The organism is Mycolicibacterium stellerae, from assembly GCF_003719305.1.
Lineage (GTDB): Bacteria > Actinomycetota > Actinomycetes > Mycobacteriales > Mycobacteriaceae > Mycobacterium > Mycobacterium stellerae.
The window spans coordinates 1-55,387 of the sequence record NZ_RARC01000033.1; the positions used below are offsets into that span (position 1 = coordinate 1).

Genomic DNA, 55,387 nt, shown 5'->3' on the forward strand with positions numbered 1-55,387 from the left:
AAAGTTACGGCGGAAATAGCGACAGGGAAACGCCCGGACCCATCCCGAACCCGGAAGCTAAGCCTGCCAGCGCCGATGATACTACCCAACCCGGGTGGAAAAGTAGGACACCGCCGAACACATTTTAGGATCACCCCCCACGCAATGTGGGGGGTGATTCCTTTTGTGCCAAGGGAATTCAGTCGAAGAGTGTCGGGATAGCCGGCTTGCGCATCTTTTCCAATGCGAGCAATGCGCGTTTGCGATCCAAGCCGCCGCCGTATCCGGTCAGGCTGCCGTTCGCGCCGATCACCCGATGGCACGGCACGATGATGCCAATCGGATTGTGGCCGTTGGCTAATCCCACCGCGCGGGACGCCGTTGGCGCCCCGATCTGGGCCGCGATCTCTCCGTAAGACCGAGTCTCTCCGTACGGAATCGTCAGCAGCGCTTCCCACACCCTGCGTTGAAACATGGTGCCGTCCAGGTCGAGCTCGAGATCGAAGGCGAAAAGCTCGCCGGCGAAATAGGACTCGAGCTGTTCGACGGCCACGGGAAATGCAGAGTCGTCGGACTCCCAGCCGTCGCGGCTCGGCTCATACGTCTGGTCGACCATGCGCAGATGCATCAGCCGGCCGTCGCGACCAGCCAGCGTCAACAACCCAACCGGGCTGTCGACAGATCGAAACTTGACGGTTGACATCACTTCTCCTTCGGTGGCCAATGATTCACCTCGTGATCGAGGGCGGTCCACAGATGTTGGACGGCATAGGATCTCCACGGCCGCCAGCGGGCGCTGTGCTCGGTGAGGGCCCGCGACCCCTCAGGCAGACCAACCTGTCTGGCCGCCATCAGAACACCGAGGTCGGTGGCGGGGAACGCGTCGGGGTCACCAAGACCCCGCATCGCGATGACTTCCGCGGTCCACGGCCCGATCCCCGGCAATGTCAGTAGCTGCCGCCGGGCGAGGTTCCAATCGCACCCCGCGTCCAGCACGACGTCACCGTCGGCCAGCGCCGTCACAAGAGCAACGAAGGACCGCTGTCGTGACTTCGGGAAGGCCAAATGAACCGGGTCGATCTCGGCGAGGTCCCCGATCGCTGGGAAGACATGGGTGAGGCCACCGTTGGCGTCGGTCAGTGTCTGGCCGTATCCGGCCACGATGCGGGCGGCGTGTGTACGGGCCGCCTTGACCGACACCTGCTGACCCAGCACAACGCGCAGCGCCAGCTCGGGTTCGTCGACGGTACGCGGGATGCGTTGTCCGGGCGCCTTCGCCACCAATGCACTGAGATCCCGGTCTGCGCTGAGCGCGTCGACGACTGCCTCAGGGTCCGCGTCGAGGTCGAGCAGGCGCCGGCAACGGGCGATCGCGGTGGCCAGATCTCGAAAGTCGTCCAGCACCACTGTGCAGCGCACGTGGTCGGGTTCCGGTGCGAGACTGACGATTCCATTACCGGCGGGCAATCGCAGTGTTCGCCGGAAGGCTCCGTTGCGCACTTCCTCGACGCCAGGCACCGCGGACGCGGCAAGGTGGCCGAACAAACCCTCGTATGCGAACGGCGTGCGGACCGGCAGCCGCAGCGAGAGCGCGCCGGCGGAGAGAGGCTCGCCGCGGCCGAACTTGGTCTTCGCTCGAGTGCGCAACTCCGTGGGGGTCAGGTCGCATACCGCGCGGATCGTGTCGTTGAACTGCCGAATGGATGAGAACCCTGCCGCGAACGCGACGTCGCCGAACGGTAGCTCGGTGGTCTCGATGAGCACGCGTGCGGTCTGTGTCCGCTGCGCACGCGCCAGCGCCAGCGGGTTCGCGCCGACCTCCGCCTGCAGCATCCGCTCGAGTTGTCGGGTGGTGTAGCCCACGCGGGCGGCCAGGCCCGTCACCCCCTCGCGGTCGACGGTGCCGTCGGCGATCAGCCTCATCGCCCGCGCCACCACGTCGCCGCGCACATTCCATTCTGGCGAGCCCGGTGAGGCGTCGGGGCGGCACCGTTTACAGGCCCGGAAGCCTGCGTGCTGGGCGGCCGCCGCGGTGGGATAGAACTGCACGTTTCGGGCGAACGGTGGCCTGACAGGGCAACTGGGCCTGCAGTAGATCTTGGTGGTCAGCACGGCGGTGACGAACCAGCCGTCGAACCGGGCGTCCTTGGACTGCACGGCCCGGTAACAGCGGTCGAAATCTTCATGCACGTCTACGACAATTACACGTCCGCACCGACATCACTGGCGGAAAAGCGACATCGACGTCCCAGGTGCGACCGCGCAGGACAGCCACAGCTCCCACAGGGATAGCATCCGCACCATGGCCCGACTCGTCCAGCGCTACCTGGACCGGATCCTTGACTGGCATGCCGGTGTCACAGAGGGCACGCTGGCCGACTACATTCCGGAACTGGCGAGCGTCGACCGTGAGATATTCGGCATGTCCCTGTCGCCCGCAGATGGCTTCATGTACGAATCCGGCGATGCGCCAACCGAATTCACGACTCAGTCTGCATCAGTGTTTCGCTGACGGTGGCGGCGCGGCGGCCGCAGACGCCTTGGCGGCGGCAGCGGCGGCAGCGGCGGCGCGGCCTTCCGGGCTGGCCAGCGAGTTACCAGCCTCGGTCTTCGAGGCCACGGCGGCATCGCAGTTCAGCGACAACAGCGTCTGCTTCGTCGGCGAAGCACCGGTGTTCTCCGGTGGTGGGACGGTCCTGTCCTGCTGGTGTGTGACGACGCAGTCATCGCGCGCGAATTCATCGCCGACGGTGGTCGACACGATGATGCTGTATCCGGCGCCAGCGAGGGCGCCCTTCGCGTCTGAGTACTTCTGCCCGACCACGGTCGGTGACGATGCAGCCTGGGCCGGGCCTGCAGCCACTACGACCGCGGCGATTGCCGCCGATACGATCGCCGCACCGCACAGGATGTGCCGTGATGTCGGCGAGGTTCGATGTTGATGCGCCGTAACCGAGTTCATAATCCATCATGTGACCTGCGTTGTTACCCAGGCATTTCCAGGAGCTGTGATTCATGTGGCTGTTCACTGCGGTGACAGTGTGGCAACCCAGCAACAGTTCCAACCTTCACGCCATCTGTCAGCTCGAATTCAGTTACTTCACAACTAGTTACCGCCCTGCGTGATCGTTGACAGTCTGCTTGGCGCTTTCGTAGATCTCGGTGCAAGCGTTGGCCAAACTGGCTACGCGAGCGTAAGACCGATAACAGAGATCGGAGGAGCGCCGCATGAACGTCACACGGATCAAGCCGTTGGCCGCGGTGGCAGGACTCGCTGCCATCGGGGTTGCCGTCGCCGTGAACCTGGGGTCTACCGCCACGGCCCACGATGTCGCCGGCGGATCGGGTGACTCATCGACGGTGGGCGAATACACCTCGCCCACGATCACCGCGATGTCCGTCGATCCGACCGCGATGAAACTCGGGGCAACCGCCACCGCAGGTCCGCCGAAAGCCACGCTTGAGACCGCCGAAGCGACGCCGACCCTCAAGGCCTCGGCTGCACCGGTATGCGTCAACAACGGCCAATGTCCCTGAGCGTCGGGCCTGGAAGGAGCGGGTACCACTGACAGCCATCAACCACCGGTTTGGCAGACTGATCGCGTGGCTCAGATAACCCTTCGTGGAAACCCCATCAATACGGTCGGCGAGTTGCCCTCCGTCGGTTCACCGGCCCCCGGCTTCTCGCTGACGGGCACCGACCTCGGCACCGTCAGCGACGAGCAGTTCCGCGGGAAGCCTTTCCTGCTCAACATATTTCCGTCCGTGGACACCCCGGTGTGTGCGACCAGCGTGCGGAGCTTCAACGAGCGCGCCGCGGCGAGCGGGCTTGCGGTCGTCTGTGTGTCCAAGGATCTGCCTTTCGCCCTGAACCGCTTCTGTGGCGCGGAGGGGATCGAGAACGTGGTGACGGCCTCGGCGTTCCGCGATGGATTCGGCGAGGACTACGGAGTCACCCTCGTCGACGGGCCGATGGCCGGTCTCCTCGCGCGGGCGGTCGTGGTGGTCGGCGCGGACGGTGACGTCGTCTATTCCGAGCTCGTACCGGAGATCGCCGAAGAGCCTGACTACGAAGCAGCGGTCGCCGCGACGAATTCCTGAGCCGCTGGCTCAGCGCTCGGAGTCCAACGCGGCCATGTGCGCGGTGGGGTAGCGCTCGCCTGCCACCTGGTCGGCCGGAATCGCCGCCTCGATCGCGGCGAGTTGTCGGTCAGTCAGCACGACGTCGACGGCGCCGAGCGATTCGACCAGGCGCGCGCGGGTGCGTGCACCGACAAGCGGCACGATGTCATCCCCGCGTGAGGCCACCCAGGCGATCGCCGCCTGCGCGACGGTAATTCCCAGCTCTTCGGCGACGCCGCGCAGGGTCTCGACAAGCGCAAGATTGCGGTCCAGGTTCTCGCCCGAGAAGCGGGGGCTCGCCGTCCGCGAGTCACCCTGTCCACCACTTGATTTGGTCCAGTGGCCGCTGATGAGTCCGCGGGACAACACGCCGTACGCTGTCACCCCGATGCCCAAGTCACGGCATGTGTCGAGGATGTCGCGTTCGATGCCGCGCGAAGCCAGCGAGTATTCGATCTGCAGGTCGGTGATCGGCCGGACCGACGCGGCTCGCTTGATGGTTTCGGCGCCAACCTCCGAAAGGCCGATGCGGCGCACGTATCCCGCGTCGACCAGGTCGCCGATGGCGCCGACGGTCTCCTCGATGTCGACCGTGGGATCGAGGCGTGCCGGGCGGTAGATGTCGATGTATTCGGTGCCGAGGCGCCGCAGCGAGTACGCGGCAGAGGCCTTCACGGCAACCGGTCGGCCGTCGAAGCCGAGGAACGCTCCGTCCGGGCTGACTTGGCCGCCGAACTTCACGCTCAGTTGATAGGTATCGCGAGGCACATCATGGAGGGCCTCGGCGAGCAGCAGTTCGTTGTGGCCGGCACCGTAGAAGTCCCCGGTGTCGAGCAGCGTGATTCCGGCCTCGAGGGCCGCGTGCACAGTGGCGATGCTCTCGTCGCGGTCGGCGTCGCCATATGCAGGCGACATTCCCATGCAGCCGAGGCCGATCGCCGATGTGGTCAGAGTCCCGAGCGTCTTGGTATTCATGCGGCCAGTCTTCGGACAACCGGGAACGTTAACTAGGACGCGTTGAACCAGGGACTGAGAGTCTCTGTTTCCAGTGCCCGTGGATTGGCGACAATGGGCCGATGGATCGAGTTGCGCTGGCGGAGTTTCTGCGGCTTCGCCGCGAGGCGATCAAACCGGCGGACGTCGGACTTCCTCCCGGCGTGCGCCGCCGCACCGCGGGACTGCGACGCGAGGAAGTCGCTCAGCTGACGGGGATGTCGGTGGACTATTACGGCAGGCTCGAGCAGGCGCGAAGCACCCAGCCGTCGCCGCAGATGCTGCGTGCACTGGCGCGCACCCTGCGGCTGACAGCTGACGAGGCCGACCACCTCTACCGACTGGCCGGACACGCCGTCCCCGACCGCGGCGGGGTTTCGCAGCACGTGCGGCCTGCACTGTCGTTCGCCCTCGATCAGATGCGCGATGCGGCGGCGTTCGTCTGCTCCGACACCTATGTCGTGCTGGCCCAGAACCAGCTGGCCAAGGCGCTGAACGGCGACCAGGTCGGCAAGGGAACGGGATTGCAGGCCAGCATGGCGTGGCAGTGGTTCACCGATCCTGCCGCCCGCCAGGCCGCACCGGAAGCCGAGCGCGACGAGCACAGCCGGACCACCGTGGCCGACCTGCGAGCGGCATGGGCCCGTCGCCGAAACGACGCGGACATGCGTGAACTCGTTGACGGCCTGCTGGAACACAGCCCCGAATTCGCCGAGTTGTGGGCCAGTCACGAGGTCGCCGTCAGACGTATGCAGCGCAAGACGTTCCTGACCCGCGTCGGCGCCATCACGCTGGACTGCGAAGTGCTCGCGACCACGGACGGGCAAAGCTTGGTGATCCTGGCCCCGCCGCCTGGATCGTCGGCGTTGGAGAAGCTGCGCCTGCTCGCGGTGGTTGGCGATCAGGCTGTCGGGTCAAGTCGATCGGCGGTCGCTGACTAGTGGACTGTGCCCAACCAAGTACCCAAAGCGTTTGTCAGACCGGCGCGGCAAGCCGCGTGGGCTCGTCGTGACCTCGAAGCGTGACAGTGTCGCCCAACGACCAAAACCGACGCTCGCCGTCCGTCGCCCTCGCCACCGTGTCCGACGAGGCCAACAGGCGGCCGTCACTTTCTTTGGCGAGCTCGCAGAGCCGGGCGGCCTCATTTACCGGCTCGCCGATGACGGTGTATTCAAAGCGTTCCTTTGCGCCGACGTTGCCGGCGACCGCCTCGCCGGAAGCGACCCCGATACCCGCTTCGCACTCGGGTACCTCATCGCGTATGCGCTGCGCGATCGCGCGGCCGGCGGCCAGCGCTTCGGCCTCCGGATTGTCGAGATGGTTCGGGGCGCCGAACACGGCAAGCGCGGCGTCGCCCTCGAACTTGTTGACGAACCCGTGATGTCGGTCGACCTCCTCGACTATCACCGCGAAGAAGCGGTTCAACAGTTCGACGACTTCGGTCGCCCGCCTCGAAGTGACCAACTGGGTGGAGCCGATGATGTCGACGAAGATCACGGCGACGTGGCGTTCCTCGCCGCCGAGTTTCGGGCGGTCCCGCTCCGCCGCCGCGGCCACCTCGCGGCCGACGTGGCGGCCGAACAGATCGCGCACGCGCTCGCGTTCCTTCAGGCCCTCCACCATCGAGTTGAAGCCGCGCTGCAGCTGCCCGAGTTCGGTGCCGTCGAACACCACCAGGTTGGTGTCGAGGTCGCCCTGCTCGACACGGTTCAGCGCTGCTCGCACGACACGGACCGGGGTGACAGTCAGCCACGACAGGATCCACATCAGGATGGCGCCGAACACGAGGGCGAACAGCGCGAGGATCATGACCGCGACCGTGAACTCGGTGGGGGTCAGATTTTGGAGCAACAGGGTGAGCGCGGCGGCCAAGAAGATGCCAAGCACGGGCACGCCGGAACCCAGCGCCCAGACCAGCATCGTGCGGCCCATCAGGCCTTCGGCGAATCTGTGTGGCGGCTTACCGGCCTCCAACGCTTGGGCCGCAACGGGCCGCAGCGCGAATTCGGTGAACAGATAGCAGCTGGCGGACACCACGATGCCGGGAAAGCTGATGCCCAGCAGCCACTTCGGGATGAAGTCGGTGTCATGCAACCCGTACAGCGTGGTAAGCACGATGGTTCCGGTGCCCCATAGCGCCAGCAGCACACGGGTCAGGCGCCACGGCGCCAGGAACGTGTTGTGCTGGTCCTCGAGTGTGGGTGTGCGCTCCTCGATCGACCACCGCACGTTGAAGATCACTCGGCGGGTTGCCCAGAACACTCCGACGACGAGTGCGAGCACGACGAAGACCGGCACCGCGATGAAGGTGATCCAGGCGACGTCGCGGTCGAAAACGCTCGGCGTGGGAAATGCGACGGTGACGACCAGCGTTGCGACGCCGATGCCGATCAGGTTCGCGATGACCACGAATGCGGTCAGGATGATCTGGATACGGATCCGGCGTCGGCGCTGACTTTCCGAAACCCGACCCAGGATCCAGGACCCGTACTCGGGGGTGGTCGGCATTCGGCTGCTTTGGCTGGTGACGCGCTCCAGCACGCGACCGAGCCGCTCGGCCACCGTCCTGTTCGCCGCCATGGTGGTGTCAGCCTAATTTGCCGGTCCTGTGGCCCTAAGGTTGACCGGTGCGTCTCGTCATCGCCCAGTGCACCGTCGACTACGTCGGACGACTCACCGCCCATCTGCCGTCGGCCCGCCGTCTGCTGCTCATCAAGGCGGACGGTTCGGTCAGCGTGCATGCCGACGACCGTGCCTACAAGCCGCTGAACTGGATGAGCCCGCCCTGTTGGCTCACCGAGGAACCCGGCGGTCCGCTGCCGGTTTGGGTGGTGGAGAACAAGGCCGGCGAGCAGTTGCGCATCACCGTCGAGGAGATCGAGCACGACTCGAGCCACGAACTCGGCGTTGACCCCGGCTTGGTCAAGGACGGCGTCGAGGCACATCTGCAGGCGTTGTTGGCTGAGCACGTCGAGCTGCTGGGTACCGGCTACACGCTGGTGCGCCGGGAGTACATGACGCCGATCGGGCCGGTCGACCTGCTGTGTCGCGACGAGGCGGGCCGCTCGGTGGCGGTGGAGATCAAGCGGCGCGGCGAGATCGACGGCGTCGAGCAGCTCACCCGCTACCTAGAACTGCTCAACCGTGACACCGTTCTCGCACCCGTCAGCGGTGTGTTCGCCGCGCAGCAGATCAAGCCGCAGGCGCGAACATTGGCCACCGATCGTGGGATCCGTTGCGTGACTTTGGACTACGACGAGATGCGCGGGATGGACAGCTCCGAGTTCCGGCTGTTCTGAACGCCTACACTCGTGATCGTGGCCAGGCGTCGAACAGGTCGCCGGCAGCCGTCTCGAGCACCGTTGCCGGCGTCTCGTCGTGTCGAAACCGGGCCCGACGGATATGACTACGAAATCAGGCCGGTCGCGGCGTCTCGGGCAGGCAAGACCTACCGCTGCCCGGGTTGTGATCACGAGATCCGTCCTGGCACAGCCCATCTCGTGGTATGGCAGGCCGGCCTCGGCGAGCATGCGGTAGAGGATCGTCGGCATTGGCATACGCCGTGCTGGCAGCACCGTGCAACGCGCGGCCCCACGCGGAAGTGGTCGTGAGTGTCAGTGAGCGGTGGCGGGCTGGACGAGCTCGATCAGCACGCCGCCGGCATCCTTGGGATGGATGAAGTTGATCCGCGAATCCGCAGTGCCTCGACGTGGCGTTTCGTAGAGCAGCCGGACACCCTGCTCGCGCAGACGCTCGGAGAGGGCGTCGATGTCGCTGACCCGGTACGCCAACTGCTGCAGGCCTGGGCCGCGTTTGTCGAGGAACTTGGCGATCGTCGAGGTCTCGTCGAGCGGAGCCATTAGCTGGATCTGGGCGCTACCCACCGGCGCGCCGCGCACCGACAGCATCGCCTCGCGGACGCCCTGCTCCTCGTTGACCTCTTCGTGCAGCACAATCATGCCGAGACGGTCGTGATACCACTTGATCGTGGCGTCCAGATCAGCGACCGCGATGCCGACATGGTCGATTGCTGTCACCAGGGCGCTGGCCAACACGGGGCGGGCATCGACTTGCTCGGTGGACATAACGTAACGGTAACCTGGCGGAGAAGATCGCGCCTACGCGATGTCCTGACCGGGCTCTTCTTGATCGTTTCTGGAGGTAGGTATGACGACGTCTGTGATCGTTGCTGGAGCGCGCACTCCGGTCGGCAAGCTGATGGGCTCGCTGAAGGATTTCTCGGGCAGCGATCTGGGTGCGATCGCCATCTCGGGTGCGCTGGAGAAGGCGGGAGTGCCCGCATCGGCGGTCGAGTACGTGATCATGGGCCAGGTGCTGACCGCGGGCGCCGGCCAGATGCCCGCCCGGCAGTCCGCCGTCGCCGCGGGAATCGGCTGGGATGTGCCTGCACTCACCATCAACAAGATGTGCCTGTCCGGGATCGACGCGATCGCGCTTGCCGACCAGCTTATCCGCGCCGGTGAGTTCGACGTCGTGGTCGCAGGCGGTCAGGAGTCGATGACGCGGGCGCCGCACCTGCTGATGAACAGCCGGTCCGGCTACAAGTACGGCGACGTCACGGTCATCGATCACATGGCCTACGACGGCCTGCACGATGTGTTCACCGACCAGCCGATGGGAGCGCTGACCGAGCAGCGAAACGAGCAGGACAAGTTCACCCGCGCCGAGCAGGACGAGTTCGCCGCCAGTTCACACCAAAAGGCCGCTGCCGCATGGAAAGACGGCGTCTATGCCGACGAGGTCGTTCCGGTGAAGATCCCGCAGCGCAAGGGCGACCCGCTGGAGTTCGCCGAGGACGAGGGCATCCGCGCCAACACCACCGCGGAGTCGCTGTCCGGTCTGAAGCCGGCATTCCGAAAGGACGGCACCATCACCGCCGGCTCGGCGTCCCAGATTTCCGACGGTGCGGCCGCCGTGGTCGTGATGAACAAGGACAAGGCCTCCGAGCTCGGGCTGAAGTGGCTGGTGGAGATCGGTGCCCACGGTGTGGTCGCAGGCCCCGATTCCACCCTGCAATCACAGCCGGCCAACGCCATCAAGAAAGCGATTGCCCGCGAGGGCATCACCGTCGACCAGCTCGACGTCGTCGAGATCAACGAGGCGTTCGCCGCGGTAGCGCTGGCGTCGATGAAGGAGCTCGGCATCGACCCCGACAAGGTGAACGTCGACGGCGGCGCGATAGCCATCGGGCATCCGATCGGAATGTCGGGAGCACGCATCACCCTGCACGTTGCCCTTGAGCTGGCGCGACGCGGTTCCGGCTACGGCGTTGCCGCTCTCTGCGGCGCCGGCGGCCAGGGCGACGCGCTGATCCTGCGGGCGGGCTAGGTCGTCTACGACGCTTTGTAGTAACTGGCTTTGAGTTCGGGCACAATGGCGCTATGACAAGCGCCTTTGATCTCCGTACTCGGGTCGGCTGGTTTCGGCTGATCGGCATGGCCGAGGCCATCAGCTGGGTCGGCCTGCTGATCGGGATGTATTTCAAGTACCTGGGCACGCCGCGCACCGAGATCGGCGTGAAGGTCTTCGGCATGGTCCACGGCCTCGTCTTCATCGCCTTCGTGGTGACAGGTCTTCTCGTCGGAATCTCCGTCAGGTGGGCGCTCGGCACATGGTTGCTGGCGTTGCTGGCGAGCATCGTCCCGCTTTGCAGTGTGATCTTCCTCATATGGGCCGATCGGACCGGCAGGCTGGGCGCCGCGAGCGTCTACACCGGGGTCCTGCAACCGGGCCGATCGATACCCGAAACGACGTGACAGACTTGTGGGCGTGACTCGTTCCCGTCCTCCAGTCGGACCAGGGCCGTCCATCGCAGGCGCGGTTGACCTCTCCGGCCTCAAGCAGCGCGCAACCCCCTCAGGACAGCCAGGGCAGGGCGCAGGCTCGCGCGCAGGCGTGGACGTCACCGAGGCCAATTTCGAAGCCGAGGTGATGCTCAAGTCCAACGAGGTGCCGGTCGTGGTGGTGCTGTGGTCACCGCGAAGCGATGCCAGCGTGCAGTTGGGCGATGCGCTTGCGAGCCTCGCCGCCGCCGACGCAGGCAAATGGTCGCTGGCCAACGTGAACGTCGACACAGCGCCGCGGGTCGCCCAGATTTTCGGAGTGCAAGCCGTGCCGACTGTCGTGGCTTTGGCCGCGGGACAACCATTGTCGAGCTTCCAGGGCCCGCAGCCGCCCGATCAGTTGCGCGGGTGGATCGACTCGCTGCTGAACGCCACCGCTGGAAAGCTCGGTGGGGCAGGTGCAGCCGAGGGCGACGAGCCAGAGCAGGTCGACCCCGAATTGGCGCTGGCACGATCGCACCTCGACGCCGGTGACTTCGACGCCGCGCTCAGCGCCTACCAGAAGATCCTTGACGCCAACCCCGCTCACGAAGAGGCCAAAGGCGCCGTGCGCCAGATCGCGTTCCTAGCGCGCGCATCCGCACTGTCACCAGACGCGATTGCAAGCGCCGACGCCGCCCCCGACGACATCGAGGCCGCGTTGGCCGCGGCGGACGTCGAGATCCTGCAGCAGAATGTCGCGGCGGCATTTGACCGGTTGATCGCACTGGTGCGCCGCACCGCAGGCGACGAGCGCGCCTCGGTCCGCACGCGGCTCGTCGAACTGTTCGACCTTTTCGACCCGGCCGACCCAGAAGTCATCGCGGGCCGGCGCAAGCTGGCCAACGCGCTGTACTGACCTCTGCCGCCGAGATCGACGAAATGGCGCCATCTACTCCCACTTTCACGCCCAAACGTGAGTTTGGGCGTGAAAGTCAGGCAGGCTCGAACCACAGGGCGGCGAGCGGCGGCAGCACCATCAACGCCGATGCCGGGCGGCCATGCCACGGCTCTTCGGTCGCTTCCACAGCTCCGAAGTTACCGATCCCCGAACCGTTGTAGATGTCGGCGTCGGTGTTGAGCACCTCGCGCCAGGTTCCCGTGTGCGGCAGGCCGAGTCGATAGCGCGAGTGCTCGGAGCCGGAGAAATTGAACACGCATGCGAGAACCGAGCCATCGTCGCCGAAGCGCAGGAAGCTGAGCACGTTGTTGGCGGAGTCGTTCGCGTCAATCCATGAATAGCCTTCGGGGCGCGTATCCAGCGACCACAGCGCTCGTCGGGTCCGATACAGGTCGTTGGCGTCGCGCATCATCTGTTGGATCCCGTTCGAGAAGCTGTTCTCGTCCAGCTGATACCAGTCGAGCCCGCGTTCCTCTGACCACTCCGCTCGCTGGCCGAACTCCTGCCCCATGAACAACAGCTGCTTACCCGGATGGGCCCACTGGTAGGCGATCAGGTTGCGCAACCCCGCCGCCTTTGTGTGATCGTTGCCTGGCATCCTGCCCCACAGCGTGCCCTTGCCGTGCACGACTTCGTCGTGGCTGATCGGCAGCACGTAGTTCTCGCTGTAGGCATACAGCATCGAGAAGGTGATCTCGCCGTGGTGGTAGCTCCGGTGAATCGGGTCGCGCTTGATGAACTCCAGCGTGTCGTTCATCCAGCCCATGTTCCACTTCATCGAGAAGCCCAGGCCGCCAAGGTTTGTCGGCCTCGTCACGCCGGGCCACGACGTCGATTCCTCGGCGATCGTGACGATGCCCGGCGCCACCTTGTGCACCGTCGCGTTCATCTCCTGCAGGAACTGGACCGCCTCGAGGTTCTCGCGCCCGCCGTAGATGTTGGGCGTCCAGCCGTCCGCCGGACGTGAGTAGTCGAGGTAGAGCATCGACGCCACGGCGTCGACACGCAGGCCATCGATGTGGAACTCCTGAAGCCAGTACAGGGCATTGGCCACCAGGAAGTTGCGCACCTCCGCACGACCGAAGTCGAAAACGTAAGTGCCCCAGTCCAGCTGCTCACCCCGGTGCGGGTCCGAGTGCTCGTAGAGTGGCGTGCCGTCGAAGCGGCCAAGCGCCCACGCGTCTTTGGGGAAGTGCGCGGGCACCCAATCCATGATCACACCGATGCCCGCCTGGTGCAGTGTGTCGACCAGATGGCGGAATTCATCGGGGGTGCCAAGTCGCGAGGTCGGCGCGTAGTACGACGTCACCTGGTAGCCCCACGACCCGCCGAACGGGTGTTCTGCGACCGGCATCAGCTCGACATGCGTGAAGCCCTGCGTCACAACGTATTCCGTTAGCTCTTCGGCGAGCTGGCGATAGTTCAGGCCCGGCCGCCACGACATCAGGTGGACCTCGTAGGTGCTCATCGGCTCGAACACCGGATTGACTTCTGCACGACGGGTCATCCACGCGGAATCTTCCCACGTGTAGTCGCTCGTGGTCACCCGCGACGCCGTCTGCGGTGGCACCTCGGTGGCGAATGCCATCGGGTCGGCGCGGTCGGTGACCGAGCCGTCGGCACCGTGCACGCGGAACTTGTAGTAGCCCCCGACCGGGAAGCCGGGCCAGAACAGCTCCCATACCCCGGTCGACCCGAGCGCCCGCATTGGCGCCTCGTCGCCGTCCCAATGGTTGAACTCGCCGATCAGGCTGACACCCTTGGCATTTGGCGCCCATACCGCGAACGACACACCTTCAACGGTTCCGTCGGCGGTCGCGAAGCTGCGCTGATGTGCACCGACGATGTCCCACAGGCGTTCGTGCCGACCCTCGGAGAACAGGTGCAGGTCAAGCTCACCGAGGGTGGGCAGGAACCGGTAGGCGTCGGCGACGGTGTGCGGTCCGCCGCCTTCGTAGCTAACCTGTAGGCGGTAATCGATGAGGTCGGTGAACGGCACGGCCACCGCGAACAGGCCCGAATCGATGTGGGAGAACACATATCGTTCGTCGCCGATCAGGGCCGCGATCTCGACGGCATGCGGGCGGTATGCCCGGATCACCGTATGGTTGCCGTACTCGTGCGCGCCAAGGATCGAATGCGGGTTGTGGTGTTCGCCCGCGACAAGCCGGTTCAGATCTGCAGGTTCCGGCCGAAGGTTCGGGCTCGTCAGTTGATTGGTCCGGGTCATCTTCTCACGTCACTTCCCTGATTCCCTGCTGAGCAGGGTTGGTCGTTGTTCGGGTGGTATCTGAGGCATGTTGAGCAGGTGGGCAACCGCCCTCGCCGGCTCAAGTCGAACGTAATTCGACTGGCCCCATTGGTATTCCTCGCCGGTGATCTCGTCGCGCACCCAGAACCGGTCGTATGGCTGCATCGCCAGCGCAGCCATGTCCAACCACAGGGTGCCTTCCTCGGGTCCGTACGGGTTCAGCGTGACCACCACGAGCACCGCGTCGCCCGTCACCGGATCGAACTTGCTGTAGGCCAGCAGTGCGTCGTTGTCGACATGGTGGAATTTCAGTGTGCGCAGCTCGCGCAGCGCGGGGTGCAGTCGGCGAATCTCGTTGAGCCGGGCCAAGAACGGCTCCAGCGACTCGCCCCTTGCCGCGGCGGCCTCGAAATCGCGGGGGCGCAACTCGTACTTCTCCGAGTCCAGGTACTCCTCGCTGCCCTCGCGCACCGCGCGGTGCTCGAACAGCTCGAATCCGGAATAGACGCCCCATGCCGGGCTGAAGGTCGATGCCAGCACGGCGCGAATGGCGAACATGCCAGGACCGCCGTGCTGAAGGCTTTCGTGCAGGATGTCTGGTGTATTGACAAAGAGATTGGGGCGGGCGTAGTCGGCGTGCTCGACGATCTGCTCGCCGAACTCGGTCAACTCCCACTTCGCGGTGCGCCACGTGAAGTAGCTGTAGGACTGGGTGAAACCGAGCTTTGCCAGCCCGTAGAGCCGGGCGGGCCTGGTGAACGCCTCGGCGAGGAACAGCACATCGGGATCGGTTGCCTTGACCTGTCCGATCAGCCACGCCCAGAAGTTGGGCGGTTTGGTGTGCGGGTTGTCAACGCGGAAGATCTTGACTCCGTGGCTGATCCAGTACCGCACGACGCGCAGCACCTCGTTGTAGATGCCCGCGGGGTCATTGTCGAAGTTGACCGGGTAGATGTCCTGGTACTTCTTCGGCGGGTTCTCCGCATAGGCGATGGTGCCGTCGGGCAGCACCGTGAACCACTCCGGATGGGCCTTGGCCCACGGATGGTCGGGCGCGGCCTGCAGCGCCAAGTCCAAGGCCACCTCGAGGTTGTGATCGCGCGCCGCGGTGACGAAGTCGTCGAAGTCCTCGATCGTGCCAAGCTCGGGATGAACGGCGTCGTGCCCGCCCTCGTCGCTGCCGATCGCCCATGGTGACCCGACGTCCTTGGGTCCGGCGGTGACCGAGTTGTTGGGTCCCTTGCGGTGCACCTTGCCGATCGGGTGGATCGGCGGCAGGTACACCACGTCGAAGCCCATCTTGGCGATGCGCGGCAGCGCCTTCGCCGCGGTGGCGAATGTGCCGTGCACCGGCTTGCCCGTCTTGTCCACGCCGCCGGTGGAGCGCGGGAACATCTCGTACCAGGCGCTGAACCGGGCCTCCGGCCGGTCCACCCAGACGCCGTACTGCTCGCCGCGGGTGATCTGGTCGCGCAGCGGATACTGCGCAAGCAGCGCGCCGACCTCCCTGGACAGTGCCGCGCCGGCGCGGGTGAACGGGTCGCCCGGTTTGCGCAACATCTCCGCGGCTTCGACCAGCGGATCCCGCAGCGCTCGCGGCAGGCCGGTGGCGGCCCGCTCCAGCAGCCGAGCACCGACGATGAGGTCGTTGGCCAACTCGTTCTCGCTCTGGCCCGCGTCGAGTTTGGCGGTGACCGCCCGCCGCCAGGTCGCGATCGGGTCGCCCCAGCCGTCCACCCGGAACGTCCACAGGCCGACGCGATCGGGGCAGAACTGGCCGTGAAGGACGTCTGGAGTGCGACCCGGCGACATCGGGATGGCCTGCGGCTTGACCCTGGACGCCGGTGTGACCACGATCTCGATCGGCACGGGCTGCGCGGCCCTGTCCGGTACGGGTCCTTCGGCGAGCTGCGGGTAGGCCGTGCCGTGGAAGCGCACCACCAGGGTCGCTGAGACGGCGTCGTGCCCCTCACGCCAGACCGTGGCCCGCACCGGCACCACCTCGCCGACGACGGCCTTGGCGGGATAGCGTCCTGCAGACACCACAGGTGCGACATCATCGATCCCGATCCGACCGGCCACCTACCCACTCCTTCATGGCGCGGCCCGCGATCGGGCCACTGTCGTCTGGACTTCGTTTACAGCCTCGTCGCGCCCTATACCCACCGTAGTGTCCGGCCCAATCACATGCGGGTGAACGATCACCCCGACAATGCGCTGTCTGCCCAACGTGGCGGCCACTCCTCGCTGCACAGACGCAGATCATCAGTAAGGTTGGGTCGCGTGAAAGCCCTCCGCCGTTTCACGGTCCGCGCGCACCTTCCCGAGCGATTGGTCGCGTTGGAGCGGCTGTCCGTCAACCTCCGCTGGTCATGGGACAAACCCACGCAGGACCTGTTCGCCGCCATCGATCCGGCGTTGTGGAAACAGGTCGGCTGCGATCCGGTGGCACTGCTCGGTCAGGTCAGCCCCAAACGTCTGGACGAACTCGCCGTCGACGAGGCGTTCGCCGACCGGCTGGACCACATCGCCGCACAACTCGACGACTACCTGGCTCGGCCGCTCTGGTATCAGGAACGCGCGGCTGACGGTGTCGAGATGCCGAACGGCATCGCGTATTTCTCGATGGAGTTCGGCGTCGTGGAGGTGCTGCCGAACTACTCAGGGGGCCTGGGAATCCTGGCAGGCGACCATCTGAAGTCAGCATCCGACCTTGGGCTGCCGCTGATCGCGGTGGGTCTGTACTACCGGTCGGGCTACTTCCGCCAGTCGCTGACCGCTGACGGCTGGCAGCGGGAGAACTACCCGTCGCTGGATCCGCAGGGCCTGCCGTTGCGCCTGCTCACCGACCACAGCGGTGACCCGGTGCTGGTGGAACTCGCGATGCCCGACTCCGCCCAGCTACGGGCCCGGGTGTGGGTCGCTCAGGTCGGTCGAATCCCGTTGCTGCTGTTGGACTCCGATATCCCGGAGAACGAGCACGATCTGCGCGGCGTCACCGACCGGCTTTACGGCGGCGACCAGGAGCACCGGATCAAGCAGGAGATCCTGGCCGGCATCGGCGGGGTGCGGGCGATCCGCGCGTTCACCGAGATCGAGGGCCTGCCGACGCCTGAGGTGTTCCACATGAACGAGGGCCACGCCGGTTTCCTCGGCGTCGAGCGGATTCGCGAGCTGATCGGCTCCGGGCTCGATTTCGACACTGCGCTGACCGTGGTGCGATCGTCCACGGTGTTCACGACGCACACCCCGGTCGCCGCGGGCATCGACCGGTTCCCGGTGGAGATGGTGAAGCGCTACTTCGGCAGCGGAGAAGGCAACCCGGCGGGTGCCACGTCGCGGCTGCTGCCCGGTGTATCGCTGGACCGGGTCATCGCATTCGGAGCCGAGGACGACCCGTCGAAGTTCAACATGGCGCATATGGGCCTGCGGCTCGCGCAGCGGGCGAACGGCGTCTCGCTTCTGCACGGTCGGGTCAGCAGGGAGATGTTCAACGAGCTGTGGCCTGGGTTCGATCCGGTGGAAGTGCCGATCGGCTCGATCACCAACGGCGTGCACGCTCCGACCTGGGCGGCGCCGCAATGGCTGGACCTGGGCCGGGAGCTTTCCGGGGGTGACCTGCCGAGTGCGCCCGCCGTCTGGGAGCCCGCGCTCTGGGAACGGCTGCAGCAGGTCGACCCGGGACATCTGTGGTGGATCCGGTCGCAGCTTCGGGAGCAGTTGGTCAACGACGTCCGGGTACGGCTGCGGCGGTCCTGGCTCGAGCGCGGCGCATCCGATGCCGAACTGGGCTGGATCGCAACGGCTTTCGATCCAAATGTGCTGACGATCGGGTTTGCGCGGCGGGTGCCGACGTACAAGCGGTTGACGCTGATGCTCCGCGACCAGGACCGGCTGGAGAAGCTGCTGCTCGACGAGAAGCGGCCCGTGCAACTGATCGTGGCGGGCAAATCACATCCCGCCGATGAGGGTGGCAAGGCGCTGATCCAGCAGGTGGTGAGGTTTGCCGACCGGCCCGAGGTGCGGCACCGCATCGCGTTTCTGCCCGACTACGACATGTCGATGGCCCGCCAGCTCTACTACGGCTGCGACGTCTGGTTGAACAATCCGTTGCGCCCGCTGGAGGCATGCGGCACGTCGGGGATGAAGAGCGCTCTCAACGGGGGGCTGAACCTGTCCATCCGCGACGGCTGGTGGGATGAGTGGTACGACGGCGAGAATGGCTGGGAGATACCGACCGCCGACGGTCTGGCCGATGAAAGTCGGCGCGACGACCTGGAAGCCGCGGCGCTCTACAGCCTGGTCGAGCGGTCGGTAGCGCCCAAGTTCTACGACCGTGACGACCACGGCGTCCCCGTGCGCTGGGTGGAAATGGTCCGCCACACGCTCGAGGTGCTCGGACCCAAGGTGCTGGCATCGCGGATGGTGCGTGACTACACCGAGAAGTACTACGCGCCCGCCGCGCAGTCACTGCGCAGAACCGTCCAGCCCCACGACGACGGCGGTGTACCTTTTGGCGCCGCCCGGGATCTGGCTGCCTACCGGCAGCGCGCACACGATGCGTGGCCGAAGATTCAGATCACCGACGTCGACAGCACCGGGTTGCCGGACACCCCGCTGCTGGGCAGTCAGCTCACGCTTTCGGCGACCGTACAGCTCGCAGGGCTCAGCGCCGATGAGGTCTCCGTCCAGGCGGTTCTCGGTCGGGTCGACACCGCCGACGGGTTGATCGATCCGGTAACCGTGCCGATGCCGCACATCGGGACCGCCGAGGGCGGGAACGATATCTTCTCGACGACGACCCCGCTGCCGGTGGCCGGCCCCGTCGGCTACACGGTGCGAGTCCTTCCGCATCATCCGCTGCTGGCCTCCGACACCGAGCTCGGACTCGTGACACTGGCCTGACGCCGGATCGATTCGGCGGACTTGGGGTCGGCCGGCTAGCTAGTCGATGTAAGTTCCGGTGATGTTTCGTTGCGCCACGCTGGTGGCCGCCGCTGTGATGGTGCCCGCTTTGATCCTGCCGATCGCGTCCGCCGACCCAGCGGCCGAACCCGTCGTCGAGGCGGCGGAAACCGCGCCCGCGCCGCCCGAGGGCGCACCACCCGAGGGCGAGCCGCCACCAGAGCCGCCGCCCGTGGAACTCGTCGAATCGTCGCCGCCAGCCACCACCACGTCACCCGACGGCTGGACGTTGACCGTGTCGGCAAAAGACGAGACGCAACGGGTGATTCAACCGCTGACGACGGCGATCTCGACGCGTGAGTACGAGGTCGGCGGGGTCTTCAGCGCGTCGATGACCGGGCCGGAAGAAGAGGAGGCGCCCGAGGGCACGTTGGAGGTCGGCTATCAGATCGGCTGCGGCATCGACATGAGTACCAGCAACGGTGTGGTGATGAGCGGCAGCCTCGGCCTCACGCCAGGGTTGGGCATCTCCGGCCTGGGTACCGGCGGGGTGACGGGCATTCCGACGTTTCTGACGCCGATCAGCGGGTCGCTGGCGGTCGCGTTGAAGCCTGGCATCATCAACGTCATCCCGGTCACGAAAAAGGAGTTCAAGGGCGCCGAGCCCTGGGTGCAGATCACCGGCTTCCGGGTCAAGATCGACGGCTGCGTCGGCGAGTCCTTCATCCGGTCGTATGCGTTCCTGACCCGGTCCACCGACGTCTCCGACGCGATCCTCGGCTACTACGGGGTGACCAAGAAGGTCTAGCGATTTCGGCGCGCTCACCGACGCTCAGCGCACGCGAGCGCGCCGAAATCGCGATTACGGGAACCGCTTGAAGCAACGGCCGTCGTCGCCGAGCACGCCGGCGCGGAACGCGTCCATCCGGGAGAAGCCGGACGGAACCGACTCGCCGTTGACGTCGCTGGCCGCCAACCCGTTGGTGAGCAGACCGGAGACGGCTTCGTCGAGGTCACCGGCGGTCAGCGCCACGGTGTTGCCGTCCGACGTGGTGACCGCCTCGGTCATCTTCGTCGTCGCGACCCCGGTCAGGCATGCGGTGCGCAGCGCGGCCTCGGCGCTGTCCAGCGCCATGCCACCGCGCTCACGCTGCAGGGCCAGCATGTAGCGGGAGACAAGGACCGAATACGCCGTGTTGTCGCCGGACACCACGCCGCCGTTCCTGTCCTCGCCCGACGGCGTACCTAGCGTCTCGAGTTCGGCCATGTCGACGGCGATCGTGTTGGTCGCCGGACAATACGAAACCGGAGGACTGGGCCTGGCGTCTGGGCAGTCGGCCGCCCCGTCGATGCGCAGTTCCGGTGGGTCGGCCGGTGAGAACAGCGTCTTGAGCGCTTCGACGATGGACGTCACCGACTTCTCACTGACGGGCCATTCGCCAGTCTGATGCCGTTGCAGCGCGACGGGCAGATCGCCGCGGCGCGAAGCGATCTCCTTGGCGTCGATCGCCACACACGACCGGACGCCATCGGTGAAGCCGAACTGGAAGGCGCTGATCCGCTCGAACGCCGAGCCGTGCTCATAGGCGCCGGGGAAGAATTCGTCCTCGCTCATCAGTGGGTCGCTGAACGAAATCACCGCCGCCAGTACGCTGTTGAGTCCATCGCCGGTGCTGAGGGTGAAGCGATCGGAGTTGCCCTCGGCCACCCAGCGCATATATGCGCCTGCAAAACAGTCGGCCTGTTGCTCGGCGACCAGCATCGGCGTGTTCTTCTTCTTGAGCTTGGCCTGATGCTCAATGGCATGGCCGTATTCGTGGGCAAGCACGTTGGTGACGGCGATGTCGCCGAAGTTTTCGCCCAGCATGGGTAGTAGCTCGCCACGGTCCCAACCGATGGTTTCGTCGAGGAAGCAGAAGCCGGCATTCTCCAAGCCGTACGTGTCTTCGCCGCAGAACTCCTGACTTTCGTAGCCGTCGGCATCCCACGAGATCAGCGCGTCGACCGGGGTGAAATCGTCGTCGAACGTCTCCGGGTACACCGCCGCCCAGAAGTCCTCGATGTCACTGATCGAGGCCGCGGCGAGTTCGTCGATCGCACCGCCGTCGCTGTTCTCGACGTCGCGCGAAGGCGTTTTGGCGTCCGAACGCAGCCCCGTCGGCCCGTCGACCGCAGGCATGCCGGCCACCTTGAACGGATCGTCGAAGACCGAGACCGCGCTACCCGTCACCGTCGTCGAGCAGGACGCGATCAGCAACGCGGCGCACACAGCGAGCACCGCGCCTGCGACGGATCGACTGCTCATGGCGTCACGATAGTGCGGCGTTGGCGGCATCGAGGCGTTGCAGCGCCTGCCGGACCCGGACCGGATCCGTGGTCGCCCAGAAGGGTGGCAGCGACGCACGCAGATAGCCGCCGTAGCGCGCGGTGACCATCCGCGAGTCCAGCACCGCGACCACCCCGCGGTCGTCCGTGCGCCGCAACAGTCGGCCTGCACCCTGGGCCAACAGCAACGCGGCGTGGCTGGCCGCCACGGACATGAATCCGTTGCCACCCCGGGCGGCTACCGCCCGCTGGCGGGCCGACAGCAACGGATCGTCGGGGCGCGGGAATGGAATGCGGTCGATCAGCACCAGCGACAACGACGGGCCGGGCACATCGACGCCCTGCCACAGCGACAACGTGCCGAACAGTGATGTCGCAGGGTCGTCGGCGAACTGCTTCACCAGTGCAGACGTGGTGTCATCGCCCTGACACAACACCGGCGTTGACAGCCGCTCGCGCATGACTTCGGCGGCGGCCCGCGCGGCCCGCATCGACGAGAAGAGCCCCAGTGTGCGACCGCCCGCGGCGCCGATCAGTGTCTCGATCTCGGCAAGCTGCTCGGCGGACCCGGTGCCGTCGCGCCCCGGCGGCGGCAGATGTGCTGCGACGTAAAGGATTCCGGATTTGGCATGCTCGAACGGGGAGCCGACGTCGATGCCACGCCACTGCGGCTCGGTCGGCGACGTTGGGCTCTGCGGCTTATCGTCCCCGGCCGACAAGCCCCATGCCGCGGCCATGGCGTCGAAGGAACCGCCGACCGTCAACGTGGCCGACGTCAGCACCGCAGTGGATTGCTCGAACAGCCTGCCGCGCAACAGACCTGCCACCGACAGCGGTGCCACCCGCATGACGGCGCGGATGGATCCGCGGTTGTCCTCGTGGTCGAGCCACACCACGTCGTCGCGATTCGGAATCTCGGGGACGAAGGACGCCACTATGCGCGTCGCGGTGTCGCTGATGTCCGAAAGCGCCGTCACCGCCTCGGCGCGCGCCGACGCCGCCTTGGGATCCGACGGAGACGTGTCGATCGCCGACCGCACCCTGCTCGCGGCGTCGCGCACAGCGCTCAGGTATGTCGTCATGTCGTCGTCGAGGCGGTCGATGCGCCCAGGTGACCCGTCGTGAATCGCAGACGCGAACGTGGCCGAAGCGGCCTCCAGCCGTTGTGCCAGTTCGGGTTCGACGAGCCGCGCGACGCGTCGGGTCGCCGCGCTGAGCACGGCGTTGGACAGTTCGGCGGTGGCGACGCCGGTGACCCGGTCGGCCAATTCGTGGGCCTCGTCGACAACGAGCAGCTCGTGTTCGGGAAGCACCGCGGCATCGGAGATGGCGTCGATGGCCAACAGCGCGTGGTTGGTGACGACGATATCTGCGTGCCCCGCCTTATCGCGTGCCTTCTCCGCGAAGCAGTCGGTGCCGAACGGGCAACGCGTCGCGCCGATGCACTCCCTGGCCGAGACGCTGACCTGGCTCCACGACCGGTCCGGCACGCCGGGGGTGAGCTCGTCGCGGTCACCTGTGTCGGTGCTCGACGACCAGGTGGTCAGGCGTTGGACGTCTCGCCCCAGCGCGGTCGATGCTGCCGCGTCGAACAACTCCTCCTGTGGGCGATCGTCGGGTTCCGCGGCGGGGCCATTCTGACTACCGTTGTGAATCTTGTTCAGGCACAGATAGTTTCCCCGACCCTTCAGCAGAGCGAACGTCGGCCGCCGCGGCAGGACGCCGGCCAGGCTGTCGGCGAGCGCGGGCAGATCGCGGTCGACGAGCTGACGCTGCAGCGCGATCGTGGCCGTCGACACCACCACGGGTTCGTCGGTGGCCAGCGCCCGCGCGATCGCGGGCACCAGATAGGCGAGCGATTTTCCGGTGCCGGTGCCTGCCTGCACGGCCAGGTGCTCGCCTGAGTCGAACGCGTGTGCAACGGCCTCGGCCATCTCGACCTGACCGGTGCGCTCGCTGCCGCCAAGCGCGGCGACCGCGGTGGCGAGCAATTCTGTGACCGGCGCTGCGTCGGGCGTGGCTCCTCCTACGCGCCTCGGCCGGCGGCTGAAAGCATCCGGGTCGGAATCGCGGGTTCGCCGCGGGACAGCTTCAGGCCGTCCCACGGCAGGCTCTCCAGCCCTGCCACCACACGGTCGCGGGCGGCGGCCAGGCTGAGATCCGCGACGGGTTCACCCTTCTCGACGAGCGGAACCGTCAGATCCCGTGCGACCAGGTCGGACTGCGGTGCGGGTTCGCCTGCCGGGTAGACGATCTCCTCGACGACGGTTCCCGACGGCTTGGCCAGCCGCATCGCGCTCTTGCGGCCGCCGTGCGATTCCTTGTGCAGGCTGCGCTTCTCCACCGGGATGCCGTCTACCTCGACGAGCTTGTAGACCATGCTCGCCGTGGGCGCACCCGAGCCGGTGACGACCGAGGTACCGACCCCGTAGATGTCAACCGGTTCGGAGCGCAGTCCGGCGATCGCGAACTCGTCGAGGTCGCCAGACACCACGATCCGAGTCTTCGTCGCGCCGAGCCCGTCGAGTTGAGCGCGGACCTGGCGGGCCAGCACCCCGAGGTCACCGGAGTCGATGCGGACCGCGCCGAGGTCGGGCCCCGCCACCTCGACGGCGTTTGCGACGCCCTCGGTGATGTCGTAGGTGTCGACGAGCAGGGTGGTTCCGACGCCTAGCGCGTCGACCTGGGCGCGAAACGCCGCCTTCTCCCACTCTGATGTTCTCGGCCCGAGAAGGTCGCCACCGGGGACCGCGGGCCCTGACGCATGCACCAGGGTGAACGCATGGGCGCTGGTTCCCAGCGCGGGCACGCCGTGGCGGCGCTGGGCCTCGAGGTTGGACGATCCGGCGAACCCAGCCAGGTAGGCGGCCCGCGCGGCGGCCACGGCGGCCTGCTCGTGTGTGCGACGAGAACCCATCTCGATGAGGGTCCGACCGTCGGCCGCGCTGGCCATCCGGGCCGCGGCCGACGCGATGGCCGTGTCGTGGTTGAAGATCGACAGCGCCAGCGTTTCGAGCACGACGCACTCGCCGAACGTGCCGTGCACCGCCAGCACGGGAGAGCCAGGGAAGTACAACTCGCCCTCGGCGTAACCGTCGACGTCTCCTCTGAACCGGTAGTCCGCGAGATACTCCAAGGTGTCGTTGTCGAGGAAGTCCGAAAGCGATTGCAGCGCGGTGTCGTCGAACGTGAAGTCCGCCAACGTTTCCACGAAGCGCGCGGTCCCGGCGACGATGCCGTACCGCCGGCCTTCTGGCAGACGACGGGCGAACACCTCGAACGTGGTGCGCCGATGCGCGGTTCCGTCGCGCAGTGCCGCCGCAAGCATGGTCAGCTCGTACTTGTCGGTCAGCAACGCCACGGTCACCCCGCAACCGTAACCGTTCACGAGCCCTGCGAGGCCCCCGCTATTCTGGGCAGATGGTTACCCCAGCGAAGACTCGCCCGGGAACTCGCGAGGAGAAGCACGTTGACACCGCCGAGGACACCGAGTCCCCGTGGGTGACCCTCGTCTGGGACGACCCCGTCAACCTCATGACCTACGTGACCTACGTCTTCCAGAAGTTGTTCGGCTACAGCGAGCCGCACGCCACCAAGCTCATGCTGCAGGTGCACAACGAAGGTAAGGCGGTGGTGTCGGCGGGCAGCCGCGAGTCGATGGAGGTCGACGTGTCCAAGCTGCATGCCGCCGGCCTGTGGGCGACCATGCAACACGACCGCTGATCACCGGAGGCGGGACGCAATAGTGCGCAAGTGGAAGCGGGTCGACACCGCAAGCGGCACGCGCTTTCGTTCGGCCCTGGCGTCGCACGAGGCGGCGCTTCTCGAGAGCCTGGTGACGTCCATGGTCGCCATGCTCGAGGAACGGGAATCATCCTCGCCCGCAGACGAACTCGAGCAGATAACCGGTCTCAAGACCGGCAATTCACGTCCCCCGGAGGATGAAACCATGAAGCGGCTGCTGCCCGATTTCTTCCGGCCGCAACACGACCACCCCGCCGGGTCGGGTACCGCAGAGAGCCTGAACAGCGCGCTGCGCATACTGCACGAGCCCGAGATCATCGCCGCCAAACGCCATGCCGCGCAACGGGTGCTGGACACCGTGCCGAACGGCGGAGGCCGATTCGAGTTGACCGAGGACGATGCACACGCGTGGGCTGCCGCAGTCAACGACGTCCGGCTTGCTCTGGGCACGATGCTCGACATTGGTCCGCAGGGTCCCGACGGGATGCCTCCCGACCATCCGATGGCAGGCCATTTCGACGTGTACCAGTGGCTGACGGTGCTGCAGGAGTATCTGGTCCTCGGCCTGATGGACAAGAAATGAGCGCGATCACCGACGTCGGGGGGATCCGAGTAGGCCAACACCATCGAATCGATGCCGATGTGACGCTCGGTTCAGGTTGGGCGAGCGGTACGACCGTCGTCCTGACTCCGCCGGGCACCGTCGGTGCTGTCGATGGCCGCGGCGGCGCGCCGGGCACGCGTGAAACCGACCTGCTCGACCCGAGCAACTCGGTGCGCCACGTCGACGCCGTCGTGCTGTGCGGTGGCAGCGCGTACGGCCTCGCGGCCGCCGACGGGGTGATGGGTTGGCTCGAGGAGCACGGCCGCGGGGTGGCGATGGAAGGCGGCGTGGTGCCGATCGTTCCCGCCGCGGTGATATACGACCTGCCCGTCGGTGGCTGGAAATGCCGACCGACCGCCGAGTTCGGCTACTCCGCCGCCGAGGCGGCCGGAACGGAGGTGGCTGTCGGAAGTGTCGGCGCCGGGGCAGGCGCCCGTGTCGGAGTGCTCAAGGGCGGGGTCGGAACCGCGTCGGTGACGCTCGAATCGGGTGTTACCGTCGGCGCGATCGTCGTCGTCAACGCCGCAGGCGAAGTCCTCGACACGGCCACCGGGTTGCCGTGGCAGGCCGACCAGATCGAGGAGTTCGGCCTCACCCGTCCGCCCGCCGACCAGATCGCCGCCTTCGCCGCCAGGTACATCGAGTTCAGCCCGCTGAACACCACGATCGCCGTCGTCGCCACCGACGCGGCGCTCAGCCCGGCCGGGTGTCGCCGGGTCGCGATCGCCGCCCACGACGGCCTGGCCAGGACGATCCGGCCGTGCCACACCCCGGTGGACGGCGATACGGTTTTTGCGCTGGCCACAGGTGCTGTCGAGGTGCCGCCGGACCCCGCGATACCCGCGTCGATGTCGCCCGAAGTGCCGCTGATCACCGCCGTCGGAGCGGCCGCGGCGGACGTGCTGGCTCGGGCAGTGCTCGTCGGCGTGCTTGCGGCAGAGTCGGTCGCCGGAATACCGACCTACCGGGACATGTTGCCCGGAGCGTTCGCAGGACCGGCTTGAGTGAGGAAGGGGACACGGTCGTGCTGGTGATTCGCGCCGATCTCGTCGACGCCATGGTCGCGCACGCCCGCGCCGACCATCCCGACGAAGCGTGCGGTGTGCTCGCCGGCCCCGAGGGCTCCGACCGCCCCGAACGGCACGTCGCGATGGTCAACGCGGAACGATCGCCGACGTTCTACCGGTTCGACTCGATGGAACAGCTGAAGGTCTGGCGGGCGATGGAACAGGCCGACGAAGTGCCTGTCGTCATCTACCACTCGCACACCGCGACCGAGGCCTATCCCAGCCGCACCGACATCTCGTACGCATCCGAACCCGACTCGCACTACGTGCTGGTGTCCACCCGCGACCCCGACGAGCACGAGCTGCGCAGCTACCGCATCGTCGACGGGGTCGTCACCGAGGAACCCGTCAAGATCGTCGAGATGTACTAGACGTCAAAGAGAGGCCCACCCATGACCGTTACCGTTTCCGTGCCCACGATTCTGCGCAGCCACACCGGCGGCGAGAAGCGCGTCAGCGCCACGGGCACCACACTGCAGGCCGTCATCAGCGATCTGGAGGCCAACTACTCCGGGATTTCGGAACGACTCGTCGACTCGGCTAATCCCGGCAAGCTACACCGCTTCGTCAACATCTATGTTAACGACGAGGACGTGCGCTTCTCCGGCGGGCTCGATACCGAGATCGCCGACGGCGACTCGGTCACCATCCTGCCCGCAGTGGCAGGCGGCTGACTTTGACGCGGTACGACTCGCTGTTGGAGGCGTTGGGAAACACGCCGCTTGTGGGCCTGCGCCGATTGTCGCCGCGATGGGACGACGCCGACGGGGAGCCGCACGTGCGGCTGTGGGCCAAGCTCGAGGACCGCAACCCGACGGGCTCGATCAAGGACCGCCCCGCGCTGCGGATGATCGAGGACGCCGAAAAGCGCGGACTGCTTGAGCCCGGTGCCACCATCCTGGAGCCGACCAGTGGCAACACCGGCATCTCGCTGGCGATGGCGGCCCTGCTCAAGGGTTACAAGATGATCTGCGTGATGCCGGAGAACACGTCGATCGAGCGCAGGCAGCTGCTCGAGCTGTACGGCGCGCGGATCATCTTCTCGCCCGCCGAGGGCGGGTCCAACACGGCGGTGGCGCACGCCAAGGAGCTGGCCGCCCAACACCCCGACTGGGTGATGCTCTACCAGTACGGGAATCCCGCCAACGCCGACGCGCACTACCTCGGCACCGGGCCGGAGCTGCTGGCCGACCTGCCCGAGATCACCCACTTCGTCGCGGGCCTCGGCACCACCGGCACGCTGATGGGCACCGGGCGGTATCTGCGGGAGCAGGTGCCAGATGTCGCGATCGTGGCGGCCGAGCCACGCTACGGCGAGGGTGTCTACGCGCTGCGCAACATCGACGAGGGCTTCATCCCCGAGCTGTACGACCCGGATGTGCTCACCACGCGGTTCTCGGTCGGGTCGTTCGAGGCGATCAAGCGCACCAGGGAACTGGTGCAGGTCGAGGGCATCTTCGCGGGCATCTCGACCGGCGCGATACTGCATGCGGCCCTAGGCATGGCGACCAAGGCGGTCAAGGCGTCCGAGCGCGCCGACATTGCGTTCGTCGTGTGTGATGCCGGGTGGAAGTATCTGTCGACCGGCGCATACGCCGGTAGCCTTGATGAAGCGGAAGACGCTTTGGAAGGGCAACTGTGGGCATGAGCGGACCGGGGTATGCGACGCCGACAGCGCCGAAAAAGCGGCCTGCGTGGGTTGTTGGCGGCGTCACCATCCTGAGCTTCATCGTGCTCCTGTACGTCATCGAGCTGATCGATTCGCTGTCGGATCACCGGCTGGACCAAAACGGCATCCGGCCGCTGGAGACCGACGGCCTGTTGGGCATCGTCTTCGCGCCGCTGCTGCATTCGAACTGGGACCATCTGATCGCCAACACGATCCCCGCGTTGATCCTCGGCTTCCTGATGACGCTCGCCGGTATGTCGCGGTTCATCTTCGCCACCGCGATCATCTGGATTCTCGGCGGCTTCGGCACCTGGCTGGTCGGCAACATCGGCACGCATTGCCCCTACGTCGGCGTGACCTGCGAGACCAACCACATCGGTGCGTCGGGGCTGATCTTCGGCTGGCTGGCGTTCCTGATCGTGTTCGGCTTCTTCACCCGCACGGTGTGGGAGATCGTGGTCGGCGTGGTCGTGCTGTTCGTCTACGGCGGTGTCCTTCTCGGGGTGCTGCCCGGCACCCCCGGGGTTTCGTGGCAGGGCCACCTGTGCGGGGCGATCGCGGGTGTGATCGCGGCGTATCTGCTGTCCGGCCCGGAGCGGAAGGCGCGCGAGGCCAAGAAGCGCGGCGCGTCGCTGCCGCAGACCTTCGGGACGTGACCTCCCCGTTGGCGCCGGTCGGGATCTTCGATTCCGGTGTCGGCGGGCTCACCGTCGCGCGCGCCATCATCGACCAACTGCCCGACGAGGACATCGTCTACGTCGGGGATACCGGCAACGGCCCGTACGGTCCGCTGACCATCCCCGAGATCCGCGCACATGCGTTGGCCATCGGCGACGACTTGGTGGAGCGCGGCGTCAAGGCGTTGGTCATCGCATGCAACACCGCGTCATCGGCCTGCCTGCGCGACGCCCGCGAGCGGTATGCACCGGTGCCCGTCGTCGAGGTGATCCTGCCCGCGGTGCGCCGCGCGGTGGCGACGACGCGAAGCGGCCGCATCGGTGTCATCGGCACCGAGGCGACGATCGCATCGGGGGCCTACCAAGACGCATTCGCCGCAGCGCGCGACGTCGAAATCACCGGGGTGGCATGCCCGCGGTTCGTCGACTTCGTCGAGCGCGGCGTCACCAGCGGCAGACAGGTACTCGGCCTGGCCGAGGGCTACCTGGAACCGCTGCAGCGCGCCGATGTCGACACGTTGGTGCTGGGCTGCACCCACTACCCGATGCTGTCCGGTCTCATCCAGCTGGCGATGGGCGATCAGGTCACTTTGGTGTCGAGCGCCGAGGAGACGGCCAAGGACTTGCTGCGCGTGCTCAGCGAGCTCGACTTGCTTCGCCCGCATGACGCACCGCGGGCAAAAAGACAGTTCGAGGCGACCGGAGATCCTGAGGCGTTCACCACACTCGCCGCCCGATTCCTCGGTCCGACTCTCGACGGTGTTCGACCTGTTCAGCGTCACATCGGCAGCCAATGATGACGTTCGTCTATCAATGCGGTGATGTTTTCGTCATCGGGATAGCGGGCATGGCAAGCTAGTGGGCGTGCGAATCACCGTACTCGGTTGCTCCGGCAGTGTCGTCGGGCCCGATTCGCCAGCCTCCGGGTATCTGTTGACCGCCCCCGACACCCCGCCCTTGGTCATCGATTTCGGCGGTGGAGTGCTCGGCGCGTTGCAGCGCCACGCCGATCCCAATGCGGTTCATGTCTTGCTGTCGCATCTACATGCCGACCATTGCCTCGACCTACCGGGATTGTTCGTGTGGCGCCGCTACCACCCGTCGCCCGCTCCGGTGCGCGGCCTGATGTACGGCCCGCAGAAAACTTGGGCGCGTCTCGGCGCGGCGTCGTCGCCGGAGGGCGCCGAGATCGACGACTTCAGCGACATCTTTGACATCCGCCACTGGGTCGACAGGGAATCCGTTCAGATCGGTTCCCTGGCCGTCGAGCCGCGGCTGGTGTGCCACCCGACCGAGTCCTACGGGCTGCGAATCACCGATCCGTCCGGCGCGACCTTTGTCTACAGCGGTGACACCGGAGCGTGCGATTCGCTTGTCGATTTGGCCCGGGGTGCCGACGTGTTCCTCTGCGAGGCGTCATGGACACACGATCCTTCGCGTCCGCCGAACCTGCATCTGTCGGGCACCGAGGCGGGTCAGGCCGCCGCCCGCGCGGGTGTCGCCGAGCTGTTGCTGACGCACATTCCGCCGTGGACGTCGCGCGAGGACGTGATCAGCGAGGCGAAGGCGGAATTCGACGGACCCGTGCACGCGGTGGTGTGCGGAGAGTCCTTCCCCGTCGCCCGGCATTGATGACGGGGGCACCCGCTAGGGTTGGCGGGTGTCCAGACGAGAAGACGGAAGGCTCGACGACGAGCTGCGTCCGGTGGTCATCACCCGCGGTTTCACCTCTCACCCGGCCGGATCGGTACTCGTGGAGTTCGGCGAGACCCGGGTCATGTGCACGGCAAGCGTCACCGAGGGAGTGCCGCGCTGGCGCAAGGGTTCGGGCCTTGGCTGGCTGACCGCGGAGTACGCGATGTTGCCTGCGGCCACCCATGAGCGATCCGACCGGGAGTCGGTCCGCGGCAAGATCGGCGGACGCACCCAGGAGATCAGCCGGCTGATCGGGCGGTCGCTGCGGGCGTGCATCGACCTTGCGGCGTTGGGGGAGAACACCATTGCCCTCGACTGCGATGTGCTGCAGGCCGACGGTGGAACCCGCACGGCGGCGATCACGGGTGCCTATGTGGCGCTGGCCGACGCGGTGACGTGGTTGGCGGCGGGCGGGAAGCTCGCGGACCCGCGTCCGCTGTCGTGTGCCATCGCTGCGGTGAGCGTCGGCGTGGTGGACGGACGAATACGCACCGACCTGCCGTACACGGAGGACTCGCGGGCCGAGGTCGACATGAACGTGGTCGCCACCGACACGGGCACGCTGGTGGAAATCCAGGGCACGGGCGAGGGGGCGACGTTCCCGCGCTCGACGCTGGACAAGCTTCTCGACGCCGCGCTGGCGGCATGCGAGCAGTTGTTCGTCATTCAGCGGGAGGCGCTGGAACAGCCGTATCCGGGGCAACTTCCCGAGTCCGATGGCCCTGCCAAGAAGGCGTTCGGAAGCTGACCCGGCCGTTTGTGGTCAGCGGCTCTCTTCGAGTGCACAATTGCGGGTAGGCCACCGGGTCCGACGACAGACTCCGATTCGGTAGCCGGATATTCGGGCGCGACTACTGGGCGAGGCGTCTACCCCCGACGGCTCGCAACGAACAACTGTGACATCTGACTGGACTTCGCAGAACGAGGCCGACGCTATCACTGCGTTTGTCGCCGACATGGCAGAACACCGTGCCGTCGTCGAGCAGGCCAAGGGCGTCTTGATGGTTGTCTACGATATCGACGCAGATGCCGCGTTGGATCTGCTCAAGTGGCGCTCGCAAGCAACAGACACCGAGCTGCAAGCGCTGGCAGGACGATTGATGAAGGACTTCCGGTTGCTGCATTGGAGCGACAAACGCTCGTCGCGTCTCATGTTCGACCGGATGCTTCTCACTGCTCACGAGCGTCTCAGCGAACCGTAGGAGTCCGTCTTTGCTCCGATAGCCTGGCCGAATGACCGAGCTGCTGGTAGCCAGCCGCAACCTCAAGAAACTGGCCGAGCTGCGGCGGGTGCTCGATGCCGCGGGGATCTCAGGTCTTGAGTTGCTGTCGTTGGACGATGTAGCGGCGTTCGATGAGGCGCCCGAGACAGGGGCGACGTTCGAGGAGAACGCGCTCGCCAAGGCCCGGGATGCGTTCATGGCGACCGGCCTGGCGAGCGTGGCCGACGACTCCGGCCTCGAGGTCGACGCGCTCAATCGCATGCCGGGTGTGTTGTCGGCGCGTTGGGCGGGAGTGCACGGGGAGGATGCGGCCAACACCGCGCTACTGCTGGCGCAGCTCCGTGATGTGCCCGACGGGCGGCGCGGAGGTGCGTTCGTTTCGTCGTGCGCGCTCGTGTACGGCGATGGGGACGTCCAAAAGGATGTTGTGGTGCGTGGCTTATGGCGGGGCGTCATCGCGCGAGAACCGCGGGGCGACGGCGGCTTTGGCTACGACCCGGTGTTCATTCCGGAGGGGTCGTCGCGCACGGCGGCCGAACTGACGCCGGAGGAAAAGGACGCGGCATCGCATCGGGGGCGGGCGTTGGCGTTGCTGGTGCCCGCGTTACGCGAGCTGCTTTGACGTTCTTGTCTGCCGTGGCCCGGTCACGCGATGCAGGGCCCACGCGAACGGGATGGTCACAGCGAGCGTCGTCATGTACAGCCCCAACAGCGAGCCGGTGAACAGCGGCCAGCGCAACACCAGATTCATTGTCACCGCCATCACGACGACGTGCAGCAGAAAGATCTCGTAGGAGATCGCGCCGAGCCACACCATCGGGCTGCTGCTCAATATCCGCGCGTACCGGTCCGACGCGCCGAGGACGAGGGCTCCCACAGTCAGCGTCGCGATGGCGGCATACAGCACGGCCTTGGTTGCCGGCGCCCAGAAGGGGGCGGGTCCGACGATCGGCCCGCCGAGAGGTGTCGCGACGATCAGAAACAGGGCGCCCGCCAGTGGCAGCGCCACATACGCGCGCCATTGCGCGCCGACGGCGCCAAGCACCGCCAGCGCCATTCCGCCTGCGAAACATGCAAGGTGTGCGGGCAGCCACATACCCGCCGCATTCGGGAGAGCGTCGGTGACGGCGGCGATCACGAGCCACGCAGGGGTGAGGACGCCGAGAACCGCCAACGCCGTAAGCACGCGGGCGGGCCGCCACCGCCCGCGTCGTCGCTGAAGCACGACATAGGCGATCGCGGGTAATGCGGCGTAGAACGACACCTCGACGGCGAGGCTCCACATCTGGGACAGCCCCGGATGCAGGTATGTCGTCAGATAGTCGTCTGTGTAGATCTGCGTCAGCGTGAGGTAGCGAAGTAGCCCGTGCCACGTCTGCGCTGGGTTCGGGCCTGGGGTGAACACCACGTACAGCTCGAAGGTTGCCATTGCGACCATCAGGTAGCCGGGCGCGATCCTGCGTAGCCGGTGTCTGGCGTAGCGGACCAGCCCTGGCGTCGAGCCATCGGTGGCCGCGGCCACCACCCACGGGCGGAACAAGAGGAAGCCGGATAGCACGAAGAACAGCGCGACACCGATTTCGAGGCGCGCGTAGACCGCGCCGACATAGCCGTGGGTGAGCGTGCCGGTGGCGAACGCCGCGTGGGTTCCGACGACGAGCAGGGCGGCGACAGCCCGCATGCCGGTCAGGGCGGGGCTGCGAGGGATGTCTGCGACGACGCGCTGGGGCGGCGTCGCGCCGTCGGGGCTACGTGGGAGCGCCGTCCCGAAGCGCACGTCAGGGCCGGCCAACACCGCGTCGAGTGTAGCGGCGATGTCGATAGCCCAGCTGAAGAAGAGGCTGTGGTCAGGCGGCCGGGTCGTCGACGAGGTATCCGTCGATGAAGTCGTGCAATGCAGGCGCCAGGCCGCCGACGCCTGAAACGTTGAGCTTGGCGAGCAGGATGATGCCCTGATACTGCGCGAGAAGTGCGTGAGCGAGCCGGTCCGGATCGGTGCCTTTGCGCAGGATGCCTGCGTCGGCCGCTTCCCGGCACGTCGCCGCCAGGTGATGTTCCATGGTGCCCAGCTTTGTGGCGATATGAGTGCGAAGGTCGTCGTCGGTGGTCGACAGCTCGGCGGCGAAGTTGCCGAACGGGCAGCCGACCGCGCGCCCGAACTGCGCCTCGAGCGTCGACTGTATGGCGCCGATGGCGTCGGGGATCGCATGCAATTTCTGTGCGGGCGTCATCGCGGGCGAGCCCGCCAGACGGGTTGCGAACACCTCGGCATGCAGATCGATCACGGCCTTACCGAGCTCGGATTTCGAGGCGAAGTAGTGGTAGAAGCTGCCCTTACGGACGTCGGCGGCCTGGCAGAGTTCGTCCACGCCGACCGCCTGATAGCTGCGTTCGAGGAACAGCCTGGCGCCCGTCGTGACAATCCGCTTGCGGGCGTCAGACGTGCGCGGCATGGGTCGATCCTAGGAGATAGTTGACCGGTCGGTCAACGGCCGCTACTTTGCCGGTATGACTGCTGAGGTTTTCCGCACGCCCGACGAGCGCTTCGAGGATCTGCCGGGCTACGAGTTCGCCCCGAATTACGTCGCGGTAGACGGCCTGCGACTGCATTACCTCGATGAAGGGCCGAAGACCGGTCGGCCGATCGTGTGTTTCCACGGGGAACCGAGCTGGTCATACCTCTACCGCAAGATGATCGGGCCGTTCGTCGACGCCGGGCACCGGGTGATCGTTCCCGACTACGCGGGCTTCGGGCGGTCCGACAAACCCACCGACGGCGGTTGGTACACGTTCGATCGGCACAGCGAGTTGATGACGCGCGTCCTCGGCGGCCTTGACCTGCGCGAAGCGATCGTGGTCGTTCAAGACTGGGGCGGCGCGATTGGTCTGCGATGGGCGACGGAGAATGCCGATCGTGTTGCGGCGCTGTCCATTTCGAATACAGGACTGTTCACGGGGCGCGTCTCGAAGGGGTTCATGGCATGGCGAGACTTCGCCGAGCGCAATCCCGATCTTCCAGTCGGCTTCGTGATCCAGAGCGCCACCGCGACAGACCTTCCGGAGGACATCATCGCCGCCTACGACGCGCCGTTTCCGAATGTCGAATCGAAGGCCGGCGCCGCACAGTTCCCCTTGCTCGTCCCGACGTCGGAGGACGCTCCGGGTGCAGACGTGATGCGTGGGATCGCCGACGAACTATCGCGGTGGCAGAAGCCGGCTCTGGTCGCGTTCTCTGATCAGGACCAGATCTTTCCGTACCCGAAAGCGGGTCAGGTGTTCTGCGATTTGGTCCCGACCGCGGGAGAGCAGGTCCGGATCGAAGGCGCGTCGCACTTCCTGCAGGAAGACCGCGGCGAACAGTTGGCCGCGGAAGTCCTCAAGCATCTGGGCTAGATGTCGAACTTCGCCTTGATGTCCTTGGTTTGGAAGTGCTCGACGATGATGCCGACGAGCGGGATCGTGCCTGCCAGCAGCACGCCGATGGTCTTGGCGATCGGCCAGCGCACCTTTACCGCGAGGTTGGCGGTGAACAGCAGGTAGACGAAGTAGACCCAGCCGTGTACGACCGCGATCCAGTTCAGCCCCTCAACGTTGTAGACGTATTTGGCGACCATCTCGTAGCACAGCAGGATCAGCCACAGGCCCGTTGTCCATGCCATCACGCGATAGCCGACCAGCGCCTTGCGGATGGACTCGACGGGGATAGTGGGTGCGGGGGTATCGGTCACGGTTCTTTGTCTTTCTCGGCCAGGTCGGCAAGGTAGGCGTTGTACTCCCGGATTGCGGGATCGTCGTCGGATTGTGTTGCGGGCTTCGGTCGTTCGGGTAGCAGGCCGGCCGGGATCTCGGTGACGGCGTCGTGACTCCTCGGTTCTGGCGGTGCGTCCTCGTAGCGGACGAACTTGTAGTAACCGTAGACGCAGAACCCGGCGAACAGCGGCCATTGCAGGGCGTAGCCGAGGTTCTGGAAGCTGCCCGACGCCGATTCGAAGCGGGTCCACTGCCACCAGGCCAGGGCCAGGCAGCCTGCCGCGGCGACGGCAACCAGCGCGATGAGCGCCGGTCTCCTACGCCGTGTAGTGGACACCGTTCAACGGTACCGCGCGGGTCTTCGGCCCGATGAATATGTCGAGGCGGGCGGTCGCGGCTTTGCGGTAGATGGAGACGATCTTCTTACTCGACCGCGTCCATGGGATGTCGAGAGCGTCGAGGGCGGCGGTGAACAGGCCGATGATGTCCTCGGACATGTTCGAGAAGTGATAACGAACGCTCATCACACCGCGATCGTTGGCTATCACCCGGCACCCGTCGCTGTGAATCAGGCCCATGACGAACTCTTCGGTTTCTTTGTCGACGAGCGCCTGCTGCCATGGTTCGAGGGCGATACGCCTGTGGTGCTTCTTACCGGGGCCATGCTGAGGAAAGAGGCATGGCCAGTGCTTGGAAAGGAGATATACGTCGACGCACCCCACTCTGTTAACGACCCCGGCGCGTTGAGTGGGCATCAACATGTCGATTGCCTGTCGGCAACGGTGGATGATTGCCGGGTACTTCTTATCGAGCGTGATTCGCAAGTGCCATACTCGGCCAGCGCGTGAGATGCATCCGTCGCCGAGGTATAGCCCAAGCAAGTAGCAGTAGGGCTTTGGCGAAATCTCAGCGAATCTGTGCTCGATTCCGCACGCTGATGTACCCGCGACATGTCGTCGTGCGACGGCCGGCTTTGCCCGCATGTCTCTCACAGTTCGGCGCGGAATGCCGGTGCGTCGCGCTATTGCGCAGTCGTTGAGCCCCGCTGCAACGAGCCGTTGCACCCGTTCGAACTCCTCGGCCGACCGCATGACTTCCAAGCTAGGTATCGCGGCCGACAAGTCCTTGGCTTGTCGAGCGGTACCATCATTGCGCTCAAGCGCGAGTGTCGGAACTGGCAGACGAGATGGATTTAGGTTCCATTGCCCTAGGGCGTGGGGGTTCGAGTCCCCCCTCGCGCACCTGTTGTTTACGGCGTCATCAATCGATGACGCGTTTGAAAAGTGAGCCGTTCGGCAAGATCCATTACATGAAAAAGATCGTTCGACGCATCGCGTCCGTCGCCGCGGCCGGAGTCGCTCCGCTGGCGTTCGTAACCGTGATCTCTCCCGCCGTCAGCCACGCGGACTGTAGCTTCGGCACCGAGTACTGGGATCCGGTCGCCAACGAGTGCCGCCCTACCGGTCTGGTCATGCCGATGAATTGCTCACCCGACGGCTGGTGGGATCCGGCGATCAACGACTGCCGCCCGCTGGCGCCACCGCCTCCGCAGTGACCCGCGTCTAGTCGACCTTTATCTCGCCCATCTCGCCCCACCCGGTCGCGTGGATCTCGTGACTGATGATCTGCGGCGTCGACGCGAGCAGTGCGGGCGCGCCCGCGACGAACTTCTTGAAGTGCTCGCTGGTGACGTGCTCCTTGCCCGCGTCGCCATCGCGGAACCCCTCCACCAGAACGTATTCCGACGGGTCGTCCAGGCTGCGTGACCACTCGAAGAACAAGTTTCCCGGCTCGTTGCGGGTGGCCGTGGTGAACTCGGAAACCTCGTCGGTGAAGCTCTCGGCATACTCTGGCTTCGGCTTCCACTTGACGACGATGAAGATCATCTGAGTACTCCTTAAGGCGTGAGAATCGCTCGACCCCGGACATTACCGTTGTCGAGATCGTCTATGGCGGACTGGAAGTCGTCCAGTGCGTACTTCTGGGTGTGCAGGTTCACCGCACCCCGCGCGGCAAGCGCCATCAGATCGCACAGGTCGTTGTAGGACCCGACCAGGTTGCCGATGAAGTTGATCTCGGTGGAGATGATGTCGATCGTCGGCACGTTGATGTTCTCCCCGTAGCCGACGACGTGGTAGTCACCGGCCCGTCGCAGCATCGCCACGCCCTCGGCCGTCGCGCCGCCTTCGCCGACGAAGTCGACGACGACCTCGGCGCCGTTCCCGCCTGTCAGCGACAGCACCTGGTCCACCTGCGTGCCGTCGGCCACCACGCCCTGGTCGGCGCCGATCGCCTCGGCGAGCTTGAGTGCGTCCGGATTTCGGTCGACGACGATCAACTCGGCGGGGGAGAGCGCCTTGAGCACCTGGATTCCGATATGGCCGAGGCCGCCCGCGCCGATGATCACGCACTTGTCGCGCGGGGTCAGCCGTCGGGCCGCCTTGGCCGCGGCGTGATACGCCGTCAGCCCCGCATCCGCCAGGGCGGCGACGTCGGAGGGCTCCAGTGCATCGTCGATCTTCACCACGCTGCGCGCAGAGGTCTTCAGGTAGTCCGCGTAGCCGCCGTTGGTGTCGATGCCCGGGAACGCGTTGGCCTCGCAGTGCACGTCGTCGCCCGAGCGGCACGCGCGGCACAGCCCGCAGGTGATCAGCGGGTGCACGATGACCTTGTCGCCCTCTGAGACGTTGGTGACCGCCGATCCGATCGCCTCGACCCAGCCGGCGTTCTCGTGGCCGATCGTGTAGGGCAGCTGGACCTGTGACTTCTCGGCCCATTGGCCTTCGAGGATGTGCAGGTCGGTGCGGCACACCCCGGCGCCGCCGATCTTGACGACCACGTCGAAGGGCCCGGTCGGAGTCGGCTTGTCGACCTCGGTCATCTCAAGATTCCGGTGGTAACCGACCACCTGGACGGCTCGCATGGTGCTCATTGCCGTGCTCCTACTCTCGTCATCAGCGTGGTCAGCGGAATGAAGGTCTCCTCGTCGCGGTCCCCGTAGCGCGTCCGCAACAGACCGCGGCAGAAGTGTGCGTTGCCGTCGATGGAGATCCGGGTCGAACGGGCCCGTCGCAGCGCCAGCGGCACATCGTCCGGTGCGTAGCCGCTACCCAGGTGATCCACCATCACCAAAGCGTCTGGCTCCGTGGACAGTCCGAGTGCACGCCTGCGCCGAAGCAGCGCATCTGTCGTTGCGTCGTCGGGAAGCTGGCCCAGCCGGACGTCGCCCAGCGACGATTCCTGGCGCTGCGGGTCTGCGCGAAGCAGCCCGGTCAGGCAGCGCTCCACCGCCGCCGTGTGGGCCTTGCGCCGAAAAGTCTCGCGTAGCTCGTTGAGGCTCTCCTCCGCCTCATGCCCGAATGTTCCGCGATACCCGGCGTCCGCGGCCAGGCCTGCGTTGATGATCTCCGAGTCGTGGTGGTCGTCCAGTACGACGACGACCCGTCGGGTCCAATCGAGCGCGCCCAGGACATCTTTCGCGTCCGAGGCCATCAAGTAGGCGAAGTTCGGCGAGCAGAACGACGTCGGCAGCCGCAGGTGCACCTTGACGTTTCCGCTCGGCGACACCATCAGCGAGCGGACGAACCCGAGCGCGGTTATCGGCTCGTCCAACTCGGGATCGACCACCGCGCCCAGTGCGGTGTAAGCCATTTCGTCGCGATCCACGTCATGCCCCCACGAGGTTGTCGGCGCCGCGCGGACCGACGGCCGGCTCCCCGGCCGAGGGCAACTGCAGCTCGGCGGGCACCGGGATGTCGTACATCTTGGCGGCGTTGAGCCCGAGGATCTTCTTCTTCTGCTCGGTGGTGATCGGCGCGTACTCGCCGAGGTCCTCGGGAATCTGGAAGTCGACGAATGCCTCCACGAGCCAACGCGGTGTCCAGATCGCGTAGTCCGATGCGAACTGGATGCGGTCCTCGCCGATCCAGTACAGCAACTCGCCGACGATCTGCGCGAAATACTTGGGCCGCGTGTGAATGAACGGCATCGCCACCGCCAGACCGGCGTGCACATTCGGCTCCTGCGTGGCGATCCAGCAGAAATCCTCCAGCCGGGGCAGTCCGCAGTGCTCGACGATGAAGTTCAGGTCGGTGAAGTCGGAGGCGACGTGGTCCACGTCGGCGACGTCGAATGCGTCGCGGTCCAGCGGCCGGATTGTCGGGCCCTTGTGCACGTGGATGTTGCGGATACCGAGTTCCCGGCACAGCTCGAAATAGCGGTAGGCCCATGGGTCGTCGAGCCGCCAACCCCGCGAATCACCGTGCCACTCCGCGGTATAGAGCTTGACGCCCTTCAGGCCGAACCGTTCCGCGTCGACCCGCAGCTGGTCCATGCCCGCTTCGCCGTTGCGTGGATCCCAGTTGTGGTTGTAGGTCAGCTTGTCCCGGTGCTTGGCGGCGAGGTCGGACGCTTCGTCGGTCTGGCCGAATCCTTTGTAGTAGAACTCGTTGAGCGCAGCGGGCTGAAAGATCGCGTGGTCCACATAGCCGTCGGTGAACAGGTCTTTCATCAAGCGGTCACCGCCCTGATAGAGATATTCGTCGTAGCCCCACACCTCGGACTCCGGCGACAGGTTGCGGTGATAGTCGTAGAAGCAGTCGATGAACTGCTTGCCGTGAATGTTGCGTTGATTGTCCGGCCGGGCATCCCACAGGGCTACGTGGGCGTCGACGATGAAGTAGCTGGTGTCGTCCTTGCGGTACATGAGCGGCGTTCTCCTTCGGGCTGGGCTGGCAGTGCGCAGCGTGTGATCGCTGTCACAACCTGCGGGCGACTCTAGAAGTGTTTTCGCACTCTGCCGATGGCCCGGCTGTCTCAATCTGAGACGTCGTGGCGCTGCTACGGCACGCGACGGGTGCCATCCTGCTTGTAACGTGGATCACAGTGAGGTGCCGGTGCCCGACGACTTCGTAGACCGAGTGCGGATGCACGACCTGGCCCACCGCGAAGATGGCGGCGTGCCCCGTCGGCTGCTGGCGTCGTGGCAGCGCAGCGAGGGCTACGGCGTCCCACTCGAAGAGGTCGAACCCGTATTCACCGGCACCGACGACCTCGGCTCGCTTTTCTTCCAATGCGGTAACGAGGTGCTCGCCGACCTGCACAGCACGCTGGTCGGGGAGCCGGTCAGCCTGATGCTCACCGACGCCGAGGGTGTCGTGTTGTCACGGCTGTCGGGTGATCGCGGCCTGCTCCAAGCCCTCGATGACGTCCACCTCGCGCCGGGTTTCGCCTACGCCGAGCGTGACGTCGGCACCAACGGCCTCGGCCTGGCGCTGGCCGACCGGGTGCCGACGCTGGTGCGCGCCGACCAGCACTACGCGCTGAGCCTGTGCACGTTCACCTGCGCCGCGGTGCCGGTGTTCGATCCGGCATCGGGCCGGCTGGAGGGCAGCGTCAACCTCACCACCTGGTCGCGGTCGTCCAGCGATCTGCTTCTCGCGCTGGCGCGGTCCGCAGCAAGCAACACCACCGCGCTGATGGTCGCCCGCTCGTCTGGACGAAGCCCGCGCCCGGCGACGCGTGGTCAGGTATTCCGGGTGGAGGTGCCGCGGCTCGAACCGGGATCGGGAACCATGCACGATCTTTCGGAAGCCTGGAACGCCGCGGTCGCTCGCGCCGAGCGGGCGATGGCGGCCGGCTCCATCGTCGCCGCCGTCGGTGAAGCGGGCTCGGGTCGAGCCACCCTGCTGGCGCAGGCCGCGCGCCACACCTATCCGCGGGACCGCATCCTGTCGGCCAGTGCGCCCGCGCCGACCGATGTGCAGACGTGGCTGGGACTGTGGGGACCCGAGCTCGGCAAGGACCATACCGCGGTCATCGTCCGCGAGGTCGACATGTTGCCGGGCTGGGTGGCCGAACGGCTGCGTGATCTGATCCGGCTCGGCACCGCTTCGGGTTCGGTTCCGTTCGCGGTGACGGCCGAGCGGTTCGAAGACATTCCGGCCGCGCTGGCCGGCCTGGTCGATGCGGTCGTGCCGGTGCCGTCGCTTCGGGACCGGCCCGACGACGTGCTACCGCTGGCGAATCACATCGCTACTCGCGCCCGCGGGCGCGAGATCGGCTTCAGCAGCACCGCGGCGCGAGCGCTGAGGTGCTACGACTGGCCGGGAAACGTCGACGAGCTGTCGCGGGTGGTGGCGGCGGCGGCCGGTCGGGCAGACGTGATCGACATCGGCCTGCTGCCGCCGGAAGTGTTGGCGGGCAACACCCGTCACCTGTCCCGCATCGAGGCGTTCGAAAGGGGCGAGATTGTTCGGGTCCTCAACGCGGACGGGTTGACGATGGCCGAGGTCGCCCGTGAGCTGGGGATGAGCCGCGCGACGTTGTACCGCAAGATCGCTGCGTACAACGTTCGAATTCCGCGCGAACGCCGCTGACGATCGGCTGTCAAGCGACCTGCTGGGCCTCGCGGTCCTCTGCCTGCTTGCCGAAGCAGACCAAGCTGCCGACGAACGCGAGCACTGCGGTCACCCCTGCAACCGCGGCGATGACGGCATCGGATGCGCCCCAGCTGGCAACGCTCACCGCGACGGCGATCACCGACGCGATGTTCAAGAAGAGCCCTGTCGTCGCGATGGCCTCGGACGCGGGTCTGTCAGAAGCGAGTCGCTCATCCACGAAGGTCCCCCCTAGTGACTGGCCGAGCATGACGATCAGGTGTTGCCCCGTTTCGGCGGAAACGAAACTAACAGCCCACCTGTCGGCATGCGATCAGTTCACGTGGTTTGGACCGGAAATCCGTTCTGTTCTGCGAGTTCACGCAGCTGCTTGAGCGCGTGTCGGCGGCCGCGGCCCGCCTCGGGTATCAGGATGCCTGCCCACACGCCCTCCGCTCCCGGCGTCATGCAGGCCTCTTGCGCGCATCGCCAGCGCGCTGGGCACTCGCGGCATAACGCCTTGGCGCCGTCATCGGCCCTGGTCGTCCACCGATCGGGATCGCGTGTGCACGCGAAGGTCGACGGTTCGTCTATCAGACTGAGATACACGGACTTGAACCTCCCCACATCCTGCGCACCGACCAATACGTTTGTATCGTAGACACGATACAAACGTATTGTCTACTCTAACGGTGTGACCACCGATTCCGACCAACGATGACCCTGCTGCCGGAAGCCGACCGCGTCGGCGCAGACGAGCTCACGACCGTCGAGCGAATCCGCAATGCGGCATTGCAAATGGTTGCCACCCAAGGCATCTCGGGTACTTCGCTACGCGCGGTCGCCGCGGCCGCAGGGGTGTCCCTTGGTCTGGTGCAGCACCATTTCGCCACGAAGGCCGGCCTGATCAAGGCTGTGGACGACTACGCTCTCGCGGTTGTGATCAGCCAGATCACGCAGCCGGTTCCGGAAACCACATCGGATTCGGTCGCCGCGATCGGTGACCGGGTGACCCGGATGATCTCCGAGATTCCCGACGTCACGGACTATGTCGGCCGGGCATTGATCGACGGCCGGCCTGTCGGATACATGATCTTCGACGCCCTGCTGGATTCCGGCACGGCCCGGTGGAATCAACGAGGTGACCGCGGCGAGACCCGCCCGGATATTGATCTGACGTGGGCCGCCATCAACTCGCTTGTGCTGGCTCTCGGCACCTTCATTCTGCGCGGCCACATCGAGCGCAACCTACCCGAGCCGTTGACCAGCCCCGCGCAGCTTCAACGATGGCAGGCCTCGGTCACGATGCTGCTGCGTGAAGGGCTGTTCCGCCGCCTCGATTAGTTTCAAACCCTTTCCGCGGCGACTCTTTTGCGGTAGGTGCTCGGTGTCTCGCCGCAGAACTCGGTGAAGGCGCGGGAGAACGAGCTGAGGTTCTCGAACCCCACTGCCGTAGACGTTTCCTGCACCGTCTGGCCGGGCGAGGCGAGCAGCGCCATCGCCCGCAGCATGCGGGCGTGCAGAAGGTAGGTCCGCCACGAGAGGCCGAGCTCGTCGTGGAAGAGTCGGCGCAGAGTGCGCTCCGAGACCGCGACCGCGCGGCTCACCCGGTCGGCGCTCACCGATTGCAGGTGCTCCTTCGTGAAGGCCATCGCCGCGTCGACGATCGGATGCTCGGAGGTCGGAAGGCTCAGCGGCGCCTCATGATCGAGGGCCTCGACGACCAAGTCGGCAAGGGTGCGGAAGAACGCGTCGGAGACCCTCTCGTCGTGGGCGGAGCCCACGCCTCGGTCGATCGGCCACCGCAGCGCATAGATCATCATCTCCCGGATCAGCGGTGACACCGCCAGGATTCGCGTCCGGTCGCCGCCGGTGGGAATCATCTTCGCATCGAACATCACCGCGACCGTCCGCACGCCCGGCGCCATCGTCGCCTGGTGATCGAGCCCGGCCGGAATCCACGCCGCCTGCTGAGGCGGCAGCAGATAGTGTGCGGCGGCGGTCTCGACTTCGACGACTCCGCCGATCGCGTACTCGATCTGGTGTACCTCGTGGCTGTGCCAGCCGGTGATCAAACCCTCGCCCTCGTAGAGGTAGCTCCCGCCCAGTGCCCGGCCTCCGCGGCGAAGTTCGATGACCCGCCGGGTGGGGTGGCGGGAAACGCCGCGTCGATCCTTGGCCGGTTCGGTTAAACCTCTGTCCGATAGCGCAGAGACGGTCACACCCGTAGACGGTACTACTTGGGTATGCAGACCGACGACCTGATCCTGGTGAGCATCGACGACCATGTGGTAGAGCCGCCGGACATGTTCCTCAACCATGTGCCCGCCAAGTACAAGGCCGAGGCGCCGATCGTCGTGACCGACGACAACGGCGTCGACCAGTGGATGTATCAGGGCAGACCGCAGGGCGTCAGCGGGCTGAACGCCGTGGTGTCGTGGCCGGCGGAGGAGTGGGGCCGCGACCCGGCGGGCTTCGCCGAGATGCGCCCCGGCGTGTACGACGTGCACGAGCGCGTCAGGGACATGAACCGCAACGGGATCCTCGCCTCGATGTGCTTCCCGACGTTCACCGGCTTCTCCGCCAGGCACCTCAACATGCACCGCGAGGAGGTGACGCTGGTGATGGTGTCGGCCTACAACGACTGGCACATCGACGAGTGGGCGGGCAGTTACCCGGATCGTTTCATCCCGATCGCTGTGTTGCCGACGTGGAACCCGGAGGCGATGTGCGCCGAGATCCGCCGCGTCGCCGCCAAGGGTTGCCGTGCCGTCACCATGCCGGAACTACCTCACCTGGAAGGGCTTCCGAGTTACCACGACGACGAGTACTGGGGTCGGGTGTTCCGGACACTCTCCGAGGAGAACGTGGTGATGTGCCTGCACATCGGCACGGGATTCGGGGCGATCAGCATGGCACCGAACGCCCCGATCGACAACCTGATCATCCTGGCGACGCAGGTGTCGGCGATGTGCGCGCAGGATCTGTTGTGGGGGCCGGCGATGCGCAGCTATCCGGACTTGAAGTTCGCGTTCTCCGAGGGCGGCATCGGCTGGATCCCGTTCTACCTCGACCGCAGCGATCGGCACTACACGAACCAAAAGTGGTTACGCCGCGACTTCGGCGACAAGCTGCCAAGCGACGTGTTCCGCGAGCACTCGCTGGCGTGTTATGTCACCGACAAGACATCGCTGAAGCTGCGCCACGAGATCGGCATCGACATCATCGCCTGGGAGTGCGACTACCCGCACTCCGACTGCTTCTGGCCAGACGCGCCCGAGCAGGTGCTTGCCGAGCTCAACGCCGCGGGCGCTGACGATTCCGACATCAACAAGATCACCTGGCAGAACTCGTGCCGGTTCTTCGGCTGGGATCCGTTCGCGCGTACGCCCCGCGAGCAGGCGAACGTCGCGGCATTGCGCGCCAAGGCCACCGATGTCGATGTGTCGATAAGGCCGCGCAAGGAGTGGGCGCGGCTGTACGAGCAGAAGCAGCTCGCCAAGGCGTGAAATCGCTAGGCCAGCTCGATCGAATCACCCTGCACCACGATGTCTTTGGCGTCCAACGGGCGGTTGGCAGGCCCGTTGGCGACGGAGCCGTCCAGGTTGAAGCTGCTGCCGTGGCAGGGGCAATTGATGGATGCGCCCACCACCTCCGCGACCGTGCATCCGGCATGTGTGCAGATGGCCGAGAAGCCGTTGAATCTGCCCTTTGTCGGTTGCGTGATGACCAGGTCGTCGACGATCACACCTGAGCCGACGGGAATGTCGGCCGTGCTGGCGATCGCCTTTACCGTCACCGCCGCATCGTTGGGCGTCGCAGCGGTGCCCGGGGTTGCCGCGGGTGCCGCCGGTGGCTTTCCGTAGGTGGCACAACCCGCGATCGTGGTGGCGGCCAACGAGATCCCCGTGTTGACCAGGGCCTGGCGGCGGGAGATGAACATATCGAGTACCTGCTTTCTACAATGTGACGCCGGTGGTTTCGAAGAACCACAGGGCCGAGGTCAGCCAGACATACACGAGCACGAAGAACAGCAGGCCACCGACGATCGGAATAACCCATGGCCGAAGGCCTTTCCGGGTGAGCAGCATCATCTTGGTGACGAACACGCCATAGAAGAAGCACCCGAACAGGGAGTGGAAGAACACCCTGGAATCACCCGATTGGAAGCCGAGCGCGTAAAGGCAGTGCACGGCGACGGGCACACTGGCCAGCACGGCCAGCCGTCCGGACCACACGTGCGCGGTGGTGATCCAGGACGGCGCCCGACCGCCGGGGATCAACCGGTACATCGCGAACGCGGACACCAACTGGAACACCGCAAGGGACACGGCCAATGTCGCTAGCCACGTTTTCACCGCGGTTCCGCTGGAGAACCCGGCAACGCTGACCGAAAAGAACTGTGGCTCATGGATTTTGCCGAACGCGCCGAGCCCGACGGCGACGGCGGCGCCGATCAGAACGGCCACCAGGGTCGCGACGGCACCTGCGGGAGTAGTGGCGGGCGCTGGCCGGGTCCGTGCACCGTAGACGTCGGTGTCGGCCGGCTGATCAGAACGCACTGGTCTCACCCGGCACAGCGGTGAAGTCCCAGCTCTTTTCACCGATCCGCAGGTTGCCCACGACGGTGTTGCCCTGGTGGCGGCCGTCGAGGTGGCTGAGCTTGTCGGCGCTGTCGAGCTTGAGCAGTCCGTTGGCGGCACTGCCCGAGAACCATGTCTCGATGCCCGCGTTATCGCAGGCGTACGCCCTCGCCTCGTCCCCGGTCACCCTGATCTCCAGAGCGAGGTTGCCGCTCTTGGTCGGGATGTCGGCGACGAAGTCCTCCCGGCCGCCGAAGGGCACGGCCGCGGGTGTACTCGGCGCAGGGGCTGGGGTGGGTGCCGGCTCGGCCGCTGGCACCGCTGCAGGCACGGACGTGACGGTCGCTGCTGCGGGCTGCGGCGCAGGCTCGGACTGCTTGCTGACGTTCACCAGCCATAGTCCGGTGCCGAGGACGGCGACCGCGCCGAGGGTTGCAATGGGGCCTTTGATCTTCACGGTGATTCTCCTGGCTGTTAACACGGGCCGTTGTGGCTCGGGTGTCAGGAGCATGCGTCGGCGCAAGGCGGCGGTGCATGAAGAAAGTGTGGAGATCGCGTGGAGATTGCGGCGACCTGCGATTTCGGCGTGGTTGGTTGCGTTGACGAGCGCAACTGAACACGTCGAATCGCTCAGGCGTCGACGACGACGGTGAGTTCGTTGCCGTCCCGCTCGACCCGCATACCCGCCCGCCTCGCGATAGCGGCCACCTTGCCCGCGTCGTCGGGTTCGGCCCTGCTGCTGACCAGCGCCCGCGCGAGCCTGCCCTTGTGCGCCTTGTTGAAGTGAGTGACCACGGTGCGGCGGCCGTCGGCGTGCTCGGAGACCACATCGGCGCGAACCGCGGCCGGTGACCGGCCGAGCCCCGCGTAGGAGCCCGACCGCAGGTCGACGACCAGTTCCTCGGCCGCGATCTCGGCGAGGACCGGTTCAAGGGCGGGCCGCCAGCGCGATGCCAGCGTCGGCTGCCCGGGGAGTTTCGACGACGCGGACAGCCGGTAGGCGGGTATCGGATCGTCTGCGCGCAGGAGCCCGAACAACGCCGAGCCGACCGCGAGGCGGGCGCGCGCCCGGGAAAGCGCTGTGCCACTGAGCGACTGGATATCGAGGGCGTCGTACAGAACGCCGGTGTACCGGTTGATCGCGGGCAGGGTAGCCGCGGAGGACAGCGCGCGGTTGCGATCGATCTCGTGGTCCTGGGATGCGGAGATGCCGAGCGCACGCCTGCACGCCGGGGGATCGGCCGCCAGCGTCATCAGCTCGTCCACGAGCGCGGCGCGCACCGGCCGAAGTGCAGGGAAGCTCAACGAGTCCAGCCGCAGCGGTGGACCGTCACCTCCGGCCCGTTTGGTCTCCGACGGCGGCAGCAGCACGATCACGAGCGAAAAGGTTATCGCTAACTGCCCGGGTCGTATCTTTACAAAGATGCGGATCATCGACGTGCTGGGCGACGACTTGATCATGTTTGCCGGCGACTACCCGCATTGGGACGGCGAATGGCCGGAGAGCACAACGCATTTGCGGACCCGGCTCGACATCAGCGAGGAGACCCGCGCGAAGATCGGCGGGCTGAACGCCCGGCGCTTCTACGCACCGACCTGACGCCCGCAGCCCGGTGCGGGAGGTGCCAGACACCGACGAAATGGTGGACATGGACCGGCTGATCAGGGGCGACTAGCGCCGCTCTTCGCCAGTCTTGCTATTTTTGCTATTTTAGAAGCCGGGCCGCCGATGAGGGGTGAGCAAGTTGGTGAAATTGGACTGGGCACCGCTACCGGTGCCATGGGCGGTTCAGTCCGTGGACAGGATCCCCAAGCAGCGGTACTACGACCCGGAGTTCTACGCGCTGGAGGCCGAGCTCTTCTGGCCCCGCGTCTGGCAGATGGCGTGCCGGCTCGAGGAGATCCCCAAACCCGGCGACTTCGTCGAGTACGAGATTCTCGACCAGTCGATCATCGTGGTACGCGTCGACGCGTCGACCGTACGCGCCTACTACAACTCCTGTCGCCACCGCGGCATGAAGCTGGTCGAGGGCAGGGGGTCTCGTCGCAGCTTCGTCTGTCCGTTTCACGGATGGTGCTGGGGTCTCGACGGCAAGAACACCTTCGTCCTGCGGGCCGACGAATTCGATGAAGGCAATCTGGGCGCCGACGATCTCGCGCTCGCGCCGGTGCGGTGTGAGCTCTGGGGCGGCTGCGCGTGGATCAACCTCGACGACGACGCCCCGCCGTTACGCGACTGCATCGAGCCGTTCGCCTCCAGACACGACGAGTTCAAGGTGTCGGCGTTGCGCACCGAATGGTGGAAATCGTGCCTGCTGCCGGTGAATTGGAAGTTGGCGACCGCGGCGTTCATGGAGGGATATCACGTACCGCAGACGCATCCGCAGTTGCTGCCCGCATCGTTTCACCCGGACTCCTCGACGGTAAACCCGCTCATCCAGGCCAGCCTGTACTTCATGAGGACGCTCGGCTCCGGCATGGGCGGGATGACACACGAGAACGACATCCGGATCGCCGAGGGGCTGCAGCACATGTCGCTGCCGGACGATCCTGCTCAGGCGATGACAGCCTGGCGTGCCGCCGTCAATGACGCCGTGACGAAGTGGCACAGGGCCCGCGACTGCGACTTCCCCGACCTGAACGACCTGGAGCGCCGCCGCGTGATCGACCCGATCGGATTCGCGTTCCCGCACTATTTCCTTTTGCCGCAGTACAGCAGCGCTTCGTCGTACCGGATCCGCCCGCTCGGGCCGGAGCAGACACTGTTCGAGGTGTGGTCGCTGACCCGCTACCCGAACGACCGCTCGCAGGGTAGGCCGACCGCACCCGAACCGCTGGCACCGGACGACCCGAGCTGGCCGATGATCCCGGCCCAGGACTTCTCCAACCTGCCGAAGCAACAGAAAGGCCTGCATGCCAAGGGATTCGAGTACATGCGGCTGTCGGACAAGATCGAGGGGCTGATCTCGAACTTCGAGCGGGTGATCGACGGCTTCCTCGCCGGCGTGCCCTACGAGCGGCTGGTGCCGGCGATTCAGGCCACCAACACCACCATCGACGTACCCGTGGCCGACCTCGAGTTGACCGAAACAGTCCCCGCGTCATGACGTGGGACAAGTCTGTCGACCTGTTGATCGCGGGCAGCGGCGGTGGGGGAATGGTGGCCGCGCTGGCCGCCGTCGATGCGGGGATCGAGCCGCTGGTCGTCGAAAAGCAGGACCTCATCGGCGGTTCCACCGGAATGTCGGGTGGCATGGTCTGGCTGCCGAACAACCCGCTGATGCGCGCCGAGGGCATATCCGATTCGCTCGAGGACGGGCTGGCCTACTTCGACGACGTCGTCGGTGATATCGGCGCGGCGTCCTCGCCTGCCCGCCGCGAGGCCTTCCTGACCGCGGGCTACCAGATGATCGACTTCCTTTTGCGCAAGGGAGTTCGGCTGGTTCGATGCCCCGGTTGGAGCGACTACTACCCGAACCACAAGGGCGGCAACACGGCGGGCCGCTCCGTTGAGGGGATACCGTACGACTCCGCTGTGCTCGGCGACTGGAGGGACAAGGTCCAGCCGTCGATGGCCAAGAACTACGGTTTCGTCGTCAAGACCAACGAGCTGCGCGCGGTGCAGTACTTCAACCGGTCGCCGCGCGCGTTCGCCGTCGCGATGCGGGTGTTCCTGCGCACCAACCTCGCCAAGGTCCGGCGACGCGACCTGATGACCAACGGCGCGTCGTTCATCGGTCAGATCCTGAAGGTTCTCATCGATGTCAAGGGTGAGCCGCCGGTGTGGACGAACGCCGCGATGGAGGATCTCATCGTCGAGGACGGCCGCGTAGTCGGCGCGCGAGTCAACCACAACGGCTCATCGATGAACATCGAGGCGCGCAGGGGCATTCTGCTCGCGGCGGGCGGCTTTAGCCGCAACGCAGACATGCGCCGCCGCTACAGCGGCGACCAGCCCAACGACGGATCGTGGTCGATCGCCAACGCAGGCGACACCGGGGAAGTCCTGCAGACGGCGATGGACCTCGGCGCAAAGACCGATCTACTCGACGAAGCCTGGTGGCTTCCAATGGTTTTCATCCAGGACCCGGGCGCAGCATCGCTGGGGTCCGGGCGGCAGCGCCCAGGCGCCATTTACGTCGACGGGGCGGGCAAGCGGTTCTGCAACGAGTCGAACTCCTACGTCGAGGTGGGCAAGGCGATGTACGCGGCCAAGGCCGTACCATGCTGGCAGGTCTTCGACGAGGGATACGTCGGCCGGTATGTGTCGGGCGCCAACCCGTTGAAGAAGCGCACGCTGTCGGCGGGACTGATCGAACAGGGTGTGGTCAAACGCGCCGATACCATCGCCGACCTCGCACGCCAGATCGACGTCCCCCCCGCCGCGCTCGAGGAAACAGTCAAGCGATTCAACGAGTTCGCGGCCAAGGGCCTCGACCCCGACTTCGGCCGGGGCCAGTCGGCGTACAACGCCTGTCTCGGCGATCCCGGATACAAGCCCAACGCCGCGCTCGGCCCGCTGGATCGCGCGCCGTTCTACGCCACCAGGGTGTTCCCCGCCGACGTCGGCACGTGCGGGGGTCTGATCACCAATGAGCACGCCCAGGTGCTCAACGAACGCGACGAGGTGATCGACGGTCTGTATGCGACCGGAAACATCACTGCGACGGTAATGGGGCGCAACTATCTGGGTGCAGGCGGCAGTATCGCCAACACGATGATCTTCGGATACGTCGCGGCGCTACACGCCGCCGGCCGCTAACTTTCCCCTCGCGAGCAGTCGCAAAAGTACCCTTGTGACGGGCTCTACGGGTACCTTTACGTCTGCTCGCCGGGGGGAGTCTCCCCGTCGGCGACGAAATCCCTTGGCTTCAAGCCTGACTGGATGAGCTCGGCCCGTCGCGCCTGCACGTCGGACGCCGCGCCGACCATGTTCGTCATGACGTGGCTCATCTGTAGATGAACCCGCATGCCCATCAGTTCCCACGCCCGTTTCACATTGCTTTTCACCGCCATCAACGTGGTCAGCGGGATCTGGGCGATCTTGCGGGCCATCTCCTCGACGGTGTCCTCCAGCGCGTCCCGCTGCACGACCTTGTTCAGCAGACCCCACTCGAGCGCCTCCTGCGCGGAAAGCGTCGGCGCCAGAAGAAGCCAGTCCATCGTGCGATGCCAGTTCATCATCAGCCACGGCTCGATCATGGTGTGGCCACCGGGCTCGCCCAGGCTTTGCGCGAGCGGCATCTGGAAATACGCATCCTCGGACGCGACGGAAAAATCCGTCAGCAGCCCCAGGTAGATTCCGCCGCCCATGCAGTAGCCGTGAATCTGGGAGATCGTCGGCTTCGGGAACTCCCACAGGTACAGCGTCGGCCAAAGGAACAGATCGGCGGTGCCCTTGTACAGGTCCTCGAACGTGTCCCCGAAATCCGGGTAGGGGTTCTCGTCGGGTCCCCACCTCGCCACGTGGCCGCCGCAGAAGCCCTTGCCGTTCGCCTTCAGGATTACGACCTTGATCTCTTTGTCGCGGTCGGCCTCATGCAGGCAGGCGTCGACCTCCTGCACCAGGCTGGCGTCCTTGGTGTTGGCCTTGTCGGGCCGGTTCAGGATGATCCGGGCGATCGGTGGTTCACGCTCGTAGATCACCGATTCGAGTTCGCGCCGCTCCCGTGTCATGTGGCCACTCCTCTACAGAATCGCGCCGTTGTCCTTGGCCGCCGAAATGTCGTCCCAGTCGAGTTCGAGCTCCAGAAGAACCTCCTCGGTGTGCTGACCATGTTCGGGAGCTCGCGCGGCCTTCGGGGGCGTCTCGTCGAATTGCACTGGTGCGGCGACGATCTGATATTCCACGCCTTGGTCGTCGACATTGGGGATGACGTAGCCGTTCGGTCTCACCTGCGGATCGTTGAGCGTCTCCTTCGGCGTCGCCAGCGCCGCCCATACGCCCGGCTCGTCGGCCAGCGCTTCGCGCCAGTACTCGAGATCCTCGCTGGCGAGCCTCTCGCCGACGAGCTTGCACGCTTCCTCCGCGTTGGCGATCAGGTTGCTCGACGGCACGAAACGTTCGTCGCTGGCGAGCTCGGGCAGGCCGATCCGCTCGCAGAAGCCCGCCCAGAACCGGTCGGGCTGCAGGAAGACCATCTGCAGCCATCTGCCGTCGCGCGTCTTGTAGCGGTTCACCAATGGGTTGATCGCCAATCCCGGCGGCGCGCCGGGGATCCCGTCGATGCCGAAGAGGTCAGCGACCGAGATCGAGGGAGCGATGGTCCACATCGCCTGCGCCAGAAGGGATGAGTCGACGACGGACGGCTCGCCGGTGCGCTCCCGATGAAACAGCGCGGCACATACACCGCCCGCGAGCGTGATTCCGCCCTGCAGGTCGCCGAAGCCCGGGCCCTGCACCGCGGGGGTTTCGGTGCCGAACGGCGTCATGGTGTAGGACACCCCGCCGCGCGAAAGGTAGGTCGCCGCGTCGAACCCGCCCTTCTCCCGGTCCGGGCCGCGGACGCCCGCGCCGGTGCCGCGAGCGATGATGATGTTCGGGTTGAACGAGCGGATGTCCTCGACGGTCAGCCGCGCCCGTTCCAGCGCGCCGGGACGCCAGTTGGTGAGCAAGACGTCGGCGGTGGCAAGCAGGCGGCCGAAATACTCGCGGCCGGTGTCGGTCTTGATGTCGATCGCAACGCTGCGCTTGCCGCGGTTGCCGATCTCGAGGATGAAGTCGACGTCGGCTCTGGCGTTCTGCCGGGTGAAGCCGCCGATGACCAGCGCCCGCCCCGGATCACCCGCCTTGACGTCCTCCACCTTGATGACGTCGGCGCCCCAGTCCGCCAGCGCCGCGCCCGCGGACGGCACATATGTCCAGGAGGCAAGCTCGATGACCCGCACGCCGCTCAGGACTTGGCTCATTGCAGCCTCCTTAGACTGGAAACCCGGGACTTCAGTCCGGGCAAGTAATCCGATCGCCGATGTAGCGCTGGCGTGCTAGGGCGGGGGATGTCGGTGCCGTTGACTACGGTGCGCGTATGTCGCGGTTTCGGCTGTTGCCAACTCCTGAGGAGGAGCAGGGGCTGTTGGCGCATTGCCGGGACGCGCGGTATGTGTGGAATCTGGCGGTGGAGCAGCAACTGCACTGGCAACGTGGTCGAAGTGCTCCAAATTATGGAGAGCAGTGCGCACAACTCACTGAGGCGCGGGCCGAATATGCGTGGCTTCGCGCTGGGAGTCAGACGGTACAACAGCAAGCGCTGCGGGATTTCGCACAGTCCATGCAGAATTTCTTCAACCGTACGCACCGCCGACCGACATGGCGCAAAGCCGGAGTGCACGAAGGGTTTCGACAGGTCGCTGTGAAGCCCCGTCACGTCGAGCGGCTGAATCGCCACTTCGGTCGAGTCTGGGTGCCCAAGGTCGGGTGGGTACGATTTCGCCTGTCGCGCCTGGTACCGGACGGCGTGAAGTCCTACCGGATCACTCGGGATCGGGCTCGCCGCTGGCATATCGCCTTCGCCCATATCCCCGACCCGATCACCGGTCCGAGCGACCGCAGTGTGGTCGGCATCGACCGCGGTGTAGCCGTGTCTGCCGCGCTCTCCACCGGCGAGCTTCTGCACGTACCAAGTCTGACAACGGGTGAGCGCAAGCGATTGAGGATATTGCAGCGGCGACTCGCCCGAGCCAAGCGGGGTTCCCGTCGCCGCGAAAAGACGAAACGTGCGATCGCGAAGCTGAGGGCCCGCGAGCGGGATCGGCGGAGGGACTGGGTGGAGAAGACCACCACCGACGTCGCGCGGAGATTCGACCTGATCAGGGTCGAGGACCTTGACATTCGTGCGATGACCCGCACTGCTCGCGGCACCGCCGATCAATCGGGCGTGGGAGTCGCTCAGAAACGTGGGCTGAACCGCGCAATCAGCCGTAGTGGTTGGGGGATGCTGGTCAGACGTTTGCAGCACAAGGCTTGCGGCCGGGTCGAGCTGATCCCAGCCCCGTATACGTCGCAACGTTGTTCCGCGTGCGGGCACATCGCACCCGGGAACCGCAAGAGCCAAGCGGTTTTCGAGTGCATTGCCTGCACTGCCGGCCGGTGCAACGCCGACGTGAACGCTGCACGCAACATCGCCGCCGGACGGGTGGTGACTGCACGGGGAGACCTCGCCGCTGGGCGGTCTGCGAACCGTGAACCTCAACTCTCTACTCCTGCCGCATAGTCGATGGGATTGGGGTTGGAATCTCCGGAGTTCAGTCCGGGGAGGACGTCAATGCAAGACCTTTCGATTCAGTTCGCTGACGAGTTGCGCGCCGACCTCCTCGAGGTGACGGCCGGGCGCGCCGAGGTATGCACTCCAGCCAAGCAGGCGCTTGAGGTAGAGGTGCGCGTCGTGCTCCCAGGTGAAGCCGATGCCGCCGAACACCTGGATCGCGGTGTCGCCGACGGCGGTGAGCCTGCCCGCGAATGCCTTGGCGCGCGACGCGGCACGGTGCCGCTCGGCGGGATCAGCCGCATCGGCTGCCCACAACGCGTGGATGACGCCGCTGCGGGCGAGTTCGACCGACTCGTACATGTCGACGCACATGTGCTGGACGGCCTGGAAGCTGCCGATCGGCTGGTCGAACTGCCTGCGCACCTTCGCATACTCGACGGCCATGTTCATCACCGCGGCGGCGGCGCCGAGGGCA

At 66.0% G+C, this 55,387-nt stretch carries 61 protein-coding genes, 1 tRNA gene, 1 rRNA gene and 1 pseudogene (1 of these 64 cut by a window edge); 34 read left to right on the plus strand and 30 right to left on the minus strand.

Features of this window, described 5'->3' with window-relative positions:
- Positions 1–5 precede the first annotated feature (5 nt).
- Positions 6–119 (plus strand): 5S ribosomal RNA (gene rrf, locus D6M19_RS27985).
- A gap of 59 nt (positions 120–178) precedes the next feature.
- Here rrf and D6M19_RS27990 read toward each other — a convergent pair.
- Entirely contained in the window at positions 179–682 is a 504-nt protein-coding gene (locus tag D6M19_RS27990; protein ID WP_123028551.1) for a methylated-DNA--[protein]-cysteine S-methyltransferase, read from the minus strand.
- Entirely contained in the window at positions 682–2,169 is a 1,488-nt protein-coding gene (locus D6M19_RS27995; RefSeq protein ID WP_123028552.1) for a DNA-3-methyladenine glycosylase 2 family protein, read from the minus strand. Before D6M19_RS27995 ends, D6M19_RS27990 begins: the two co-directional genes overlap by 1 nt.
- 112 nt (positions 2,170–2,281) lie before the next feature.
- Here D6M19_RS27995 and D6M19_RS28000 point away from each other — a divergent pair, with 112 nt between their 5' ends.
- A complete protein-coding gene (locus D6M19_RS28000; protein WP_123028553.1) occupies positions 2,282–2,491 on the plus strand; it encodes a glutaminase in 210 nt (69 codons plus the stop codon).
- On the opposite strand, the gene D6M19_RS28005 is transcribed toward D6M19_RS28000, so the two are convergent.
- On the minus strand, positions 2,477–2,941 hold the full coding sequence (locus D6M19_RS28005) for a hypothetical protein (protein ID WP_123028554.1): 465 nt from the start codon (positions 2,939–2,941) through the stop codon (positions 2,477–2,479). The two genes, D6M19_RS28000 and D6M19_RS28005, sit on opposite strands and share 15 nt — an antisense overlap.
- Positions 2,942–3,207: 266 nt before the next feature.
- On the opposite strand from D6M19_RS28005, the gene D6M19_RS28010 reads away from it, so the two are divergent.
- Entirely contained in the window at positions 3,208–3,516 is a 309-nt protein-coding gene (locus D6M19_RS28010) for a hypothetical protein (RefSeq protein ID WP_123028555.1), read from the plus strand.
- A gap of 66 nt (positions 3,517–3,582) precedes the next feature.
- Positions 3,583–4,080 (plus strand): thiol peroxidase, encoded by a 498-nt coding sequence (tpx, locus tag D6M19_RS28015; protein WP_123028556.1) that lies wholly within the window; start codon positions 3,583–3,585, stop codon positions 4,078–4,080.
- Between the two features lie 9 nt (positions 4,081–4,089).
- On the opposite strand, the gene D6M19_RS28020 is transcribed toward tpx, so the two are convergent.
- The gene (locus tag D6M19_RS28020) at positions 4,090–5,076 is read right to left on the minus strand and encodes an aldo/keto reductase (protein ID WP_123028557.1); all 987 of its coding nucleotides are present in this window, start codon (positions 5,074–5,076) and stop codon (positions 4,090–4,092) included.
- A 101-nt stretch (positions 5,077–5,177) separates the two neighbouring features.
- Between D6M19_RS28020 and D6M19_RS28025 the strand changes: the two genes are divergently transcribed.
- Positions 5,178–6,035 (plus strand): helix-turn-helix transcriptional regulator, encoded by an 858-nt coding sequence (locus tag D6M19_RS28025; RefSeq protein ID WP_164478729.1) that lies wholly within the window; start codon positions 5,178–5,180, stop codon positions 6,033–6,035.
- Positions 6,036–6,069: 34 nt separating this feature from the next.
- Here the strand turns inward: D6M19_RS28025 and D6M19_RS28030 are convergent, their stop codons facing one another.
- Positions 6,070–7,674, minus strand: coding sequence for an adenylate/guanylate cyclase domain-containing protein (locus D6M19_RS28030; protein ID WP_123028559.1), 1,605 nt, complete (start codon positions 7,672–7,674; stop codon positions 6,070–6,072).
- Between the two features lie 47 nt (positions 7,675–7,721).
- Between D6M19_RS28030 and nucS the strand changes: the two genes are divergently transcribed.
- Positions 7,722–8,393 carry an endonuclease NucS gene (gene nucS, locus D6M19_RS28035; protein ID WP_123028560.1) on the plus strand — a complete coding sequence of 224 codons (672 nt, stop codon included), beginning with the start codon at positions 7,722–7,724 and terminating at the stop codon, positions 8,391–8,393.
- Between the two features lie 18 nt (positions 8,394–8,411).
- Positions 8,412–8,705, plus strand: a complete 294-nt coding sequence (locus D6M19_RS28040) for an Rv1322 family protein (protein WP_123028620.1) — start codon at positions 8,412–8,414, stop codon at positions 8,703–8,705.
- Positions 8,706–8,708: 3 nt separating this feature from the next.
- On the opposite strand, the gene mce is transcribed toward D6M19_RS28040, so the two are convergent.
- Positions 8,709–9,179 (minus strand): methylmalonyl-CoA epimerase, encoded by a 471-nt coding sequence (gene mce / locus D6M19_RS28045; RefSeq protein WP_123028561.1) that lies wholly within the window; start codon positions 9,177–9,179, stop codon positions 8,709–8,711.
- Positions 9,180–9,261: 82 nt separating this feature from the next.
- Between mce and D6M19_RS28050 the strand changes: the two genes are divergently transcribed.
- Genes D6M19_RS28050 through D6M19_RS28060 form a run of 3 tightly spaced genes read left to right on the plus strand, consistent with a single transcriptional unit; the run spans position 9,262 to position 11,796 of the window.
- Positions 9,262–10,443: an acetyl-CoA C-acetyltransferase gene (locus D6M19_RS28050; RefSeq protein ID WP_123028562.1), complete on the plus strand. Its 1,182-nt coding sequence runs from the start codon at positions 9,262–9,264 to the stop codon at positions 10,441–10,443.
- A gap of 53 nt (positions 10,444–10,496) precedes the next feature.
- A complete protein-coding gene (locus tag D6M19_RS28055) occupies positions 10,497–10,871 on the plus strand; it encodes a DUF3817 domain-containing protein (RefSeq protein WP_123028563.1) in 375 nt (124 codons plus the stop codon).
- 13 nt (positions 10,872–10,884) lie between these two features.
- A complete protein-coding gene (locus D6M19_RS28060; RefSeq protein WP_164478730.1) occupies positions 10,885–11,796 on the plus strand; it encodes a tetratricopeptide repeat protein in 912 nt (303 codons plus the stop codon).
- A 76-nt stretch (positions 11,797–11,872) separates the two neighbouring features.
- On the opposite strand, the gene glgB is transcribed toward D6M19_RS28060, so the two are convergent.
- Positions 11,873–14,068 carry a 1,4-alpha-glucan branching protein GlgB gene (glgB, locus tag D6M19_RS28065; protein WP_123028564.1) on the minus strand — a complete coding sequence of 732 codons (2,196 nt, stop codon included), beginning with the start codon at positions 14,066–14,068 and terminating at the stop codon, positions 11,873–11,875.
- A 9-nt stretch (positions 14,069–14,077) separates the two neighbouring features.
- A complete protein-coding gene (locus D6M19_RS28070; RefSeq protein WP_123028565.1) occupies positions 14,078–16,171 on the minus strand; it encodes an alpha-1,4-glucan--maltose-1-phosphate maltosyltransferase in 2,094 nt (697 codons plus the stop codon).
- A gap of 201 nt (positions 16,172–16,372) precedes the next feature.
- Here D6M19_RS28070 and glgP point away from each other — a divergent pair, with 201 nt between their 5' ends.
- Together glgP and D6M19_RS28080 are read left to right on the plus strand one after the other, a co-directional pair.
- On the plus strand, positions 16,373–18,994 hold the full coding sequence (gene glgP, locus D6M19_RS28075) for an alpha-glucan family phosphorylase (protein ID WP_123028566.1): 2,622 nt from the start codon (positions 16,373–16,375) through the stop codon (positions 18,992–18,994).
- 61 nt (positions 18,995–19,055) lie between these two features.
- Positions 19,056–19,802, plus strand: coding sequence for an MspA family porin (locus D6M19_RS28080; protein ID WP_206428660.1), 747 nt, complete (start codon positions 19,056–19,058; stop codon positions 19,800–19,802).
- A 54-nt stretch (positions 19,803–19,856) separates the two neighbouring features.
- On the opposite strand, the gene D6M19_RS28085 is transcribed toward D6M19_RS28080, so the two are convergent.
- Genes D6M19_RS28085 through D6M19_RS28095 form a run of 3 tightly spaced genes read right to left on the minus strand, consistent with a single transcriptional unit; the run spans position 19,857 to position 24,686 of the window.
- Positions 19,857–21,299, minus strand: a complete 1,443-nt coding sequence (locus D6M19_RS28085; protein ID WP_123028567.1) for a neutral zinc metallopeptidase — start codon at positions 21,297–21,299, stop codon at positions 19,857–19,859.
- A 4-nt stretch (positions 21,300–21,303) separates the two neighbouring features.
- A complete protein-coding gene (locus D6M19_RS28090) occupies positions 21,304–23,310 on the minus strand; it encodes an ATP-dependent DNA helicase (protein WP_123028568.1) in 2,007 nt (668 codons plus the stop codon).
- Positions 23,311–23,345: 35 nt separating this feature from the next.
- Positions 23,346–24,686: a nicotinate phosphoribosyltransferase gene (locus D6M19_RS28095; protein ID WP_268812338.1), complete on the minus strand. Its 1,341-nt coding sequence runs from the start codon at positions 24,684–24,686 to the stop codon at positions 23,346–23,348.
- Between the two features lie 53 nt (positions 24,687–24,739).
- Here D6M19_RS28095 and clpS point away from each other — a divergent pair, with 53 nt between their 5' ends.
- From clpS to rdgB, 12 genes are all read left to right on the plus strand, one after another.
- Entirely contained in the window at positions 24,740–25,042 is a 303-nt protein-coding gene (gene clpS, locus D6M19_RS28100; protein ID WP_123028569.1) for an ATP-dependent Clp protease adapter ClpS, read from the plus strand.
- A gap of 22 nt (positions 25,043–25,064) precedes the next feature.
- Positions 25,065–25,646: an oxidative stress transcriptional regulator AosR gene (gene aosR, locus D6M19_RS28105; RefSeq protein WP_123028570.1), complete on the plus strand. Its 582-nt coding sequence runs from the start codon at positions 25,065–25,067 to the stop codon at positions 25,644–25,646.
- Positions 25,643–26,671, plus strand: a complete 1,029-nt coding sequence (locus D6M19_RS28110) for a P1 family peptidase (RefSeq protein WP_123028571.1) — start codon at positions 25,643–25,645, stop codon at positions 26,669–26,671. Before aosR ends, D6M19_RS28110 begins: the two co-directional genes overlap by 4 nt.
- Positions 26,668–27,105, plus strand: a complete 438-nt coding sequence (locus D6M19_RS28115) for a M67 family metallopeptidase (RefSeq protein WP_268812339.1) — start codon at positions 26,668–26,670, stop codon at positions 27,103–27,105. The genes D6M19_RS28110 and D6M19_RS28115 overlap by 4 nt, the downstream gene beginning before the upstream one ends.
- Before the next feature lie 21 nt (positions 27,106–27,126).
- Positions 27,127–27,408, plus strand: a complete 282-nt coding sequence (locus D6M19_RS28120; protein ID WP_123028573.1) for a MoaD/ThiS family protein — start codon at positions 27,127–27,129, stop codon at positions 27,406–27,408.
- 2 nt (positions 27,409–27,410) lie between these two features.
- Entirely contained in the window at positions 27,411–28,382 is a 972-nt protein-coding gene (locus D6M19_RS28125; protein ID WP_123028574.1) for a cysteine synthase, read from the plus strand.
- Complete coding sequence (locus tag D6M19_RS28130) at positions 28,379–29,059, plus strand: rhomboid family intramembrane serine protease (protein WP_123028575.1); 681 nt, start codon at positions 28,379–28,381, stop codon at positions 29,057–29,059. The genes D6M19_RS28125 and D6M19_RS28130 overlap by 4 nt, the downstream gene beginning before the upstream one ends.
- Complete coding sequence (gene murI / locus D6M19_RS28135; RefSeq protein WP_123028576.1) at positions 29,056–29,877, plus strand: glutamate racemase; 822 nt, start codon at positions 29,056–29,058, stop codon at positions 29,875–29,877. The genes D6M19_RS28130 and murI overlap by 4 nt, the downstream gene beginning before the upstream one ends.
- Positions 29,878–29,938: 61 nt before the next feature.
- Positions 29,939–30,712 carry a cyclic nucleotide-degrading phosphodiesterase gene (locus tag D6M19_RS28140; RefSeq protein WP_123028577.1) on the plus strand — a complete coding sequence of 258 codons (774 nt, stop codon included), beginning with the start codon at positions 29,939–29,941 and terminating at the stop codon, positions 30,710–30,712.
- A 28-nt stretch (positions 30,713–30,740) separates the two neighbouring features.
- Positions 30,741–31,523, plus strand: a complete 783-nt coding sequence (gene rph / locus D6M19_RS28145; RefSeq protein ID WP_123028578.1) for a ribonuclease PH — start codon at positions 30,741–30,743, stop codon at positions 31,521–31,523.
- A 148-nt stretch (positions 31,524–31,671) separates the two neighbouring features.
- On the plus strand, positions 31,672–31,977 hold the full coding sequence (locus D6M19_RS28150; protein WP_123028579.1) for an ANTAR domain-containing protein: 306 nt from the start codon (positions 31,672–31,674) through the stop codon (positions 31,975–31,977).
- A 31-nt stretch (positions 31,978–32,008) separates the two neighbouring features.
- Entirely contained in the window at positions 32,009–32,620 is a 612-nt protein-coding gene (rdgB, locus tag D6M19_RS28155; protein WP_123028580.1) for an RdgB/HAM1 family non-canonical purine NTP pyrophosphatase, read from the plus strand.
- Here the strand turns inward: rdgB and D6M19_RS28160 are convergent.
- Positions 32,603–33,793 (minus strand): acyltransferase family protein, encoded by a 1,191-nt coding sequence (locus D6M19_RS28160; RefSeq protein ID WP_234835087.1) that lies wholly within the window; start codon positions 33,791–33,793, stop codon positions 32,603–32,605. The genes rdgB and D6M19_RS28160 overlap by 18 nt on opposite strands.
- A 52-nt stretch (positions 33,794–33,845) precedes the next feature.
- The gene (locus D6M19_RS28165; RefSeq protein ID WP_123028581.1) at positions 33,846–34,451 is read right to left on the minus strand and encodes a TetR/AcrR family transcriptional regulator; all 606 of its coding nucleotides are present in this window, start codon (positions 34,449–34,451) and stop codon (positions 33,846–33,848) included.
- 55 nt (positions 34,452–34,506) lie between these two features.
- Between D6M19_RS28165 and D6M19_RS28170 the strand changes: the two genes are divergently transcribed.
- Complete coding sequence (locus D6M19_RS28170; RefSeq protein ID WP_123028582.1) at positions 34,507–35,391, plus strand: haloalkane dehalogenase; 885 nt, start codon at positions 34,507–34,509, stop codon at positions 35,389–35,391.
- On the opposite strand, the gene D6M19_RS28175 is transcribed toward D6M19_RS28170, so the two are convergent.
- The 3 genes from D6M19_RS28175 to D6M19_RS35405 form a co-directional block, all read right to left on the minus strand.
- Positions 35,388–35,657, minus strand: a complete 270-nt coding sequence (locus D6M19_RS28175; RefSeq protein ID WP_123028625.1) for a DUF3817 domain-containing protein — start codon at positions 35,655–35,657, stop codon at positions 35,388–35,390. The genes D6M19_RS28170 and D6M19_RS28175 overlap by 4 nt on opposite strands.
- A 65-nt stretch (positions 35,658–35,722) precedes the next feature.
- Positions 35,723–36,085 carry a hypothetical protein gene (locus D6M19_RS28180; RefSeq protein ID WP_123028583.1) on the minus strand — a complete coding sequence of 121 codons (363 nt, stop codon included), beginning with the start codon at positions 36,083–36,085 and terminating at the stop codon, positions 35,723–35,725.
- The gene (locus D6M19_RS35405; RefSeq protein ID WP_234835088.1) at positions 36,066–36,326 is read right to left on the minus strand and encodes a hypothetical protein; all 261 of its coding nucleotides are present in this window, start codon (positions 36,324–36,326) and stop codon (positions 36,066–36,068) included. Before D6M19_RS35405 ends, D6M19_RS28180 begins: the two co-directional genes overlap by 20 nt.
- Positions 36,327–36,907: 581 nt before the next feature.
- Here D6M19_RS35405 and D6M19_RS28190 point away from each other — a divergent pair.
- Positions 36,908–36,989 (plus strand) — tRNA-Leu (locus tag D6M19_RS28190).
- Between the two features lie 68 nt (positions 36,990–37,057).
- Positions 37,058–37,303 carry a hypothetical protein gene (locus D6M19_RS28195; RefSeq protein ID WP_164478731.1) on the plus strand — a complete coding sequence of 82 codons (246 nt, stop codon included), beginning with the start codon at positions 37,058–37,060 and terminating at the stop codon, positions 37,301–37,303.
- Between the two features lie 7 nt (positions 37,304–37,310).
- On the opposite strand, the gene D6M19_RS28200 is transcribed toward D6M19_RS28195, so the two are convergent.
- The 4 genes from D6M19_RS28200 to D6M19_RS28215 are packed head-to-tail and all read right to left on the minus strand — an operon-like array spanning position 37,311 to position 40,453.
- Positions 37,311–37,634 (minus strand): putative quinol monooxygenase, encoded by a 324-nt coding sequence (locus D6M19_RS28200; RefSeq protein WP_123028586.1) that lies wholly within the window; start codon positions 37,632–37,634, stop codon positions 37,311–37,313.
- Positions 37,635–37,645: 11 nt separating this feature from the next.
- Complete coding sequence (locus D6M19_RS28205) at positions 37,646–38,671, minus strand: NAD(P)-dependent alcohol dehydrogenase (RefSeq protein WP_123028626.1); 1,026 nt, start codon at positions 38,669–38,671, stop codon at positions 37,646–37,648.
- Positions 38,672–38,676: 5 nt separating this feature from the next.
- Entirely contained in the window at positions 38,677–39,399 is a 723-nt protein-coding gene (locus tag D6M19_RS28210; protein WP_123028627.1) for an iron-sulfur cluster assembly protein, read from the minus strand.
- Positions 39,400–39,415: 16 nt separating this feature from the next.
- A complete protein-coding gene (locus D6M19_RS28215; RefSeq protein ID WP_123028587.1) occupies positions 39,416–40,453 on the minus strand; it encodes an amidohydrolase family protein in 1,038 nt (345 codons plus the stop codon).
- 169 nt (positions 40,454–40,622) lie between these two features.
- Here D6M19_RS28215 and D6M19_RS28220 point away from each other — a divergent pair, with 169 nt between their 5' ends.
- Positions 40,623–42,125, plus strand: a complete 1,503-nt coding sequence (locus D6M19_RS28220) for an AAA-type ATPase lid domain-containing protein (RefSeq protein WP_234835089.1) — start codon at positions 40,623–40,625, stop codon at positions 42,123–42,125.
- A gap of 10 nt (positions 42,126–42,135) precedes the next feature.
- On the opposite strand, the gene D6M19_RS28225 is transcribed toward D6M19_RS28220, so the two are convergent.
- A complete protein-coding gene (locus tag D6M19_RS28225; protein ID WP_123028588.1) occupies positions 42,136–42,366 on the minus strand; it encodes a hypothetical protein in 231 nt (76 codons plus the stop codon).
- 98 nt (positions 42,367–42,464) lie between these two features.
- Positions 42,465–42,734 (minus strand): WhiB family transcriptional regulator, encoded by a 270-nt coding sequence (locus tag D6M19_RS28230; RefSeq protein WP_123028629.1) that lies wholly within the window; start codon positions 42,732–42,734, stop codon positions 42,465–42,467.
- 108 nt (positions 42,735–42,842) lie between these two features.
- On the opposite strand from D6M19_RS28230, the gene D6M19_RS28235 reads away from it, so the two are divergent.
- Positions 42,843–43,469, plus strand: coding sequence for a TetR/AcrR family transcriptional regulator (locus tag D6M19_RS28235; RefSeq protein ID WP_123028589.1), 627 nt, complete (start codon positions 42,843–42,845; stop codon positions 43,467–43,469).
- Positions 43,470–43,471: 2 nt separating this feature from the next.
- On the opposite strand, the gene D6M19_RS28240 is transcribed toward D6M19_RS28235, so the two are convergent.
- On the minus strand, positions 43,472–44,347 hold the full coding sequence (locus D6M19_RS28240; RefSeq protein WP_123028590.1) for an AraC family transcriptional regulator: 876 nt from the start codon (positions 44,345–44,347) through the stop codon (positions 43,472–43,474).
- Positions 44,348–44,371: 24 nt separating this feature from the next.
- On the opposite strand from D6M19_RS28240, the gene D6M19_RS28245 reads away from it, so the two are divergent.
- A complete protein-coding gene (locus tag D6M19_RS28245; protein ID WP_123028591.1) occupies positions 44,372–45,634 on the plus strand; it encodes an amidohydrolase family protein in 1,263 nt (420 codons plus the stop codon).
- Positions 45,635–45,639: 5 nt separating this feature from the next.
- On the opposite strand, the gene D6M19_RS28250 is transcribed toward D6M19_RS28245, so the two are convergent.
- The 4 genes from D6M19_RS28250 to yaaA form a co-directional block, all read right to left on the minus strand.
- Positions 45,640–46,068, minus strand: coding sequence for a Rieske (2Fe-2S) protein (locus D6M19_RS28250; RefSeq protein WP_123028592.1), 429 nt, complete (start codon positions 46,066–46,068; stop codon positions 45,640–45,642).
- A gap of 16 nt (positions 46,069–46,084) precedes the next feature.
- A complete protein-coding gene (locus D6M19_RS28255) occupies positions 46,085–46,687 on the minus strand; it encodes a DUF6529 family protein (RefSeq protein WP_123028593.1) in 603 nt (200 codons plus the stop codon).
- Positions 46,677–47,165, minus strand: a complete 489-nt coding sequence (locus D6M19_RS28260; protein WP_234835090.1) for a hypothetical protein — start codon at positions 47,163–47,165, stop codon at positions 46,677–46,679. The genes D6M19_RS28255 and D6M19_RS28260 overlap by 11 nt, the downstream gene beginning before the upstream one ends.
- Before the next feature lie 173 nt (positions 47,166–47,338).
- Positions 47,339–48,085 (minus strand): peroxide stress protein YaaA, encoded by a 747-nt coding sequence (yaaA, locus tag D6M19_RS28265; protein ID WP_123028595.1) that lies wholly within the window; start codon positions 48,083–48,085, stop codon positions 47,339–47,341.
- Positions 48,086–48,137: 52 nt separating this feature from the next.
- Between yaaA and D6M19_RS28270 the strand changes: the two are divergent.
- The 3 genes and pseudogenes from D6M19_RS28270 to D6M19_RS28280 all read left to right on the plus strand — a co-directional run.
- A pseudogene (locus tag D6M19_RS28270) lies at positions 48,138–48,308 on the plus strand (amidohydrolase family protein); the annotation flags it as partial.
- Between the two features lie 145 nt (positions 48,309–48,453).
- A complete protein-coding gene (locus tag D6M19_RS28275; protein ID WP_123028630.1) occupies positions 48,454–49,815 on the plus strand; it encodes an aromatic ring-hydroxylating oxygenase subunit alpha in 1,362 nt (453 codons plus the stop codon).
- Positions 49,812–51,470: an FAD-binding protein gene (locus D6M19_RS28280; RefSeq protein WP_123028596.1), complete on the plus strand. Its 1,659-nt coding sequence runs from the start codon at positions 49,812–49,814 to the stop codon at positions 51,468–51,470. Before D6M19_RS28275 ends, D6M19_RS28280 begins: the two co-directional genes overlap by 4 nt.
- Positions 51,471–51,526: 56 nt before the next feature.
- On the opposite strand, the gene D6M19_RS28285 is transcribed toward D6M19_RS28280, so the two are convergent.
- Positions 51,527–52,384: an enoyl-CoA hydratase-related protein gene (locus D6M19_RS28285; RefSeq protein WP_123028597.1), complete on the minus strand. Its 858-nt coding sequence runs from the start codon at positions 52,382–52,384 to the stop codon at positions 51,527–51,529.
- Positions 52,385–52,396: 12 nt separating this feature from the next.
- Positions 52,397–53,617, minus strand: coding sequence for a CaiB/BaiF CoA transferase family protein (locus D6M19_RS28290; RefSeq protein WP_123028598.1), 1,221 nt, complete (start codon positions 53,615–53,617; stop codon positions 52,397–52,399).
- Positions 53,618–53,733: 116 nt separating this feature from the next.
- On the opposite strand from D6M19_RS28290, the gene D6M19_RS28295 reads away from it, so the two are divergent.
- Complete coding sequence (locus D6M19_RS28295) at positions 53,734–54,918, plus strand: RNA-guided endonuclease InsQ/TnpB family protein (RefSeq protein WP_123028599.1); 1,185 nt, start codon at positions 53,734–53,736, stop codon at positions 54,916–54,918.
- 48 nt (positions 54,919–54,966) lie between these two features.
- On the opposite strand, the gene D6M19_RS28300 is transcribed toward D6M19_RS28295, so the two are convergent.
- Positions 54,967–55,387, minus strand: the end of a protein-coding gene (locus D6M19_RS28300) for an acyl-CoA dehydrogenase family protein (protein ID WP_123028600.1). 668 nt of this gene lie beyond the right edge of the window; the window shows 421 of its 1,089 coding nt (coding positions 669–1,089); the start codon falls outside the window, past its right edge — the gene reads right to left on this strand; the stop codon is at positions 54,967–54,969.

Coding starts and splice junctions, on each gene's coding strand:
- D6M19_RS27990 (WP_123028551.1), bottom strand. CDS start 682: ATGTCAACCGTCAAGTTTCGATCTGTCGACAGCCCGGTTGGGTTGTTG.
- D6M19_RS28000 (WP_123028553.1), top strand. CDS start 2,282: ATGGCCCGACTCGTCCAGCGCTACCTGGACCGGATCCTTGACTGGCAT.
- D6M19_RS28005 (WP_123028554.1), bottom strand. CDS start 2,941: ATGAACTCGGTTACGGCGCATCAACATCGAACCTCGCCGACATCACGG.
- D6M19_RS28010 (WP_123028555.1), top strand. CDS start 3,208: ATGAACGTCACACGGATCAAGCCGTTGGCCGCGGTGGCAGGACTCGCT.
- D6M19_RS28020 (WP_123028557.1), bottom strand. CDS start 5,076: ATGAATACCAAGACGCTCGGGACTCTGACCACATCGGCGATCGGCCTC.
- D6M19_RS28025 (WP_164478729.1), top strand. CDS start 5,178: ATGGATCGAGTTGCGCTGGCGGAGTTTCTGCGGCTTCGCCGCGAGGCG.
- D6M19_RS28030 (WP_123028559.1), bottom strand. CDS start 7,674: ATGGCGGCGAACAGGACGGTGGCCGAGCGGCTCGGTCGCGTGCTGGAG.
- mce (WP_123028561.1), bottom strand. CDS start 9,179: ATGTCCACCGAGCAAGTCGATGCCCGCCCCGTGTTGGCCAGCGCCCTG.
- D6M19_RS28050 (WP_123028562.1), top strand. CDS start 9,262: ATGACGACGTCTGTGATCGTTGCTGGAGCGCGCACTCCGGTCGGCAAG.
- D6M19_RS28055 (WP_123028563.1), top strand. CDS start 10,497: ATGACAAGCGCCTTTGATCTCCGTACTCGGGTCGGCTGGTTTCGGCTG.
- glgB (WP_123028564.1), bottom strand. CDS start 14,068: ATGACCCGGACCAATCAACTGACGAGCCCGAACCTTCGGCCGGAACCT.
- D6M19_RS28080 (WP_206428660.1), top strand. CDS start 19,056: ATGTTTCGTTGCGCCACGCTGGTGGCCGCCGCTGTGATGGTGCCCGCT.
- D6M19_RS28085 (WP_123028567.1), bottom strand. CDS start 21,299: ATGAGCAGTCGATCCGTCGCAGGCGCGGTGCTCGCTGTGTGCGCCGCG.
- clpS (WP_123028569.1), top strand. CDS start 24,740: ATGGTTACCCCAGCGAAGACTCGCCCGGGAACTCGCGAGGAGAAGCAC.
- D6M19_RS28110 (WP_123028571.1), top strand. CDS start 25,643: ATGAGCGCGATCACCGACGTCGGGGGGATCCGAGTAGGCCAACACCAT.
- D6M19_RS28120 (WP_123028573.1), top strand. CDS start 27,127: ATGACCGTTACCGTTTCCGTGCCCACGATTCTGCGCAGCCACACCGGC.
- D6M19_RS28130 (WP_123028575.1), top strand. CDS start 28,379: ATGAGCGGACCGGGGTATGCGACGCCGACAGCGCCGAAAAAGCGGCCT.
- rdgB (WP_123028580.1), top strand. CDS start 32,009: ATGACCGAGCTGCTGGTAGCCAGCCGCAACCTCAAGAAACTGGCCGAG.
- D6M19_RS28165 (WP_123028581.1), bottom strand. CDS start 34,451: ATGCCGCGCACGTCTGACGCCCGCAAGCGGATTGTCACGACGGGCGCC.
- D6M19_RS28170 (WP_123028582.1), top strand. CDS start 34,507: ATGACTGCTGAGGTTTTCCGCACGCCCGACGAGCGCTTCGAGGATCTG.
- D6M19_RS28175 (WP_123028625.1), bottom strand. CDS start 35,657: ATGGCATGGACAACGGGCCTGTGGCTGATCCTGCTGTGCTACGAGATG.
- D6M19_RS35405 (WP_234835088.1), bottom strand. CDS start 36,326: ATGGGCCTGATTCACAGCGACGGGTGCCGGGTGATAGCCAACGATCGC.
- D6M19_RS28195 (WP_164478731.1), top strand. CDS start 37,058: ATGAAAAAGATCGTTCGACGCATCGCGTCCGTCGCCGCGGCCGGAGTC.
- D6M19_RS28200 (WP_123028586.1), bottom strand. CDS start 37,634: ATGATCTTCATCGTCGTCAAGTGGAAGCCGAAGCCAGAGTATGCCGAG.
- D6M19_RS28205 (WP_123028626.1), bottom strand. CDS start 38,671: ATGCGAGCCGTCCAGGTGGTCGGTTACCACCGGAATCTTGAGATGACC.
- D6M19_RS28210 (WP_123028627.1), bottom strand. CDS start 39,399: ATGGCTTACACCGCACTGGGCGCGGTGGTCGATCCCGAGTTGGACGAG.
- D6M19_RS28215 (WP_123028587.1), bottom strand. CDS start 40,453: ATGTACCGCAAGGACGACACCAGCTACTTCATCGTCGACGCCCACGTA.
- D6M19_RS28235 (WP_123028589.1), top strand. CDS start 42,843: ATGACCCTGCTGCCGGAAGCCGACCGCGTCGGCGCAGACGAGCTCACG.
- D6M19_RS28245 (WP_123028591.1), top strand. CDS start 44,372: ATGCAGACCGACGACCTGATCCTGGTGAGCATCGACGACCATGTGGTA.
- D6M19_RS28250 (WP_123028592.1), bottom strand. CDS start 46,068: ATGTTCATCTCCCGCCGCCAGGCCCTGGTCAACACGGGGATCTCGTTG.
- D6M19_RS28280 (WP_123028596.1), top strand. CDS start 49,812: ATGACGTGGGACAAGTCTGTCGACCTGTTGATCGCGGGCAGCGGCGGT.
- D6M19_RS28285 (WP_123028597.1), bottom strand. CDS start 52,384: ATGACACGGGAGCGGCGCGAACTCGAATCGGTGATCTACGAGCGTGAA.
- D6M19_RS28290 (WP_123028598.1), bottom strand. CDS start 53,617: ATGAGCCAAGTCCTGAGCGGCGTGCGGGTCATCGAGCTTGCCTCCTGG.
- D6M19_RS28295 (WP_123028599.1), top strand. CDS start 53,734: ATGTCGCGGTTTCGGCTGTTGCCAACTCCTGAGGAGGAGCAGGGGCTG.